Consider the following 57,671-nt stretch of genomic DNA (forward strand, 5'->3'; position numbering starts at 1 on the left):
TGCTTCAGCTTTTGAACTGTCTTTTTTAGGTGCTTCACTTGATGCTGGCGCAGAATCTGCTGCTCCAACTTTTGCAATAACTTGCTCACCTAAAACGGTAGCACCCTCTTCTTCTAATATTTCAGTAATAACACCGTCGTCTGGTGCAACTACTTCTAACACAACTTTGTCTGTTTCAATGTCAACTAAGTTCTGGTCACGAGATACTTTATCTCCAACCTTTACGTGCCAAGTAGCCACTGATGCGTCTGCAACTGATTCAGGTAATACTGGAACTTTAATTTCAGTAGTCATGGTTAATCCTTGAGATTATTTAATCGTTAATGCGTCGTTGACCAACGCTTGTTGTTCTTTAGCATGGACAGAAGCATAACCTACGGCTGGAGAAGCTGATGCTACTCGACCTGCATAAGTTAGGTTTGCGCCCGATGGAATTGAATTCCAGAAATGGTGTTGACTACAATACCAAGCACCTTGGTTTTGTGGTTCTTCCTGACACCATACAAAATCTTTAACATGGCTATATTGCTCAATAACCTTGTCCATCTCTTCATGTGGGAATGGATAAAGCTGTTCAACACGAACAAGTGCCACATCATTTTGCTCATTTTTACGACGTTGATCTAGCAAGTCGTAATAAACTTTACCTGAACAAAATACCACTCTCTTAACATCTTTAGGCGCGATATCATCTATCTCGCCAATTATGTTTTGATAAGTGCCTTCTGCTAGTTCTTCCATAGTAGAAACAGCTAAAGGATGACGTAACAATGATTTAGGAGTCATAACAATCAAAGGTCGACGCATAGGTCTGATTGATTGACGACGGATCATGTTAAATACTTGAGCTGGTGTAGTAGGTACACATACCTGCATATTATGGTCAGCACAAAGTTGTAGGAATCTTTCAAGTCGAGCTGATGAGTGCTCAGGCCCTTGGCCTTCATATCCGTGCGGTAGTAACATAGTAAGTCCGCATAAACGTCCCCACTTTTGCTCACCTGAACTGATAAACTGATCGATTACAACCTGAGCTACGTTTGCAAAGTCACCAAACTGTGCTTCCCAAATTACTAGTGAATCTGGTTCTGCAGTGGCATAGCCATACTCAAATGCTAATACACCCACTTCTGATAATACGGCGTCATAAATCTCAAAGCGACCTTGGTCTTCTTTGACATTTTCTAACGGTGTATAAGTAGAAGCGTCTTCTTGGTTATGCAATACAGCATGACGGTGGAAGAAGGTACCACGGCCAGAATCTTGACCTGTAAGGCGGATGTTTGTGCCTCGGTCTACGATATCAGCATAAGCTAGTGTTTCTGCAAAACCCCAGTCTAGTTTTTTATCGCCATTAAGCATCTTAATACGTTCGTCGTATTGTTTTTTAACACGCGAATGTAACTTGTGGCTTTCAGGGTAACTAGTAATCTTCGCACCTAGGTCTTTTAACTTTTCAAGTTCAATTGACTTGGCATAGTCAATATCCCAATCATGACCTAAGTAAGGCGCCCAATCAGCAGAATGCTGTGTCATAGGACGCTTTTCTTCTACCGTGCATTCACCCTTATCTAAGATGGCTCGATAGTCATCCATTAATCCTTTAACTTCGTCATCAGAGATGGCATTTTCGCCTTTCAACTGTTCAACATATAAAGCTCTAGGTACTGGATGCTTTTTAACTTTTTTATACATAAGAGGCTGAGTTGCGCTTGGCTCATCTGCTTCGTTATGACCATGACGTCGGTAACAAACTAAGTCGATAACAACATCACGGTTAAATTTATTGCGATAATCAACGGCTATTTGAGAAACCAACGCAACTGCTTCAGGATCATCAGAATTAACATGAAGAATTGGCGCCTGAACCATTTTAGCAATGTCAGTACAATACTCAGTTGAGCGAGTATCTTCACTGTTTGATGTTGTAAAGCCAACTTGGTTATTTACAACGATACGAATGGTCCCGCCTACTTTATACGCTCTAGTTTGAGACATATTAAAGGTTTCTTGCACCACGCCCTGACCTGCGATTGCTGAGTCACCGTGAACGGTAATAGGCAATGCCTTTAAGCCAGTTTCGCAGCCACGACGGTCAAGACGAGCTCTTACAGAACCCATAACAACCGGGTTAACAATCTCTAGGTGAGACGGGTTGAAGGCAAGTGCTAAGTGAACATTGCCACCTGCAGTTTCAAAATCTGACGAATAGCCTTGGTGATATTTAACGTCACCCGCTGTAAGATTTGGGTCTACTTTGCCGCCAAACTCTTCAAATAATTCACCCGCTTTTTTACCAAGAACATTCACAAGAACGTTAAGTCTGCCTCTATGGGCCATACCAATAACGACTTCTTTTTGACCTTGTTCACCAGCTGCGTGAATAATTTCTTTAATCATTGGGATTAGCGCATCACCGCCTTCCAATGAAAAGCGTTTAGCGCCAGGGAATTTAGCACCTAAATACTTTTCTAAACCATCTGCGGCTACTAGGCCTTTTAGAATACGAGTCTTAATTTCTTTGGAGAAAGATGGTTTACTTTTAATTGATTCAAGCTTTCCTTGAATCCAACGTTTCTCATCTGTGTCCGTTATGTGCATATACTCTGCACCAATAGAACCACAGTAAGTTTGTTGAAGTGCTTGATAAAGATCGCCTAGAGGCATTTTATCTTTACCTACAGCAAAAGAACCAACATTAAACTCTTTAGACTTATCAACATCCGCTAAATCGTGGTGTTCAAGAGACAGTTCTCGAACTTTCTCTCTATCCCAAATGCCTAATGGATCGAGATTAGCGTTTTGGTGACCTCTAAAGCGAAACGCGTTGATTAGCTGTAACACTTTTACTTGTTTTTCATCAGCTTGATCTGCCGCAGAAACCACGACGCGATCTTTCGTTTTGGCAAGCTGAGCAAATAAGTCACGAACTTCTGAATGCTTTGTTTCAACCGACACGCCTTGAACTTTTGGCAGTTGATCAAAAATTTCACGCCATTCATCACCAACTGACGTTGCATCATCTAAGTACAGTTCATACATCTGCTCAACATATACCATGCTGTTAGCTGATAAGTGTGAACTATCTAGCCAAGTTTGCATAACACCTTCGTGCATTAGATATATATCCTTGTAAGTCTTAACGACTTTTTATTACAAAAATTAAAATAAAAAAGAGCCCTTCCAAGTAAATGGAACGACTCTTAGTGTTTAAAGTATAACCGCTGGACACTCTGCCAAGATTAGACTGACCTCTGCAACAACATTGATTTAATATGACCAATCGCTTTTGTTGGGTTTAAACCTTTAGGACAAACATTAACGCAGTTCATGATACCGTGGCATCTGAATACACTGAATGCATCATCTAAATCGGCTAAACGCTCGTCCGTTGCAGTATCACGACTGTCGATTAAGAATCGATAAGCGTGTAACAAACCTGCAGGTCCGATAAATTTATCTGGGTTCCACCAGAACGATGGGCATGAAGTTGAACAACATGCACATAAAATACATTCATATAATCCGTCTAACTTGTCACGCTCTTCAATAGATTGAAGGTGCTCACGCGCAGGCGGTTGTTTATCATCGTTAATTAGGAACGGCTTAACTTTCTCGTATTGAGTGTAGAACTGAGTCATGTCAATTACAAGGTCACGTACTACAGGTAAACCAGGTAATGGACGAACGACAATAGTTCCTTTACCTAAAGCTGAAAGTGGTGTGATACAAGCCAAACCATTTTTGCCATTCATGTTCATGCCATCAGAGCCACAAACACCTTCACGACAAGAACGACGATAAGCTAACGTTGGATCCTGCTCTTTTAATAAATTAAGAGCATCTAAAACCATCATGTCCTGACCTTCTTCAACTTCAAGTTGATAGTCTTTCATGTATGGTGCGTCATCAACGTCAGGGTTATAACGGTATACTGAGAAATTCAAAGTTTTCATAATTCGTTATTTACCTTATTAATAAGTTCGCGCTTTAGGCGGGAACGCTTCGCGGTATTTTGGTGACATATTGACATCACGCTTGCTCATTTCTTCAGAGTTTGGATCGTAAACGCTGTGACATAACCAGTTTTCATCATCACGGTCTAAGAAATCTTCACGGCTGTGAGCACCACGGCTTTCTGTACGGAAGTTAGCGGCAACAGCTGTTGCGTAAGCAGTTTCCATTAAGTTATCTAACTCTAAACATTCAATACGCTGTGTATTAAACTCGCTAGAATTATCAGAAAGTTTCGCATGTTTTAAACGTTCACGAATTTCTTTAAGTTCAGCTAGACCTTGTGCCATCGCTTTACCTTCACGGAATACCGAGAAGTTAAGTTGCATACAGCTCTGTAGATCTTTCTTAATTTGTACTGGGTCTTCACCGTCTTTGTTGTTTTCCCAGCGGTTGTAACGTTCTAGAGCTGCGTTAATATCGTCTTCAGAAACGTCAGTTGCGCCTTTACCTTCACCTAGATATTTTTCTAGGTATTGGCCAGCAGCACGTCCGAATACAACTAAGTCAAGCAGTGAGTTACCGCCTAAGCGGTTTGCGCCATGAACAGATACACATGCAATTTCACCAACAGCAAATAAACCTTCAACTTCTTTAAATGATCCATCTTCTGCTTTAGTTAAAGCTTGACCATTTACGTTAGTCGGTACACCACCCATCATATAGTGACAAGTTGGGATTACTGGAATTGGTTCATCTGCAGGGTGTACGTGTGCAAATGTTTTTGATAATTCACAAACACCTGGTAAACGCGACTCAAGCGTTTCACGACCTAAATGGTCGAGTTTCAACTTAAGATGTGGACCTTGAGGACCATCACAGCCACGACCTTCACGAATTTCAGTCATCATTGAACGTGCAACAACGTCACGAGACGCTAAGTCTTTTGCGTTTGGTGCGTAACGTTCCATGAAGCGTTCGCCATCTTTATTTAACAGATAACCACCTTCACCGCGACAACCTTCTGTTACCAATGTGCCTGCACCAGCTATACCCGTTGGGTGGAACTGCCACATTTCCATATCTTGTAACGCAACACCGGCACGAACTGCCATACCAACACCGTCACCAGTATTAATATGTGCATTAGTAGTTGAAGCATAAATACGGCCTGCTCCACCTGTTGCTAGAACAGTTGCGCGAGCTTTGAAGAAAACAACTTCGCCGCTTTCAATATCTATCGCGGTACAACCTACAATCGCACCACCTTGATTTTTAACTAAATCAAGTGCGTACCATTCGCTGTAAACGGTTGTTTTATTTTTAACATTTTGTTGATACAACAAATGTAATAATGCATGTCCAGTACGGTCAGCAGCAGCGGCAGTACGAGCAGCTTGCTCTCCACCGAAGTTTTTAGACTGGCCACCAAATGGACGTTGATAAACAGTACCGTCTTCGAAGCGAGAGAAAGGTAAACCTTTGTTTTCCATTTCTAAGATTGCTTCTGGGCCTGTTTTACACATGTATTCAATTGCATCTTGGTCACCGATAAAGTCTGAGCCTTTAACAGTGTCATACATGTGGTATTCCCAGTTATCTTCGTGCGCATTACCTAATGCAACTGTAATTCCGCCTTGAGCAGAAACAGTATGGGAACGAGTTGGGAACACTTTAGAGATCAAGGCACATGACTGCCCTGATTCAGAAATTTGCAATGCGGCACGCATACCCGCGCCACCTGCACCGATTACTACGGCATCAAATTCTCTTACAGAAATACTCACTACACACCCCACAAAATAAATAGACCGGCAACAACGTAAGCCAAACCTATAGTATTAAGAATAAAGCTTAACACTACGCGAACTGTCGCATTCTTCACATAATCTGTTAGCACTTGCCACAAACCAATGCGAGTATGAACCCAAATACATAGCAAAGTAATAAATGTGAATATCTTCATGCCTAAATTGGCAAATAAACCAGACCATATTTCATAAGTCATCTCTGGTGTCGATAAAAACACATATAAAATAAAGAACGTGTAAGCTGTCATCAGCAACGCAGTTGCGCGCAACGATACGTAATCCTGTACACCGTCTCTTTTTAAAGAAGCTTGATTGATTACCATATCCATACTCCAGCTAATATTACTGTTACAATCCAAATAGCAATCGCCAATTTGGCACTTAGGTTACCTGACTCCAACTCTTCCCAATGTCCCATATCCATTACTAAGTGACGTAAGCCACCAATAATATGGTAAGAAAGTGCTGCCAATGTACCAATCGCAATAATCTTACCGATTACGCCTTGCATTAGCTCTTTAGCTAATTCAAAACCTTCAGCAGATTGAAGAGAAATGGCCCAAACTACGATAACGAAGATCAGAGCGAAGAACATTGCTACACCAGTTACACGGTGAAGAATTGACGCATTCGCCGTAGCTGGCATTGAAATGGTAGTCAGATCTAGATTTACAGGTCTTTGTTTTTTCACGATTACATGCCTATCAGAGCTGTTTATTTATAGAGTATACCGTTGAAGTACACCAATGGTTTTGTCGAGCTTGAAATTTTTTAATTATTCTAAATAAAGCTCAATAACAGTACCTGCATACGAGTGCAGTACATGCAGTATATATAGCGATTTCAGATATATCAATTTCTGTTTAAATTTAACGTGTTAAAGCGCAATAATTATACACTCCTTTTGAAGCAGTGAATAATAATTGAACATTTGTGCAATAAAATTGACTTTTTACTCTACTTTAGAGTTACAATGGCGTGATTTTTTTAATGACTTATTTAATTATTTCATTTTCTTCTATACTGATGACTATGATTAATTAAAACAACTACATATTCGAGGAGAACATGCATGGCAGATAAAAAGGCCACAGTTCAAGTCACTGGACAAGAACCATTTGATTTACCAATAATGTCAGGCACTGCGGGCAACGACGTAATAGACGTTCGTACTCTAGGCGCTCAAGGCGTATTTACATATGATCCGGGTTTTTTGGCCACTGCTTCATGTCAATCAGAGATTACTTTCATTGATGGCGGTAAAGGCGTTTTATTACACCGCGGTTATCCAATTGAACAACTAGCTAACGACTCTTCTTATTTAGAGTTATGCTACTTGTTGTTGCACGGAGAGTTACCATCTTCTGAGAAACTTGAAGAATTTGAAGAAACAATTACTCATCACACTATGGTGCATGAGAAAATTGCAAACTTCTTCCACGGTTTTGTTGTTGATGCTCACCCTATGGCGATGCTTTGTGGTGTTGTAGGTGCATTATCGAGCTTTTATCATGATGACTTAAGCATTACAGACCCTGCTCAGCGTAAGCGCAGCGCTTACCGTTTAGTTGCTAAATTGCCAACTATTGCAGCGATGGCTTACAAATACAGCATCGGTCAACCTTTTGTTTATCCGAAAAACAAACTGTCTTACTCAGAAAACTTCTTACATATGATGTTCTCTGTTCCTGCAGAAGACTACGAAGTAAATCCAATTATTGCTAAAGCAATGGATAAAATATTCATGCTTCATGCAGACCACGAGCAAAACGCGTCTACTTCTACAGTGCGTTTAGCAGGTTCATCTGGCGCAAACCCATATGCATGTATTGCTGCTGGTATTGCATCTTTATGGGGCCCTGCACACGGCGGCGCAAACGAAGCTTGTTTAACTATGCTTCAACAGATTGGTTCAGTTGATAGAATCCCTGAGTTTGTTGCAAAAGCCAAAGATAAAGCGGATCCGTTCCGTCTGATGGGCTTTGGTCACCGTGTTTACAAAAACTTCGACCCACGCGCTAAAGTAATGCGTGAAACGTGTCACGAAGTTTTAACTGCATTAAAAATTAACGACCCACTACTAGATGTTGCTATGGAACTAGAGCGTATTGCTCTAGAAGACCCATACTTCGTTGAAAAGAAACTATACCCAAATGTAGACTTCTACTCAGGTATTATTCTTAAAGCGATTGGTATTCCAACAAGCATGTTTACAGTAATATTTGCTATGTCTCGTACTGTTGGCTGGATAAGCCACTGGGACGAAATGTTAAGCGAAAAAGGTCAGAAGATTGGTCGTCCTCGTCAATTGTATACTGGTGCTCCTAAGCGTGACTACGTAACTGTTGATAAACGATAACTCTAGTTATTAATTAAAAAGCAGCCACTTGGCTGCTTTTTTTATGCCTAAAATCAATTAGATCTAGACATTTACTTCCCACCAACTTAGCCAATATCACTAACTTTTAGTCAAATTTTTCAACTAATTAGTTTTTACTAAATACAAAGTTCTAAAAAAAACACATTAAACAACATAAGCCACTGTTATATAACACTTTTAATAAATGGCATGACATATGCGATAGAGCCTGTAATAAATAGCATTAAAAATGGAATATAATAATGAGCACTTATCACCTTCTTAAAAAACTGTCCTTTTACACCTTACTATCACTTTCTATTGTTTCTATACAAGCTTGTGAAGATGCAACCGCTTCTTCGGATAACGCAGCGGAAAAGAAGAGATTGTAAAGGTCCCCGTAGAAGCTGAGATAGCGTCAAGACAAGATATTGGTAGCTATTACGCTGCGAACGCGGTACTTGAAAGTAGAGCCGAGGCCGATGTTATTAGTAAGGTCCAAGGTTTAGTAGAAGAAGTTTATGTCGAAGAGGGAGATTTTGTAGAGAAAGGTCAACTCTTGGCAAAATTAGATTCATCTCGTTATGTACTAGCGTTGCAACAAAGAGAGGCTGACTTAGCGCAAGTAAAAAGTGAGTTACATCGTTTAAACTCCGCAAAAAATCAGTCGCTTATTAGCGCTGATGCTCTAGAAAAACTAGAGTGGCAGTACAAATCTCTACAAGCTTCAACTGATATTGCTACGTTAGACGTAAAAGAAACGGAAATACTAGCCCCAATAAGCGGTTTTATATCTAATAGATATGTAAAGGTTGGTAATTTAGTTCACCAATATCAGCATCAAAATCTTTTCAATATTGTTGCTCAAGACAAACTAGAAGGTGTTATTTATTTGCCTGAAGGTAGGTTACCAGAAGTCAAAAAGAATCAACCCGTTCAGCTTAAGTTACCTGCTATTGGCGCTCAGTCGTTTAACGCGCACATAAGTCGAATAAGTCCAGTTATTGATGCAAACAACGGTACATTCAAAGTGGTCGTTGAAGTTGCGAATTCAGACAACTTATTAAAACCAGGTATGTTTGCCGAAGTGAATATTCAGCTAGGGCTACATAGTAATGCCTTAGTAGCGCCTTCACGCTCAGTCATCTCTATCGATAACAATGACTATGTTTATAAAGTGATAGATGGCAAAGCCGTTAAAGCAAAAATTGAAGCGGGCTATCGACATAGTGGCTTAGTGGAAGTTTTGTCTGGTGTTTCAGACGAAGACACATTGATTGTGGCCGGCCACAATAATTTGAAAAATGATGCATTAGTTTCAATTGTATCGGTTCAAGAGTAAAGGGACAGACCATGAAAATTGTTGAAGTTGCTATTAAGCGTCCAGTTACAATATGGATGTTTGTATTGGCTGTAATGTTATTCGGAATGGTTTCACTGTCACGTTTAGCAATAAACCTACTACCGGATTTATCCTACCCTACTCTTACTATAAGAACAGATTATGACGGCGCTGCGCCTTCCGAAGTGGAACTGTTGATTAGTAAGCCCATCGAAGAAGCAATTGGAATCGTTAAAAATATCCGACAAGTAAGTTCTATATCAAAAGCCGGCCAATCAGATGTTATCTTAGAGTTCAATTGGGGTACAGATATGGACATGGCGAGCTTAAATGTTCGTGAAAAATTGGATATTCTGCAACTGCCTCTAGATATCAAAAAACCGGTACTGTTAAGGTTTAACCCAAGTTTAGATCCTATCATGAGATTAGCTTTAACTTCCGATGAAGAAAGCGCAAGTTTAAAATCTGTTCGCATATTTGCTGAAGAGCAAATTAAACGCAGGTTAGAGTCAATTTCAGGCGTTGCTTCAGTAAGAGTTGGCGGTGGTTTAGAACAAGAAATACACATCGAAATTGACCAATTTAAGCTAAATCACCATCAAATACCGCTACAGCACATCATTCAACGATTAAGAGATGAAAATATCAACATGGCTGGCGGCCGTGTAAAAGACATTAACCAAGACTATTTTGTTCGTACTATAAATCAATTCAAAAACGTTGAAGAAATACGACAGCTTATTGTTAAACAAGAACAGCTTAAAGTAATAAGACTTGGTGATATTGCTTATGTTAGTGATAGTCATAAGGAGCGTGACTCCATAACTCAGATAGATGGCCAAGAAAGTATTGAAATTTCACTCTATAAAGAAGGTGACGCTAACTCAGTTCAAGTGGCTAAGTCAGTATTAAATCAGTTAGCGCCAATAAATGACAATTTACCAAATGGATTAGCAATAAAGACAATTTATAATCAAGCTGACTTTATTGAATCTGCTGTAAACGAAGTAAAAACAGCAGGTATTATTGGTGGCGTGCTCGCCATGCTTGTACTTTTTCTATTCCTCCGCAATTCATGGACAACCTTTATTGTATCGCTGTCTATCCCAGTATCTGTTATCGCCACATTTAATTTCATGTATGGAAACAACATATCACTAAATATTATGAGTTTAGGCGGTATAGCCCTCGCGATTGGATTATTGGTAGATAGCGCCATTGTTGTTCTTGAAAACATTGCTCGATATAAAGAAAAAGGAATGGCACCCAAACTAGCTGCGCTTAATGGAACAAATGAAGTCGCAATGGCCGTAACCGCATCTACACTGACTACAATGGCGGTGTTCTTTCCACTCGCCTTTGTTGAAGGCATTGCTGGCCAATTATTTAGTGATCAAGCCATGGCAATCACCTTTGCCCTACTCGCGTCTTTGATTGTCTCAATCACTCTTATCCCTATGTTAGCTTCAAGAGAAAAGAAAGAGCATAAATACATTCCAGAAGTTGCACCAACACAAAAAGAGCCAGCTAAAAGGGGCAAAGTGGCTAATGTAATTTATATACTCACTTGGCCAATCAGAGCATTAACAAAAACTGTTATTTATTGGGTCCCATTAGCACTTGTCATTGTATTTAAATCTCTCTTCAAATTGGTTGCTAAAATTGCGTCGTTTATCTTAAATCCAACAGCAACCGCATTTAACTGGCTATTTGACAAACTATCCCTTGCTTATAAAAAAGCCTTAGATAAAACGTTAAACTGGCCTAAAACCGTTATCTCATTAATCATTTTAGTCTCTGCGGGATCTATTCCTTTAGTTTCTAAATTAGGATCTGAGCTGTTACCACCAATGTCTCAAGGCGAGTTTTACGTTGATATTTTACTACCAACAGGTGCAAAGTTAGAAGAAACTCGCTCTAAGATATCGTCATTAAGCGAGGTGGCTAACAACCTCCCTATGGTGGAAAAAACCTATAGCATGGTGGGTACCGGCAGTTTGCTTAATGCATCCCCTGCACAAAGTGGTGACAATTGGGGACGATTAAATATTGTCTTAAAAAGCGACGCTGATAAAACAAATGAAGCTGAGGTCATTGAGTCTTTACGCGCTATTGTTGAGAAAATGCCTGGTGTTGTATCAACTATTGAACGTCCTCAACTAATGAGCTTTAAAGCGCCAATTCAAATTGTTTTAACAAGCTACGATTTAAATGGTCTTCAAAAAGCCAGCAGTAAACTGGTTAATAAAATGAAAGATCACCCTCTTCTTACAGATATTAACCCAACACTAAAAGCTGGCAATCCAGAGATATCTCTCGATTTTAATCATGCACGACTAGCTCAACTTGACCTTACGGCATCAGAAGTATCAGAAATTGTTGCGACACAAGTCGGCGGAAAAGTCGCCAGTAAACTAGTCATTGGCGATAGAAAAGTCGATATTCTTGTGAGAACCGCGGAATCTAGACGAAACTCAATTAATGATTTACGACAACTGATAATTAATCCAACTGCTGATCGTTCCATTACTTTGGAAGAGGTTGCTGAAATAAGTCTTACCACTGGACCGAGTGAAATTAACCGACTTCAACAAGAGCGAGTTGCCTTAATTGACGTAAACTTTAGTTCAGGCGACTTAGCCTCTGCGGTAATAGTCGTACAAGACATTATTGATAAAAGTGGCTTACCGCTAAATATAAATACCAGCATTGATGGCCAAAATGAAGACATGCAACACTCGTTTGACTCTCTTATGATGGCATTAGCACTGGCGATATTCATGGTCTACATCGTTATGGCGTCACAGTTTGAGTCGCTACTTCACCCATTGATAATACTGTTTACGGTACCGTTAGCGGGCGCTGGATCAATTTATGGATTATTCATCACAGGTACAAACTTAAGCGTTGTCGTTTTCATCGGATTTATTATGTTAGCCGGCATAGTGGTAAATAACGCTATTGTATTAATTGACCGAATTAACCAATTGCGAGAACAGGGGATAGAAAAAGTCGAAGCTATAAAGCAATCTGCTGAAACTCGATTGCGACCCATTATCATGACAACTCTAACAACTACACTTGGTTTATTACCACTTGCTATTGGCTTTGGTGATGGAGCCGAAATGCGCACACCAATGGCATTAACTGTCATATTCGGATTAGTTTTCTCAACGCTATTAACACTGTTGTTCATACCTGCCCTATATTGGTTGTTCGACCTTAAGCAGTTTGAAGTAAAGGGAGATGACCATGTCGTTGCCATCACAACAAAGTAATACTTCAACGTCTTTAGCTACCTTTGCATTGCGCAAACCTGTTACAACGGTAATTTTATTCTTATCGTTGTTAATGCTTGGGGCGATATCTAGTCGTCTATTGCCTTTGGAAAAGTTTCCAGGAATTGAGATACCTGAACTTTTCATAAACATACCTTACCCTAACTCAACGCCTGCTGAAGTAGAGCGTCAAATTACAAAACCCGTTGAAGAGGTATTGGCGACTATTTCCGGCATTCAAGAGGCACAATCTTGGTCAAATGAATCGGGCGCAAATATTGGTTTATCATTCAAATGGGATGAGAATATTAGTGCAAAGTCTATTGAAGCTAGAGAAAAGATAGACGCAATCAGAGAGCTTTTACCAGAAGATTTAGAGCGCATCATGGTTTATCAGTTTAATACTGGTGACTTTCCGGTGTTTAATCTAAGAATATCATCAGAGCGCGACCTTTCTTTTGCTTATGATCTTTTAGATAAGCAATTAAAACGACCTATCGAACGTGTACCTGGCGTGTCACAAGTTACGTTATACGGTGTTGATAAACGAGAGATTTCAATTCGTTTAGATGAAACCAAAATTGCAGCTTACAAACTGTCAGTACCGAGTATTATAAACCGCCTTCGAGGCATGAACTTTAGTCAGTCTGCTGGATTTCTGAATACGGCAAAAGGCAAAATACTAATATCTCCAAATGGCCAGTTTAAAACTTTAGAGGAAGTGCAAAACGCCCCTATTACCGAGTTCGTAAAACTTAAAGATATCGCAAATATCACCTATGAACTGCCTGAACGTGAAGAAGGTCGTCATTTACATCAAACCTATGCCATTGGTATGGATGTAATGAAAGAGTCTAATGCCAATTTAGTGGATGTCGCAACTCGAGTAATGGCCGTAGTTGAAGAAGCTAAAAGCAATCCTCAGTTTGATGGAATTTCACTTTTTGTAATGCAAAATACAGCCGAAGATGTCACCACCTCACTTGGTAATTTAACGGAAGCTGGTTTAATAGGCGCATTTCTTTCTATCGTCGTGCTCTATTCATTTTTAAGGCACTTTGCCACCACAGTTATTGTTGTGCTTTCTGTGCCTTTTGCTATTTGTATAACATTAGGCGCAATGTATGTTTTAGGTTATAGCTTAAATGTCCTGTCCTTGATGGGCCTCATGCTAGCAATTGGCATGTTAGTAGATAATGCCGTGGTGGTTACTGAATCTATCTTCCATGAGCGACAATCCGACAGCAATATTAAAACAGCAACCGTTAATGGCGTTAACCATGTTTCGTTAGCGGTTATTGCGGGCACATGTACAACGGCTATTGTTTTTTTGCCCAACATAATAGGTAAAAAAATTGATGTAACCATTTTCCTGGAGCATGTGGCAATTGCAATTTGTATATCACTATTTGCGTCGCTTCTTATCGCTCAAACCCTAATACCGTTACTAACAAGTAAAATTAAAAACATTCCAAAGTCCAATAACGACAACAACAAGTCTCATGTTTTTTATAAAAATATACTTACGAAAGTAATGAATAATCAGAAGAAGTCTTTTTTTATTGGTTTTTTATTGTTTATTTCCATGGCCATCCCTTTAGGTATGGTTTCAAGCGATGAAGAAAATGGCGTAAGTAATAGTAGGATGTGGCTAAACTACAATATTCAAGGCAATCAAAGCTTAGAAGAAGTAGAACAAGCTGTTATCCAAATGGAAAACTACTTATATAAGAACCAAGAGTTGTTTGAGTTTGAAAGTGTCTATTCTTATTACCGTGCTGGATTTGCTCGCTCAACGTTGAATATGAACAAAGAGCTGACCAAATCACCAAGTGCTATTAAAAAGCACATTGAAGAAAACTGGCCAGCGCTAGTAATCGCAAAACCGCAATTTGGCTGGAACCAAGGCAATGGTGGCGGTGTTAGAGTTAGTCTGGCTGGCCCTTCAACGGAAGTTCTGATTGAAATAGCCGATCAGGTAGTGCCTTTATTGTCCAAAACCAAAGGTTTACAAGATGTAAAATCTGAAATAACAGGCGACCAAAAAGAAATTCAAATCATTGTAAACAGGGAAAAGATACAACGCTTTGGCTTGAGCAGCCGAGAAGTTGCACAAGCGGCATCATCTGCGTTAAGAGGTTTAAACTTAAGAACATTTAGAGACCCTAATGCAGGAGAAATACAGGTAAAACTTAAATTCGCCGACGATGTAGAAAAGTCCCTAGAGCGCTTCAAGTCTATTATTGTAATTTCTAAAAATGGAATTGATTATCGCCTCGACCAACTAGCTGACATTGTTATTACCCCTAGGTTAAACCAGATATATCGACGCTTTAGACAAACTAATTTAGCCATTGGCGCAAACCTAGAAGAAGGAACGACATTAGAACAAGCTCAAGAGCGTATTACATCTATGATGAATCAAATAGAGCTGCCAACTGGCTATAAATGGTCTTTGACTGGAAGTTTTGAACGTCAGGCAGAAGCTGAAAACATCATGCAGGTTAATATGCTATTAGCTTTAATAATGATTTATATTGTAATGGCAGCCTTGTTTGAAAGTCTGATATTACCTACCGCTGTCATTACTTCATTGCTGTTTTCTATCTCTGGTACCTTCTGGGCGCTCGCGATAACGGGAACAAGTATGTCGGTAATGGTGATGATTGGGATACTTATTTTAATGGGAATTGTAGTAAATAACGGGATTGTACTGGTCGATCGAATAAACCAGCTACGCGAACAAGGCGTAACTCTTTATACTGCGGTTATTGATGGTAGTACTAGTAGATTAAGACCCATTTTAATGACGGTTTCCACCACTATTCTAGGTTTAGTTCCGCTAGCAATTGGCGATGCTAATATTGGAGGAACAGGTAGCCCAGAATACTCACCTATGGCTATAGCCATCATGGGTGGACTCATATTTTCTACTGCCACTAGCCTGTTCCTAGTGCCTCTAGCTTATGTGCTATTACTTAAACTAGCGGACCGAACACAGCGCTTGTTTAAACGCGCTAACGCTGTTGCGGCTAAAGCCACCAGAACCGGCGTGTAAACAAAAAAGCCTCATAAGTTTTGTTTATTAAACTTATGAGGCTCAACTCAATAGGTGCTTAGTGACTCTCCATTTTTAGTATGGAGAGTCACTATGTTCTACCAAATTAATTCTCAACCGTCTTAACTTTTGATTTCATTAACAGCAAATACATAACCGGAACCACAATTAACGTTAATACTGTCGCAAATCCTAAGCCAAACATGATCACCACCGCCATGCTTTTAAAGAAATCATCCGTAAGTAACGGCGCCATACCTAACACTGTTGTAATTGCTGCCATGGAAACTGGCCTAACACGGCTTACCGCAGCATGAACAATTGCATTATAAAAAGTACGACCGTCTTCTTTTTCCAACTCAATTTGCTCAACTAGAACAATACCGTTCTTAATCAGCATGCCAGATAGGCTTAACAACCCAAGCAAACTCATAAAGCCAAATGCAATACCCGTGGTTAAAAAACCAAAGGAAACACCGATAATAGCCAACGGAACTGTGGTCCAGATCACCGTTGCTAATTTAAAAGAATTGAATAGCAAAACAGTAATGATAAACATCAGAGCAAAACCTAACGGTAATGCGCTGAATATTGGTGCTTGGGCTTTTTTACTGGCTTCAAATTCGCCACCCCAATTCAATTCATAACCAATAGGCAGTTCAATTTTTTCTAATTTTGGCTTAACTTTCGCAAATAACTGCGCTGCGGTTTTCTCAGACAAAATATCATGATCCGCCATCACGGTAAGTGTACGCTTGCGATCTCTGCGGTTAATAATTGGATCTTCAAATTCCATGGTGAAATCAGAAATAACTTTAGACAACGGCACATACTGAGATAACACTGGAGAGTAAATCTGCATATCTTCAATGCTATCAATAACATTTCGCTGCTGTTCTGGCATTCTTACTACAATAGGTAGCCTTTCAGTGCCTTCACGATAGACGCCCACTGTTTTGCCTACAAAGTTGGTTAGCAGTAAGTCATCGACCGCAGATTTGGTAATACCTACTTCTCTTGCTGCTATTGCATCAAACTTAGGACGCATTACTTTTGTCATATTTTTCCAATTATCAGATACATTTCTAGCATCTGGTTCTGCTGACAAAATATTTTTTGCTTGATTTGCAAGGCCTCTAAGCACAATTGGATCCGGGCCTGAAAAACGAGCTTCAATTTTGGAAGCTTGCGCCGGGCCTATTTCAACTCTAAGTAGCTTTGACTCAATAGTTGGGTAATTGTCAGAAATATATTGGCGAGCAAACGTCATCAGAGGCTCTAGATCATCCTTATTAGCTACACGCACAATTAGCTGACCATAATTACTATAGTTAAGCTCCATGTTGTAGGTAAGCATGAATCTCGCGGCACCGCGTCCAATTGTATTGGAAACAAACTCAACTTGTTTTTGCTCCATTAATGCATTCTCTAACGCTATACCTGTCTCTTCGGTTGCTCTTATGTCAGAACCTTGCGGCAACCTATATTCTATATAAAACATAGGTAAGTTAGATGCAGGAAAAAATGACTGCTTAACAGAGCCAAAACCAATAACCGCCGCGACAAACAGTAAAAACATTGACAGCATGGTTGTTTTTGGAAAGTCTAACGCCTTCATTAATAGACTTTTATAACCAACGTACAACTTGCCTGCATAAGGGTCAGGTTCTTCGTCTGCGTCATTGTCGACTTTGGACTCCTTGAATAAAATACTGGCGTAAAAAGGGGTAATTGTAATGGCCGTAACCCAACTTAATAAAAGAGAAATAAGCAGTACGTAAAACAGCGAGCCAGCAAATTCCCCTGTTGCATCTGGCGATAAACCAATTGGAGCAAAAGCAATAATTGCAATAAAGGTTGCAGCTAATAGTGGCCACTTTGTTTGACGCACAATTAAGCTAGCAGCATCCGCTTTGCTCATTTTTCTGTGCATACCAACTAAAATACCTTCAACAATAACAATTGCGTTATCTACCAACATACCAAGCGCAATAATTAACGCACCTAGTGAGACTCGGTGTAACTGTAAGTCTAGAATATTCATGAAGATGAACGTGCCTAGAACCGTTAATAGCAATATCCCACCAATTAACAAGCCCGTTTTCACGCCCATAAATAGCAACAATACGATGATGACTATTACTACAGCCTCTACCAAACTCTGAATAAAACCGGAAACAGACTGTTCAACTTCTTTAGGTTGGTTATAAACGGTACTAATATCCATTCCATAAGGTCGCTGTAGTTCTAGCTCTTTTAATTTTGATGAAACAATTTCACCTATATCTACAACGTTTGCACCAGAGGTAAATGAAAGGCCGACGTATATCGAAGGAGCCCCATTATGTCGCACGATATGGCTTGGTGTTTCATCGTAATCTTTATAAATTTTAGCGATATCAGACAGTATGATTCGTTTTGACTGGCCAGGCGGACTTATAACAAGATCACCAAGTTCTTGAACAGATTCAAATTCTCCTGTTGGATCAAATCTAATTTTTTCATCCCCAACACGAACAAAACCGGCATTAGAAACAACATTTTGCTGCGCTAATAACTGATATAAATAGTCAGTCGATATCCCTAGTGACACCATTCGGTTTTGCGACATTTCGATAACAACTTGCTCTTGTTCTGAGCCAACAACTGTAACCTTGCCTATCCCTTTTATTAGCACCAGTTCTCGTCTTATGTAATCAACATAATCATTAAGTTCATCGTTACTGTAACCTTCACCAGATACCGCGAGTAAAACGCCAAAAACATCACCAAAGTCATCTTTAACAATTGGTGCAGTTGTTCCAGCGGGTAATTGCGGCTGATAATCATTAATTTTTCGTCTCAGCTCATCCCAAATCTGACGTAATTCTGTCTTTCGATAAGTAGACTTCATTTCTACAATAATTTGTGAAATACCAGCACTCGTTATCGACTTTACGTTATCCACGTAAGCGAGCTTTTGAATCTCGTTTTCTAATGGGTGAGTTACCTCTTCTTCCACCTGAACAGGAGAAGCTCCAGGATATTGAGTGATTACAATAGCTTGCTTTAGTACAAACTCAGGGTCCTCAAGTTGCCCTAGCTGGAAGTATGAAATTAAGCCGCCTACAAAAAGAATGACAGCAAATAACCAAGACGTTGTCTTCTGTTTTACAAAGTGTCGAGCAATATCAAATCCATCAGACATTATTAAAGTCCTCTCTCTTGCTTCCACTCAGAAATCACACTTCCCTCTGATATTAAATGAGGTCCTGCTGCAACGACTCTATCACTGCTTGTTAGTAAACCAGTTTCAATCGGCTTTATCACTACACCTGTTTGTCTTGTTTCAATCATATTCACCCTAACTAACTCGGTTTGCATATTACCTTTTACTTTTAATACAAACTTTACATTGGAGTTTTCTAACTCACCTACTTTGCTATTTGGCACAAATAAAGAGGAAATTGGAACAATGAGAGCGTTAGCATCACTAGTTAACAATTTATCTAATTCTACTTCTAGTGCAGCTGTCATACCGGCCAGAACATTAAGGTCTTCAGGCGTTGGCATGGTAAAAACAACTTGGTAAGACTTAGTTGCAGAGTTTGGAATAATGTCGTGCTCTTTTAACGTAACTTTATATTTCTTTTGTTGCTCACCATCAAATATCAATGTTGGTTGGTAAGTTTGAGCCTTTGAGGATTTTGGTAACCTGATCATCAATTGCTCAGGCACTTGAATTACTACATCTATTGTTTCTCTTCCCTGAAGCTCCATAATCGGTTGTTTTGCTTGTATAAACTCAAAAGCTTCAACATTAACGTGCGCAACCACACCAGCAAATGGTGCTTTGATTGTAGAATATTTTAAATTGTTTTTTGCGGCATCTAATTGGGCTGATGCAATATCTAATTCAGCTTTGAGTTGATCATATTCCGCGGATGAAATCAGTTTTTCTGCAAGTAATTTGTCGGCTCTATCAAACTGTGACTTAGTTAAGTCAAATCTCGCTAATGCTTGCTTATGCTGAATTATAAAATCACTGTCATCCAGTTTTGCTAGAACTTGGTCTTTTTCTACATGTTGACCTGCAACAACGGAAATTTTTGCGACCTCACCATTTACTCTAAATGCAAGGTGAGCGTAAATTGATGGTTCAACCGTGGCTGGAAAAGTTCGAATAGTATCGCCTTGAAGCTTTTTCACCTGTGCCAACTTTGCAGGCCTAATATTGCTCGTTTTACTAGTTTCTTCTTTTTCATTTGAGCATCCAGTAACCAAGAGCACACCAATAACCGCCGTGAATAACATTGTTACTTTTATTAATTTTGAATAAGCCATTGAAAAAACCTTATATTTAAGCAATTTTATAAATTCTAACAGCAATCTTGATAATTGACATTTATATTAAATTAACATCTATATAATATTTTGGATACTTTGATTAATGATTAAAATAGACCAACTAGAAACCTTTACTACGGTATTTGAGACCGGATCTATAAATGCTGCCGCACAGCAACTCAGAAAAACTCAGCCAGCAGTTAGTATGACGCTTAAACGACTAGAGGAATCTATAGGTTTTCAACTATTTGATAGAACAAACTATAGACTAAAAGCAACAGACAGAGGACATATCTATTATCAAAAAACTAAGTCTATTTTAGATCAAATGCATCAACTTCAAGACTTAAGTACAAGTCTTACTGCTGGCATAGAGCATAAAGTTTCTATTGCGATAGAAGATACGGCTAACATTGCTTCAATAATAAATAAGCTTCAACCTGTGCAATCTTTATTTCCAAACACTGAACTTGTTATAGAAACAGAAAGTAGGCTAAACAGTTTAACAAGATTAGCAAAAGAGGAAGTTCAACTAGCGATTACACCATGGATATTTACTTTTGCCAGTGAAGGTGAATTTGAGTCTAAAACAGTAAAAACAATGAGTATGTTTTATTGTATTCATAAAGATTTAGCGGCTACTTTGGGCATCACCAAAGAATCCGACGTAACAGAGCAAGTCCTGATGCAATTGCCGCAGATTGTTCCTACCGAATTTAGCGTCAAACCTAATCACACTAAAATAATGAAACCCATTGGCCGCAGTATAGTTAAAGTAAATAACTTAACCGCAATGCTAGCGGCGTTAAACGCTAAACTTGGTTGGGGTCCGATAACTGATAGTTATTGGAGTTCTGACATGGAATCTCGTTTTTTTAGATTTCCAATAGATAAAAATTCATCTCCCATAAGCAATGAAATTCGAATTGTCAAAAACAGGTACAAAAGTCTAGGGCCTGCTGCAAAAAAAATCTGGGCGCTAATATAAAAAACACACAAATTGTAAATAAAAGATTACAATGGCGTATTATTGAGCACTACTTATAACAAAGCAAACCTGTGGATAACCTGAGGAAAAGCAGTTAACAAGGAGCTTAATAAGTTTTCACTTCTAATAAGACTACTGAATGTGAAAGTAAAAAAAATACAGCAGTACAACTTTAATAAAAAAAATAATTCAGCTAATCTTAATCTCAGTTAGTCAGATATTAATGAATTTGACAAAATTAAGATTAAGTACACAAGTTTTAGCGCACGGCTCTTAATGAGCCATTCCCCTCGCCCAGATCAGGAATCGTTCTGGGCTTTTTTTTGCCTATAATTTTGCCGTGGTAAATAAGTCTTTGAAGTTTTGTGTCGTTTGCTCAGCGACTTCTTCAACCGAAATATTTTTCAATTGCGCTACAAACTCTGCAACATGTTTTACATAGGCCGGTTGGTTCTGTTTACCTCGGTATGGAACGGGCGCTAGATAAGGTGAATCTGTTTCAATTAACAACCTATCTAAAGGCATTTTTCTCACTACATCCTGAAGCTCAGCTGCGCTTTTAAAGGTGACGATTCCCGAAATTGAAATGTAGAAGTTAAGATCCATTGCTTGCTTGGCCATTTCCCAAGACTCTGTGAAACAATGAAGTACGCCTCTGCATTTATCTGCGTTTTGCTCTTTCAAGATTGCAATTGTATCTTCTCGAGCGTCGCGAGTGTGGACAATAATAGGTTTGTTTAGTTTGTTTCCAACTTCAATATGATGGGCAAACGCCTTTTGTTGTTCAGCAATAGAGTCTTTAGAATAATAATAATCTAAGCCAGTTTCCCCAACGGCAACAACCCTTTGATCTGAAGCTAGCTCATGTAAGTCCATTAACGTAAAGTTTTTATCTTCACCAACATGCAATGGATGCACACCGCAAGAGAAAGAAACGTTATTATAATCTTTAGACTTTTCTACCATGGCAGGGAACTGATCTAGTGAGATAGCAACGCACAACATATGATCCACATTATTTGCTTGAGCGTTTTCAAACAAAGTACCAAAGTCGATCTTCTCTTTTTCCAAATCAATTCTGTCTAAATGACAATGTGAATCAACAAATCGCATAACTACCCCTACCAAAATTTTGAACTACAATTATCTAATAAAAGAAGTGAGAAAAAAGGCATAACCTTCGTACCTCCTATAACTTTAAGTTATTCCATTAAATTATAAGATTTTAGGATAAATTTGCATTTACATACCGAGCGGTCGGTATTACAATCGCATATTCAAAATCTAAGGACATAAAACATGCGTATTGTATCAACTACACTAACTACTCTCTTATTGCTGGCTTCATCATTTTCATTTACAGCTCAGTCAAAAGACTACAATGCTGAAGAACTCACTTCAAAATATAAAGCCGAAATTGAACAAATAGCGCCTGACAGTTCACCTTATGACATTGTTGAGTCTTTATCTAAAGTCGTTTTTAAATCAGTTACTAATGCAAAAGCGCAAGGTGATGAAAAAACAACCAAAGAACTAATGCAATTAATAGTTAGACAACAACTTTTACCTTTTGTTGATGTACGTTTTGCTGCTTATAAAATTTTAGGTCCGCAACTAAAGCAATCTACAAAAGAAGAGCGTGATTTATTTGTTGATGCGATGGAAAGAAACTTAGTAGATACGTATTCTTCAGCGTTAGTGCAATACAATAACCAAGAAGTTAGATATGAGCCGAAAAGAGACGTATCGAATCAAAAAATGGTGGCGGTTAGAACTGAATTATTACAACCAGGCGGTAAGCCATTATCGATGATATTTAAGCTACGAAAAAACAGCAAAACGGGTGAGTGGAAGGCTTACGACTTAATTGTTGAAGGCATTAGTTTAATTGACTCTAAGCGTGCAGAGCTGTCTCAGCCATTACGTAATGATGGTATTGGTCAAGTGGCAGAAACGCTTTTGGAAGAATAACCAAAAGCGTTTAATGGCTGTTTCCTTAGTTAACAAACCGTTAAGCCAATTGTCTAATTAACTCACTAGGTGTAATTTTTAATAAAGAACGTGTGCTTAGTGAGCCAACCACCGCAACAAATAAAGCGCCAGATAAAGGCCCTATCATCCACAACTCCCAGTGCAATACCCAAGTCATTTTAAAAGAGTAAGTTTGCAGTAGATATAAACTAAACTCAGCTACCGAAGCCGCAATAAAGCCAGAGATAGCACCTAGGCTAATAAACTCGTAGGATATTGCATTTCGAATAACACTGCCCTTTGCGCCAATTGTTCTGTAAATGACGGTTTCCTTTTTACGTTCATCTAAAGAAGACTGCACTTGTGCCACTAGCACTAAAGTCGCCGCTATTACTACTATTAGCAATACAAACTGAATCGCTACTGATACTTGGGCTATTACACTTTGTATTTGCTCAAGCATGGCTGCAACATCAATAATGCTTAGGGTTGGATAATCTGCTAAAAGCTCGTTTAACCAAAGCTTATCTTCTTTGGCTAAGTAAAAAGACGTGATATAGGTCGCTGGAAAATCTGCAATAACATCATCACTGAATATCATGTAGAAGTTAGGTTGTAGGCTGTTCCAATCAACCTTTCTAATACTCGTTACAGTTGCCCTGACAGTTTGGGAACCAATTAAAAAGCTCAGTTCATCGCCTAGCTTTAACTCAAGACGCTCTGCAACTTTAGCTTCCACAGACACTTGCTTTTGCACATCCTGTGGCATCCAAGTACCTTCAATAAGTTCATTGTTATTAGGGAACTTGTCTGTAAAGGTTAAATTGAGTTCACGTCCAAAGCCGGTTTCTGGCTTCTTCTTTGTCCTTGTTTGCTTGTTCTTGTGTTTTATTAGCTGTTTCGCTGTTGTCGTCAAACTCACCTTTGCCTTTAAATTTAGCACCATCATCAGCTTCTTCTGGGCGTTTTTGCTTAAGAACTTCATCATTAATTTGAGTCAATCTGCCGCGAATAATTGGATAAAACTGTTCTGGTTGAATTCCTTTTTCACTAAACCTTTGCTCAATTTTCTCAATGTTTTGTTGCGAAATATTAATTATAAAATGGTTGGGCGCTCCCTGAGGGATTTGTTCCTGCCACTCTTGTATAATTGAGTTTTTCAGTGAAAACAAAATTAGGACAAGCATAATTGCCAGCGTAAACCCGATAACCTGAGATACATTTTCCTTTGAACGTCGTTGCAATGATGCAATCGCAAGTTTAAGAGATGGATTATCAATACGTTTACTCGCGCTTCTACAGGCTACTAACAAGAGTCTAGAAACTAGGATGATTAATACGCTTAAAACTAATCCTGCACCTAATACAATGCCAGTGAGTTTAATGTCTTGGCTGTAAAACCACACCAGTCCAATGGTTGTAGTGGCCATAATAGCCTGTGCGCTTATAGACGATGAGACTCCGTCTCCTAAGTTACGGCGTAAGACTCGCAGCGGCGGTACATTAAATAGTTTAAGCAATGCGGGTACTGAAAACATCAGCGCACAAACAAAACCAGTAACAATTGAGACTACAAAAGGACGATACCCAATGTCAGGAATGTCTTTAGGAAGGTATTCAGCTAATGAGATCAGAGCGATATTTTGTAAGCCCGAACCAACAACTAGACCAATCAAAATACTAACTACCGCGATTAAACAAAGTTGCGTTAAATAAATAACCTGCACCTGACGAACACTGGCGCCTAAAGTTTTCATAATGGCAATTGAATCTAAATGACGTTGGCTATAAAGCCTAGCTGATACCGATATTGCAACAGCCGCTAACAATACACCCAACACACCGGCAAGCATGAGAAAGCTCTCAGCACGCTCTAATGAGCTAGTAATATTAGAGGCACCTTCTTTAACACCTCTAAACTTCTGACTTTCAGAAAGCTGAGGTTTTACCCATGACTCTAGCTCTTCAAGTGCTTGTGGTTCACCAGCGAACAGCCCTGCATATGTAACTCGGCTGCCAGGCTGAATCACTTCGGTTTTAGGAATGTCATTGATGTTCATGATCACCCTAGTGCCCGAGTTAAATACCTGGAAAGGTGCATCAGGCTCAGCATCGATAATGCCAGATACCGCAAATGTTCCTTCGCCAACATCTATTTGACTTGACTGTCCTAAGGCAAAATACAGTCTTTTACTTATCCAAACATTCCCTACCTCTGGTCCTTTTGCCTTAAAAATTTCACTTTCCTCATTCAAAGGCTCAATAAACAATTCTCCACGCAGTGGATAGTTTTGAGTTACGGCTTTTACCACCGCAAGATTCATCTTGTCGCCGGCAAAGGCCATTGATGAGAAATAAATATGCTTATCGGTTCTAATATTCAGGGATTCAGCATATTCATAAACTTCTTTTTTTATTTCAGTTGGACTCACTAAGTCCTTGTCTGCTGCTAAAAACTCGGCACTTTTCATTAAAATAGAGGCTTGTACTCTATCCGTTAAACTACTTAACGCCATAACCGACGAAACCGCTAAAACAATAGACAAGGCGATTACAGTAAGCTCACCGCGACCAAACTCTCGTTTAAAGAGTCTAAATGACAGCCCAAGCCAGGTTAATAACTTACTTTGCATCTTGTTTAGCCTTTTGAATAGGTGTGACATCGGCAAGTTTTGGTTTTGGCACTTCCTGCAAAGATAAGTGGCCATCTTTAATGATGTATGTTTTTTCACAGCGCTTGGCTAATGCCGGGTCGTGAGTCACTAATACTAATGTGGTATTGGCACTTTTATTCAACTCAAACAACAGGTCTTCCACTAAATGGCCGTTAACAGAATCTAAGTTTGCAGATGGTTCGTCTGCAAACAATAATTTAGGTTCTGTGATAAAGGCACGCGCTATTGCAACACGCTGTTGTTCGCCGCCTGACAACTGATTTGGAAAGTGATCTAAACGATGGCTTAACCCCACTTTATCTAACCACTTCTGTGCATTTTCTTTCGCTTTTGTTCTAATTTCATTATTATCCGACAGCTCTGCTGGCAGCATTACATTCTCAAGCGCGGTTAAACTCGGCACTAACAAAAATTGTTGGAAGATAAAACCGATATCAGAACGTCTTATTGCAGCACGATCTTCTTCGTCTAAAATTTGAATTTGTTTACCGTAGAATTCAATTGCGCCCGTTGTTGGCAAATCCAGTCCAGCTAAGAGCCCTAACAGCGTCGATTTACCAGATCCTGAAGCGCCGACAATGGCAACTGACTCACCATGCTCGATTGAAAGTTCAATATCACTTATGATAGTGATCTTTTTTTCAGCGTCTGCGTTGTTACTTGAAGAATTAGACAATATAACTGTCTTACTAATATTATTGGCGACTAGCGCTGGTAAAGCATCTTTATTCATGAAAATAGGATCCAATCAAAGCAATGAATTTATATAGTAAAAGAAACTCGTTAAACAACACAAGCTTCCTATTTGTACTATTTACGCTACTTTTCACATTTTCGATTGCCTCTCATGCTAAATCGACAAAAGTACTTATGTATGGCGATAGTGTTAGCGCAGGTTACGGGATGAAAACAGAGCAAAGTTGGCCTTACCTTTTATCGCAAACTTTTGTAACAGAAAACGCAGGAATAAATTTAGTCAATGCGAGTATAAGTGGTGAAACCACTGGAGGTGGTGTAGCGAGGCTCGCCTCTGTTATGAAAAGACAAGAATTAAACGAAGGCGACTGGGTTATTTTAGAACTTGGTGGCAATGATGGCTTACGCGGCTTTCCGATATCAACACTTAAAACAAATTTACAGTTAATGATTGATGAAGTGAAAAGTCACAATGTAAATGTTGCATTGATGCAAGTGCGAATACCACCAAACTACGGTAAACGTTATACAACTATGTTTGAGGACGTTTATAAAGACTTAGCGAAAACTAACAGCATTAAACTACTGCCCTTCTTTATGGAAAAAGTAGCTATGAATAAAAACTACATGATGCCAGACGGTATTCACCCAAATGTTAGTGCGCAAGTAATCATAAGAGATGAAATGAAAGAAGTGATTGAGTCATTAATTGCCGAATAAGGTATTTAATTTTAAACCAAAGAAAGCGTCGACTTAGTTTCGGCGTTTTTTTATAGATTACGTATTAAAATACAATGACAAATAAATTTTGAAGTTTTGAAGTTTTGAAGTTTTGAAGTTTTGAAGTTTTGAAGTTTTGAAGTTTTGAAGTTTTGAAGTTTTGAAGTTTTGAAGAAGTATAACGTTTAAAAAGTGGTACTCCCAAGGGGATTCGAACCCCTGTTACCGCCGTGAAAGGGCGGTGTCCTAGGCCTCTAGACGATGGGAGCACAGGACTTTTTAACTGTTTTAAATTTAAGTGGTACTCCCAAGGGGATTCGAACCCCTGTTACCGCCGTGAAAGGGCGGTGTCCTAGGCCTCTAGACGATGGGAGCACTAAGACTTAAACTTGTTGTTAATTGATGGTACTCCCAAGGGGATTCGAACCCCTGTTACCGCCGTGAAAGGGCGGTGTCCTAGGCCTCTAGACGATGGGAGCACAGGACAATTAACTGTTGATTATAATAAGTGGTACTCCCAAGGGGATTCGAACCCCTGTTACCGCCGTGAAAGGGCGGTGTCCTAGGCCTCTAGACGATGGGAGCACAGGACTTATTAATCTCAATTCTATAATATAATACTGGTGGAGCTAAGCGGGATCGAACCGCTGACCTCTACACTGCCAGTGTAGCGCTCTCCCAGCTGAGCTATAGCCCCATATTACAGAACTGTTATCAACTACAGCGTCGACATGTTTGCCTCAACTGCGGGGCGCATTCTATGCACTCCTCTTATTTTCGTCAACCCTTATTTTAATAAAAATCGCTAACTTTAGGTTGTTTGGTTATTTTTTTAACAAGATGGTTAAAAATCAATAAAAAAGCCGATCAAATGACCGGCTTTTTCTAACTTTAAGGGTTTTTAATATTTTCTTTATAGAGATGACTATTTGAAATAATCATTAAATTTATAATATTAAATATATTAATAACCCATATATTTAATAAAAATTAATTATTATTGTGCAGCTTCTCGTTGTTCTACAAATGTAATTGCATTCGCAATACGCTCAATAACTTTACTTTTGTCCATTAATTCTAATGTAACGTCTAACGAAGGTGAGTTACCACCGCCTGTCACTGCAACTCTCAGTGGCATACCAACTTTACCCATGCCTAATTCAAGTTCTTCAGCCGTTGCATTAATAGCAGCTTGGATATCACTCCCCTGCCAGTTATCTAATGCGTTTAGCTTTTCTTTCGCTAAAATCAATGCTTCTTTCGCAACAGGACGTAAGTGCTTTTTAGCAGCCTTTTCATCTAGCGCATCAAAATCTTTATAAAAATAAGTACTGATCTCTGCCATTTCTTTTAATGTTTTGACTCGTTCAGCCTGAATTTCAACAATAGCTGACAAACTTGGCCCTTTTGAAACGTCAATATCCATATTATTAAAATGCCATGACAGGTGTTCAGCAACTTCAGTAGCCGGTAAAGACTTCATATATTGCTGATTCATCCAGTTTAATTTTTCAGTGTTAAACGCTGATGCCGAATTATTGATGTCGTTGATATCAAATAACTCAAATAGCTCTTCTAGGCTAAAAATCTCCTGGTCGCCATGTGACCAACCTAAACGAACTAGATAATTGATAACAGCTTGAGGCAAGTAACCATCGTCACGATATTGCATTACGCTAACAGCGCCATGACGCTTAGATAACTTTTTACCGTCATCACCCAAAATCATAGAGCAATGCGCATATTGTGGAACTGGAGCACCTAGAGCTTCAAAGATATTAATTTGACGTGGGGTATTTAATAAATGGTCTTCGCCACGAATAACGTGAGTCATTTCCATTTCCCAATCGTCGATAACGACACAGAAGTTATAAGTTGGCGTGCCATCAGTTCGCTGAATAATTAAATCATCCATTTCTTCGTTAGCAATGCGCATATCACCACGAATAGAATCTTTAAATTCAACCGCGCCCTCTGCAGGGTTTTTAAAACGAATTACGAACGGTGCATCTGCAGGTTGATCAGCGTCATTTAAATCACGGCACTTACCATCATATTTAGTACGTTCGCCATTTTTCTCTTGTTCTTCACGTAAACTCTCTAAACGTTCTTTGCTGCAATAACACTTATAAGCTTTATCTTCGTCTACTAATTGTTGAACATACTTCTTATAAGTATCAAAACGTTTGGTTTGATAAAAAACCTCGCCATCTCCTTCCATACCCAACCAAGACATACCGTCTAAAATTGCTTGAACTGCTTCTGGAGTAGAACGTTCTAGGTCAGTATCTTCTATACGTAATATAAATTTACCATTATTACGCTTAGCGTATAACCAAGAATATAGTGCAGTACGTGCACCGCCAACATGTAAATAGCCCGTAGGACTTGGGGCAAAACGAGTAACAACGCTCATTAATGTATCCATTTAGTTTATTCATTAAAATTTGCACGCTATTCTATAGAAAAACGTGAGGGACTTAAAATGCAATATTGGTTATTTAAATCAGAACCTGATGAATATAGCATCGATAGCTTAAAAGCTGAGAAAAATAGTATTGGCCGTTGGGATGGAATTAGAAACTACCAGGCTAGGAATTTAATACGCGATGATATAAAAGTGGGCGATGGTGTACTCTTTTATCATTCAAGTTGTAAAACGGTTGGTATTGCTGGTTTTGCTTCTGTGGTTTCAGAGCCCTACCCCGATCCACTTCAATTTGATCCTGAAAGTAAATATTTTGATATTAAGGCAACACAAGATAAACCAAGGTGGGTATCAATCGATATAAAATATGAATCGCATGCTAAATCGTTTTTACCGTTAACTACTATAAAAGCAACGCCAGCTTTAGACGATATGGTATTAGTAAAACGAAGCCGACTTTCTATACAACCGGTTTCAAAAGACCAATGGGCGTTCATAGTAAACGCCACTAAAACGGATTTACAACGTTAAGTACCAAGATTTATCACTTTAACTATTCAGAACAGTTTATAAAACAAACAAAAAAAGCTTTTTTTAAACAGTTTGTTTAAGATTTGTCCGAACAAATCATTTTTTTGAAATTAGTGTTGACTCTTTTTTTGGCCTCCCTATAATACGCACCACTTGAGCAGTTAAGCTGTTTAAGAGATAAAGCTGGGCGGTTAGCTCAGTTGGGAGAGCATCGCCCTTACAAGGCGAGGGTCACTGGTTCGAGCCCAGTACCGCCCACCAATACTTTACCCTAAAGAATTGGTCTCAGCTTTATCAGATTTTAATTGGGCGGTTAGCTCAGTTGGGAGAGCATCGCCCTTACAAGGCGAGGGTCACTGGTTCGAGCCCAGTACCGCCCACCAATTAAAGTCAACTCTTGAAAGTGGGCGGTTAGCTCAGTTGGGAGAGCATCGCCCTTACAAGGCGAGGGTCACTGGTTCGAGCCCAGTACCGCCCACCACTTTCAAGACTCTTCGGTAAGTCTTCAAAAACTATCAATCTTCATTATTACGCTCTGACGGTAAATCCGAACTATATTCAACAAACTCTACTTCAATTCCGTCTGGATCTAAAAAATATACATTTTTACGATAAAGATTCTCTGCGCCTGGCTTAGCGATAGAAAAGCCCGCCTGCTCTAGTCTAAATATTACTTCTTTAATGTTATATGTTTCAAATGCTATATGAGCTAAACCAACTTGATGCCCAGCAAGATCACGCCCATCGCTTTCTCCGTTATCGCATATAGCAATATAATTGTAGTCATCACCAAAATGAATCCAAGTTCTAGGCTTACCTGACCATTCGCTTTGCCCTTTGCTTCTTATATTCCAATGAGGACAGGCTGCTTTGTAAAAAGCTAAACTCCTTTTAATATCTCTGACTACTAAATTTATATGTTCTAATCTCATTTTGTTCCCTCTACAACTCTAATAAAATTCATAATCAAACACAGCACAATGCGTTATTAACTCGTTCCTTATTTATGGGAAACTCATGAAAGCTCAACATTTTTATTTCTAACTACTTTGTATTAAGCGTGTTAGATAATAAAACCTCAAGTAAGGTTGAGGTAAAGTGTCTTTTGTTTTAATTTGAAAAATAATTTAAATGTTAAGTGTGTTTTTTAAACGCACTTTAAAAACTAGACTAAATCTATGAAGAATTCTCACGACCTACCACTATTAACTATTGGCCAAGTATCTAAGCGTTGTGGTGTTAAACCGTCAACTTTGCATTTCTATGAAGACAAAGGTCTTATCAAAAGCTGGAGAAACAGTGGAAATCAGCGACGCTATAAAAAAGACGTTTTGCGTCGAGTGTCTTTGATTAAGGCCGGCCAAAAGGTTGGCGTTGATCTAAAATCTATAAGAGTTGCTTTAGATACGCTGCCAAATAGCCGAACTCCTAATAAAGCAGACTGGGAAGTAATGTCTAGTGTTTGGAAAAGCCAGTTAGATGAAAAAATTCGGTATTTAGAAAAACTTAGAAATTCATTAACTGGGTGTATTGGCTGTGGCTGTTTGTCTATGTCTAACTGCCCTATTTATAATGAAGATGACTTTTTGGGTAACAACCATTCGGGGCCACCTCTTTTAGACAAATAACAAAGTAAAAATATCAATACATAGACCACATAACTATTTGAGCTGCCACCCTTTATATATATGGTGGTTTCTGGCAGATTGACGTCATCTTTAATGTGTAACTAATACACCTCTTTACTTGAGCAATAAATATGAACTTTTCTTTAACTGAAGAGCAACTCCTAATCCAAGATACTGCGCGCCAATTTGCAGAAAATGAGTTGACTCCTAACGCGGCCGAATTAGATAAAACGGGAAACCGTGAAATTCTCCTGAATAACCTCAAGCAATTAGCCGAATTGGGCTTTATGGGTTTAAATACCAGCGTAGATTATGGCGGTAGTGAAGTAGGAACCGTCGCTTTTAGTATTGCAATTAAAGAGCTCGCTAAAGGTTGCGCATCAACTGCTGTCACCACTTCCGTGACCAATATGGTTGCCGAAGTTATACAAGCCGTTGGAAACGAAGAGCAAAAAAATAAATACCTTCCTAAAATTTGTTCCGGCGAATATCCAGCAGCAGGCTTTTGCTTAACAGAAGCAAGTGCGGGTTCTGATCCAGCAGGTATGAAAACCACAGCTATAAAAGATGGCAGTGATTACATATTAAATGGCAGTAAAATGTTTATTACTAGTGCGGAATATGCTGGCGTATTTGTTGTTTGGGCTGTCACTGACAAAGAAGCTAAAAAAGGCAAAGGCATTTCTTGTTTTCTAGTGGAAAACGGAACGCCTGGATTAACAGTGGAAGCCGCTGAACATAAAATGGGCCAAAAAGCGTCAGCGACCAATGAAGTTAGATTTGATAACTGTCGTATTCCAGCAACTGCTCTTATGGGCGAAGAAAATAACGGATTTAAAGTAGCTGTGACAGAGCTTGCAGGCGGCCGTATAGGTATTGGTTCACTAGCGTTAGGTGTTGCTGAAGCTGCCATGGATTATGCTCGCCAGTATATCGCAGAGAGGGAGCAATTTGGCCAGGCATTAATTAAGTTTCAAGGTCTACAGTGGAAACTTGCTGACCGTTATACCGAACTAGAAGCTGCAAAGTTACTTCTTATGCAAGCTGCTTATCTTAAAGAGCAAGGTCAACCTTTCTCAAAACAAGCATCGATGGCTAAACTTTTTGCCACAGAAAAAGCCAACGAAATTTGTTACGACGCTATTCAGTTGCTCGGTGGATACGGCTACATTAGTGAATATCCTGTAGAGCGCATGGCTAGAGACGTTCGTATCACAACAATTTATGAAGGAACGAGCGAAGTACAAAAAATTGTCATTGCTCGTGAATTATTAAAAGAGATTTAAGGAATTATCATGGAATTACGAAATAAAATTGCAATTGTTACGGGTGGAGCTTCAGGCTTAGGTAAAGCCACCAGCCAAGGTTTGGTAGCTTCAGGCGTTAAAGTCGCTATTTTTGATCTGAATGAAGAGTCTGGAAAACAAGCAATCGATGAGCTTGGTGCTGATAACGCAATGTTTATCAGTGTAGATGTCACTAATGCAGAGTCTGTTAGCTCCGCAATAGAAGAAGTAATGAAGGCTTACGGTGCAATTCACATTTTAGTGAACTGCGCTGGTATTGCGCCAGCCGCTAAAGTTTTAGACCGAGAAGGCAAAGCGATGGCATTAAACAAGTTTTCAATGGCCATCAATATAAACTTAATTGGTACCTTTAATGTTGCGTCACAGGTTGCTGAGCAAATGGCAAAAAATGAACCTATGGGTGAAGCCCTAGAGCGCGGTGTAATAATTAATACCGCTTCTGTTGCAGGGTATGAAGGCCAAATGGGTCAATCTGCATATGCAGCAAGTAAAGGTGGAATAATTGCATTGAGTTTACCTATGGCGCGTGATTTAGCTCGCACAGGTATTCGTGTAAATGCCATTGCACCGGGCATTATGGGCACGCCTATGTTGTTAGCGATGCCAGATAACGTGCAAGAAAGCTTAGTAGCAAACATCCAATTCCCGAAAAGAATGGGTCAACCAAAAGAATTTGCAGATTTGGTTATGCACTTAACATCTAACGCTTATATAAATGCCGAAACTATACGTCTTGATGGCGCAATAAGAATGCAACCAAGATAGCCATTCAGAGGCATTGCAATAGAGTAGAAAACAAAAACGGACCTTAGGGTCCGTTTTTTATTCAATACTTATTTAAGCTAGTAACCGATATACAACTAAACGTGCGCCTAAGCGTAAAAATCTAAGTGTTCAACGCCATTTTCATCAACGTATTTACCTTTGCCCTGCTTTTTTGGTGTTAGTTCATGTTCATTATTCTGTTTGTTTGTACCTGATGCTTTTATCAATTTATTCTGATTGTCGTCCGAGTGAGAAGATTGCTCATCTTTAGCAGACTTACCATCAGAGCTTTGTTGTTGCTGATTACTCGGATCATCCTCTTCAATGCGCTTTGCTCTCGCATCTTTTGGCGTTTTATCTACATGATAAATGTCTTTTTTGTCTGGTTCATTCGCAACAGGCCTGCGAATCGCATTATAAATGAAGTCCACCATGATCTTTGTCCTTATATCCTTAGTAATGAACAGGGCTGAATAATTGAGTAAAGTTTACATTTTGTGCAATTATTAACCACTTATCGACCGATATGCAAATAGATTAAGTTTTTTTGTGTTTTGTTATATACAAGCGGTTGCTTTTATTTTCATCTAGGTTTATTTTGTGCACATCAACTTTACGAAATTAGAAAAAACGAAAACTCATGAATTTTACAAACGTAAATACAATTTGGTTCCATCATCACGTACCAACGGAATAGTTTTCGGCTAATTTCGCTGGAGGCTATTGTCAGTCCTCCAAGCACATAATTATTGAGCCCTGGAGGATAATATCTTCTGGGGTTTTTTCGTTTTAGGGTTTAACAATTTAATTTAATACTAAAAATTTAGTGCAAATAAAGTAGGAATACACATGACTGACAAGAATAGATTAAGAATCGCGGTACAGAAAAAAGGTCGTTTAAGCGATGAGTCAATAAAGTTACTTAAAGCGATTGGTGTAAAGCTATCAATCAGAGACAGACTGCTTATTGCACACTCTACTAACTTACCTATCGATTTATTATTAGTACGCGATGATGATATTCCAGGCTTAGTAATGGACGGTATCGCAGATTTAGGTTTTATTGGTGAAAATGAACTTGAAGAAAAAATGCTTGAAAGACAAGCATCTAATGAACCTGCTGAATATAAAACACTTAAACGATTAGAGTATGGCGGTTGTCGTTTATCTATTGCTGTACCTAATGAATTTGATTACAAGGGCTTAGAGTCTTTAAATCAAACTAAAATAGCAACAACCTACCCTTACTTACTTAAGCGCTTTTTAGTTGCAAACAATATAAATGCACAACCGGTAATGTTAACGGGTTCAGTTGAAGTGGCACCGCGAGCTGGTATTGCTGAAGCTATTTGTGACTTGGTATCTACCGGTGCAACACTAGAAGCGAACGGCTTAGAAGAAGCGACAGAAATTTTTGTATCTAAAGCTGTTTTAATTCAAAAGTCTGAAGCGCTGACTGCAGAAAAACAAAAATTAGTAGATACCCTTCTGCCAAGAATTAATGGCGTTATGCAAGCTAAAGAATCTAAATACATCATGCTACACGCGCCTATCGCTAAGCTAGAAGAAGTTAAAAAGCTTCTACCAGGTGCAGAAGATCCTACTGTATTACCTCTGTCAGAAAACAGCGACCAAGCCGCTATCCACGTTGTTAGTCCAGAAAATCTATTCTGGGAAACAATGGAGCAATTAAAAGCGTTAGGTTGCACATCAATATTGGTAATGCCAATTGAAAAAATGATGGGCTAATTGGTTAAGCACTAAAGGTAAATTTCCACATGATCACATGGCAAAATCTAACATTAGCAGAGCAAAAGTCGGCATTGTCTCGACCGGCGATCGCAAATCGTGCTGATTTAACAAGTAAAGTCTTAGACATTGTAAATATGGTCAAAGACAAAGGAGACGATGCGTTACTCACGCTGACGAAAAAGTTTGACGGTTTATCACTAAACTCTGTGGCACTGCCTTCGTCACAAGCAGAAGACATTATTGCGACACTTGGTGATGAGCAACGAGCTGCGATTGAATTAGCCTATGGCCAAATTAAACGTTTTCATGAAGCACAGGTACAAGCGGACGTTAAAGTAGAAACGAGTCCTGGTGTGGTTTGTGAATTGATCACGCAAGCTATTAGCTCAGTAGGTTTATATATTCCTGGTGGCAGTGCTCCGTTACCTTCAACTGTTTTAATGCTAGGTGTTCCAGCTCAAATAGCAGGCTGTAAAAGAACCGTTTTGTGTACTCCGCCGGACACTTCTGAGGGCAACAAAGGCGGAATTACCGCTGAAATCCTTTATGCAGCAAAACTATGTGGCATTAAAGAAATTTACCGAACTGGTGGCGCGCAAGCAATAGCAGCAATGGCATATGGTACTGAGTCGATTGCCGCAGTAGATAAGATTTTTGGGCCTGGTAATAGCTTTGTTACTGAAGCTAAACAGTTGGTTGCTCAAGACCCTGCTGGAGCGGCCATTGATATGCCAGCAGGTCCTTCTGAGGTTTTAGTACTTGCTGATGCCAATGCAAACCCAGCGTTTGTAGCGGCGGACCTTTTATCGCAAGCCGAACACGGACCTGACTCGCAAGTTATCTTAGTGTCAGATTCACTACAGCTAATTGAAAAAACTAAACAGGATATCGAGTCACAGCTAACTTTGCTGCCTCGTGCTGATATTGCGAAAAAAGCGTTGGCAAATAGTCGCTTTATTCTAGCATCGGACTTGAACGAAGCGGTTGAAATTAGTAATCAGTACGCCCCTGAACACTTAATTGTGCAGTTTGACAATGCAAGAAGCTGGCTTAGTAAGTTAGATAATGCAGCTTCGGTTTTCTTAGGTGCTTATACACCAGAAAGCGCCGGAGATTATGCGAGTGGCACAAACCATGTTTTACCTACTTATGGGTACTCTAAAGTTCTAAGCTCACTAAACTTAGCAGACTTTACTCGTAAATTTACGGTACAAGAAATAACGCCTAATGGTCTAGCGGCCATTGGTCCGGCAATTATGACGTTAGCCGCTGCTGAAGGTTTAGACGCGCACAGAAACGCGGTTGGTCTTAGACTTGAGCAATTGCAAAAAGAGAAATCAAATGACTGATAATCTAAATAAGACTTCAACACTCGTTGATAAACTTATCCGCCCTGAGCTTAAAGAGTTAAAGCCTTATGAGTCGGCTCGACGTTTATTCAGCATGTCAGGCTCTGACGATACCAATACAGTTTGGCTAAATGCCAATGAAAACCCTTACAGCCCTAATGTTAGCGCTGATCCCAGTCTTTACAATCGTTACCCAGACTTTCAGCCTGAACCACTTATTAACGCTTACAGCCAATATGCCGCGGTAAAGCCGGAACAAGTGTTAGCGACAAGAGGCGCTGATGAAGGCATCGAGTTGCTAATACGAACTTTCTGTAGTCCGGGACAGAATATCATTATCTGCCCTCCTACTTACGGTATGTATGCAATTAGTGCTGAAACGGCAAACGTAAATGTAACTAAAGTTCCACTTTTACCGTCTTTTCAATTGGACGTTAACAGCATACTTAACCAAGTTGATAATGCGCAAATCGTCTTTATTTGCTCGCCTAACAATCCAACAGGTGATGTAATAAACCGTAATGACCTAGTATCGGTTTTAGAAGCGACCAAAGGACACGCCATTGTTGTTGCTGATGAGGCTTATATAGAGTTTAGTACTGAAGATACCGTTACAGAGCTAATGAATTCATATCCGAACTTAGTGGTATTACGTACATTGTCTAAAGCATTTGCATTAGCTGGCTTGCGTTGTGGTTTTACACTGGCGTCTGAAGCTATTATTAACGCTATGAAAAAAGTCATTGCGCCTTACCCTATTCCAGCACCAGTTGCACAAATGGCAACTCAAGCATTAAGTGAAGAGGGATTATTATGGATGCGACGATGCGTTAACGAATTAAACAATCGCCGCGATGCCTTTATAGAAAAAGCAAAAACTTGGCGGTTTGCGAACGAAGTTTATCCTTCAAAAACAAATTTTGTTTTGATGAAACTATCTGAAACGCTTGACGCTAATAAGGTAATGACATTATTTACCGAACAACAAATTTTACTGCGCAATCAATCTAAACAGTTAATGCTAAATAATACCATTAGGGTAACCATTGGTAGTGAAGAAGAAATGGCCGCTGTTGAAAACGTATTTAACCTAATTGAACAAAAACTGGACTAACACAATGAGCAAGCAACAACCTATACTATTTATTGATCGCGACGGCACTCTTGTTCAAGAGCCGCCTGTAGACAAACAATTAGACCGTTTAGACAAACTCGTATTTGAGCCGCTAGTTGTGCCGGTATTAACTCGTTTACAGCAAAAAGGTTATCGTCTAGTTATGGTATCTAACCAAGACGGACTTGGTACAGACGCATTTCCTCAAGCTGACTTTGATGCACCACACAATCAAATGATGGCGTTTTTTGAATCTCAAGGTGTTACTTTTGACGATGTTTTAATATGTCCTCACTTTAACCATGAAGATTGTAGCTGCAGAAAACCAAAGTTAGGCCTGGTAAAAGATTACCTTCAAGAAGGTAAAGTCGACTTCACTGATTCTTATGTGATTGGTGACCGCATTACGGATATTCAACTCGCTGAAAATATGGGTATTGTTGGCATTCAATATTCGCCAGAAAAAATGGATTGGTTAGCAATTGAAAAGTTCTTAGCACAACAAAAAGAGCAAAACCGCCAGGCAAAAGTGACGCGCACCACGTCTGAAACAAACATCAATGTATTTGTAGATTTAGATAGTACTGAGAAATCAAATATTCAAACGGGTATCGGATTTTTTGACCATATGCTTGATCAGATAGCATCGCATGGTGGTTTTTACTTAGACCTAACAACCGATGGTGATTTACACATTGATGACCACCACTCTGTTGAAGATACCGCTCTTGCGCTAGGACAAGCTTTAAAAGAAGCATTAGGTGACAAACGTGGCATTGGTCGTTTTGGCTTTGTGCTGCCTATGGACGAATGTAAAGCAGAAGCAACGCTAGACATTTCTGGTCGACCTTATTTAGTTTTTAACTCTGAATTTACTGACAACCGTGTAGGTGATATGTCCACACAAATGGTTGAGCACTTCTTTTTCTCGTTAAGTCAGGCAATGGGACTCACCTTGCACCTTTCGACTACAAAAGGAAATGCCCACCACCAAGTAGAGAGTTTGTTTAAAGTATTTGGCCGAGCTTTACGCGCCGCTATTAAAGTTGAAGGTGATGTACTTCCGTCTACAAAAGGGGCGTTGTAATGTCGGGTGACTCTAAGCCAATAAACTTGGTTATTGTTAATACCGGGTGCGCCAATATTTACTCTGTGCAATGTGCTTTTGAACGTCTTGGCGTTGAAGTTACCGTGTCAGATAACCCTGCAGTTATCAAAGCGGCTGACAAGGTGTTGTTACCTGGTGTCGGCTCAGCATTTGCGGCTATGAAAAGTATCGAGCAAAAGCAATTAACTAGCGTTATTCAGTCGCTAACTCAGCCTGTACTTGGCATTTGTTTGGGCATGCAGCTTATGGCCAAAAGCTCAAACGAAAAACCGGGTTCGCACTTGGTTACGTCAAAAACAGATACCGTTGAGTGTTTAGGTTTGATCCCCACCGTAATTGAACGAATGGAAGCGGGAGAACTAGTACTGCCGCATATGGGTTGGAATGAAGTGACACTGGATTCCCCTCACCCTTTGTTTAAAAACATAGAACAAGGTGCATTTTTCTATTTTGTTCATAGCTTTTGTGCGCCAATATCAGTCAATACATTAGCTAAATGTAACTATCACTTAGATTTTTCTGCTGCCATTTATCACAACAACTTTTTTGGCGTGCAATTCCACCCTGAGAGAAGTGGTAAAGCCGGCGAGCAATTACTTAGGAACTTTATCGAGCTATAACAAACGTTGCTTTTGAAGGCTCAATGTAGCTAATAGCTAATAGCTATTAGTTATTAGTTAAACAAGATAATAAAGATATTAGGATTTACATGATTATCCCAGCAATAGACTTAATAGAAGGATCTGTTGTCCGTTTATACCAAGGCGACTACGGACAAAAAACAGAATATAAAATTGACCCCGTTGAATTGGTAAAACAATATGCTGCTGCAAAAGCAGAATGGCTGCATATTGTTGATCTTACGGGAGCAAAGGACACTTCAAAACGCCAGCTGTCGTTAATTAAAAGCATGGTTGATTTAGATGTAATGAAGTTTCAAGCTGGCGGCGGCATTAGAACAGAGCAAGACATAATTGACCTGTTCGATATTGGTGTTAGTCGTGTGGTTATTGGCTCATTGGCCGTTAATGACTCTGACTTAGTGCTGTCATGGTTTGAAAAGTACGGTGCAGAAAAAATTGTTCTGGCACTGGACGTTAACATTGACGAAAACGGCAACAAGTATATTGCAACGCATGGTTGGCAGGAAAGCTCAGGCACAACGTTAGAGTCTGTGGTAGATAAGTTTCTAAACGTTGGACTTAAGCACGTACTTTGCACAGACATTAGCAAAGATGGAACACTTCAAGGTCCAAACCAAGAGCTTTATAGTGCTCTTGCTGAGCAATATCCTGAAATTAGCTGGCAAGCTTCTGGCGGCATTAGTAGTTTAGAAGACATAAAAATAGCTCTAACGAACATCAAAGGTTCTGGTTTAGCAAATAACAGCCCAAGCGGAGTTATTCTTGGTCGTTCATTGCTAGAAGGCAAATTTGAGCTAGCTGAAGCGATGCAACTTGTTAAAAGCTAATAGCTTTTTATAAGTTACACTTACCTTAGTACATTTACTTCCTTGAAATTTTAAGCAATACTTTATTTAATATTGTTTTTCAAGGAAGTTATCAACAATGCTCATGGTTAAGTTTAAAAGATTATTTACCGTAATTGCATTTTCAGTCGTGCTTAATGCCTGTCAGAGTATCGGTGAAATACCCACTTCTTTAAAAACACCATTACCCCCCCTAAAGATGGAGCTCAGTGAGTGGGCTAAATTACCCTTTAAAAAACAAAACATTGCTAGTCCCTACGAGTTAACGAATGCTCAAAGACGTGATTTTTTAACCTATTTTCATCACCCACTTCAAGCAAATACTAAACCGCATAAGCGTTTATATAATTATCTTGAACAATTCGTGAGTAACTTTAGCTATTTAAACGAAACATATTCGAGTTCAGACGCGTTAAATTCAAAGTCTGGAAATTGTATGTCTTTAGCCTTAGTGACAACGTCATTAGCTGAGTTGGCAGGCCTAGAAATAAAGTACCAAATGCTTAGTGGTGCGCCTTTGTTTTACGCTAAAGGTAAGTCTGTTTTTGTTTCCCAACATATTAGAACAAAGGTTTATGCTGTAGAGGAGCCAAAAAGCGAAGATATGATGTACTTTGGTAAGACACACCTCGTCATTGATTACTACAAAAATCAAGCTGACTTAAGCGGACATCATATATCTAAAGCTGAGTTTATCTCTATGTACTTTTCAAACCTTGCTGCAGAGCATTATGCAAAAGGTGAATTATTGTTAGCGTATGAGCTTTCTGCAAATGCGATGTCAATCTACCCAAACTCTCCAGAAAACATAAATACTCACAGCCTTATTATCAAAGAGCTATTTAGTATTGAAGAAGCTATTAAATTGCTGACAATAGGTTATGAGCGCCAGTTAAGCTCGCTTAATCTGATGAGTAACCTCAAACTCTTTTTAATCCGTACCGGACAAAACACGAAGGCTTTAAAGGTGAGTAATAATATAAAAAGTATTAATGACCCTAACCCGTATCAATGGTTGAAACTTGGGAATGAACTATACGAGAAAAAGCAACTAACTAAAGCTATGTCATATTTTGAAAAAGCGAAAGAGTTAGCGCCTTACTTAGATGAGGTCTACTTAGCACAAGCGAAAGTTCAATTTAAGCTTGGTAATAAAAAACTAGCAAAAATGAATCTTATAAAAGCCATGGAAGCACCGATAAAAGTGAATGAGGTTAGTCTATATCAAGCAAAGTTATCCGCATTCACGAGTAATAGTGGGCTTTAAGTAATTAAAGCTTGCAGCTCAGAAAGTTTATTTCTCTGTCGCTAATTGCTTTTCCGTTTTTATGCCTAGCTTCTGCAAAACCATTGCAGCTGGGCAAAAGCCGGTAAAGCTTTGCTGGAATAAATTGGCCCCGACAAACACAGTAAACCACACAAAATTAGGGTGCACATAAACAGTTAAAACGACAGATAGTAAAACCATAAACCCGGCAAAAGCTGCCACCGCTCTTTCTAAAGACATGATATTTCCTCACTCATTAAATCAAATTAAATTAAATTAAATTAAAAATATTTTCGTATAGTTAGATATGCGTTTGATGCATCTTCAAACTGACCAAAAAACGTTGTTTTCTGTTTACCCCAGAAGTAATTTATTCCCCCAGTCAGTTGCCAATTCTCTATTGGTTGATAAGACACTTTGACTCTGCTGTAACCATCACTCTCTGAAGGTGAATAAAAGGTAAACCATTGCAAACTCAATGTATCTTGCATCAATCGATAATAAAGCTGGGCTGTCCATAACGTTCTGGCTTGCTTATCTGTGGAAGAATAAGATAACGCAGGATCAAATTCATTTTGACGCTCTAATTGAAATTGAATCGAACCCGTTAGATTAGCCACTAATTCCTGCTGGTAACCAATTAACAACTTTGATTCACGATTTGGTATCAAAGGATTACGACCCTTGCTATCTGCAGAGTTATGTTGAGCAACTTCAAGGTTAAACAAACCCGAAAACATTGGGGTCATCATGCTGGCCCCAATGACATTGAGCTTTGTGAAAGTAGGCTGAAAATCAGAGGTTAAGCTATTTGGGGACTTATCAAAGCCTTTATAACCATATAAAGCGAACTCTATAGCGTCATATTGCTTTTTAAGCCTTAAAGCGTACTCTGCGCCATTTGGGGTGTTTTTATCGCTCACATCAAAACCAGGGGCTATATTCATTCCACCATTTAGCTGCCCTGCTATTGGGTTATAAAACGAAAATACATCTCCATTAATATATTGATCTGATACAAATTTTGGCGTGATTACCAAGTCTACATTTGCAAAGTTATAATAACCTGAAGCTTTTACTGCGAGTTGCGGCGCCTTTAGGTACTCATCGTCTCGACCTGCAAAAAAACTCTGCCAGTCCTTTGCAAACATATCATTGAGAAACAAGTAATCGCCTGTTTCCCCAAGTTAAAATTTGCTGACCGGCTTTTATATCCCAATGATCACTTACTTTGCCCTGCCAATTTAATTCTCTAATTTGACCACGCCATTTTGACTGAACGCCATCGTAAAAAACTTGGCCTCTTAATTTAATGGTTGAAGCATTAAGTTTATAGTCACCCTGAGCCTGAATTCGAATATCATTTAAAGTAGTACTCGTCTTTAAAGCTGAATCGTCACTCAATCTTTTACCTAAGGCAACCTCAATAAAAGTCGCTAAATTACTCCAGCTGGTTTTCGCTTTTTCTGTCCATGGATCATCGCCCCAACTATCATCGCTCGCTTTATCATCGCCCCAATTGTTATCAGGCCAATCGGTATTAGTTGAAGCAAAGGCACTGGCAGTAAATAGAATACCTACGCAACTTATACTTTTAAGCAAAGCCAAAATAGTTTTCTTAGATAACAAGTTAGAAAATAAGCTGTTAACTTTCATATGATTTTTCTAACCCTATCTGCGTAACCATTCAATAGGCGGGGTTCTTAAACTACGCTCAGTAAATATGCTGTCTGGCAAACCAATGTCGTAACTAATATTACGAAACTCCATTAACGTATAACCACCTGTTTTCAAGTCAGATATTTTTGATTTAGTCACAGTGACATAACCCGAAATATTTTCAGTTTCTAAGGTTTCAACCTTTCGGTATAAAGTATTAGAGGCATCATAAAACTCGATCACCATTGGTAGATATGAGCTTTTATCAATTTGTATTATGTAATACGAAAACTCAACGTCGTTTGCTACTTTAGGCGTTGCTTTTAAAATGTATCTTTGTTCGGTTTGCTCCAAGAGCTCAAAACTATCAACTTTGGTAGAACGCCCTGAAACATCTTCATAAAAAAAGTGAGAGCCCACAAATGAGGTTCGTTTATCGCCTGCTGAAATTCTTTTCACCAAATCTAAGCCTGGTAAATATAACCAACGGTCATCATCTGTTGATACATCGTTGTGTTTTTCAACACGAAACACCATGCCACTAACGTCTGCCGGACGAGAGAAAAACACTAGCATTTTCTGATCGCCACCGTCCTCAACGTCTTTGCGTAAGATAGTAAACTGTCTTACTTGTCTGCGCTCTTGTTCATCAATGATCATCATTCGAGCTTGTGTTTTGCCATCTTTACCAGCGTAGTATGCCGCTAACTCTGCTTTAGAAATTATCTGTTCAGCCGTTACTTCAGTTGCCGATTGCACTGAGCCGCTTGCTAAGATTGCTGCTACTAGCGCAACAGGTGTTGTAATACTTTTTAATAAATTAGTCATGTTTACCTCGCTTTATAATAGTCAGTACTGCCGGTAATAAAATTAATGTAACTAACGCTGAAATTGCCATAATACTCGCTAAAAACACGCCAACGGTTACGTAAGGAACTAAAGGTGCAAATAACAATGGCGTAAAACCAAGAGCTACTACAGACGCATTTTTTGTTATCGCATTAGCTGGCTCGCCAAACATAATATTCATTGTTTGTTTAATTGAACCCGTTTCTTTTAGTGCGCTTCTAGCGCGTTCCAAAAAGTGAATCGCAAAGTCCACAGATAACCCTAGGGTCAGTGCAGACAGCACGGCAATGGGCATATCGTAATCTTTACCAATCCAACCAATAAGACCATAAATAAAGGTAATCGTGATTGTCAGCGGTAACATGGCTAACAAACCATAAACAAAAGACCTAAACAGCAGAACCATCATAATAAATACGATAACAAAGGCACTCATAAGACTGTCTAACATGCCAGTTACCATTTGCTCCTGCCAAGCAACATTCAAATAGGCTTTACCGGCCCATCCTGTAGAAATGTTTTCTGGTAATGGATTTTTTTAATATATTGTTCAACGGATTCTATAACCGAGGACATATGCTGGTTGTCGCCGCTGGTTAACTGTAACCAAACCAAACTTTTTCTATAGTCTGGTGTTACAAAGTGCCATAAGTCTCCCGGTCGATGTGACGATTGGTACTGAATTAAGGTTTGAGCAACACCATTTGCAGAGTCTGGCAATTGGTAATCGACAAATTCACCACTTCGTAACTCTCGGTTCACTACTTTTACAATATCCGCCAATGAGTTCGACTTACCCACTAAACCAGTTGTTGCCAAATAGTTTTGTAAATTCTCTATGTAAGTTAATACTTCAGGTGATGTGAATCGCTTTGATTTTTGCTGGGCAATTTCAATTGATTTAAGTTTAGACTCCAACCAAGTAATGGCTGGTTTATCAGACACTTCAAATAACACATCTTCAATTTCATAAACCAGTGTATTTAATTGGTTTGCTACAGTTTTATCGTTTGATAAAGAGACTTGCAGTTGACTCGCATGCCACTCAATTAAACTGGCAGGAATTTCACTACCTTCCAACAAGGTTTTAACAGAAGGCAGCACCGACTCGTCTTGCAATACAAAGTAAGCGTCATAAGTTCCTGCAAACTGTTGGTTTAATTCTTTGTCGGCAACGCGAATTGGATGATCTTCTTTGAACCAACGTACAGGATTGTCATTAATTTGAATTTTAGTAACACCAATAGCAGACCAAATAAAAATTAGACCGAAAATGACTATGTACAAGACTTGGCGTTTTTTCGCAATCTTTCCAATAACATTAACAAACGCAGCTAGACCACTTTTTTGCTCTAAACTTTGTTGATGGGAGTCTTGCAACTGTTTTAACGACTTATCGCTAAGACGACTAATGTATGCTGGTACAAATAATATGGTGGTCACAAACGCTAAAATAATACCAAACCCGATAAACGCACCAAATATTTGCACTGGTGGGATTGGTGTTAGCATAAGTGATAAAAAGCCAATCGTAGATGTCACTGAAGTAAATAACATAGGTGTAAATAATTCACCAACCACGGTCTTAATAACGGATTTTTTGTCTTGCCCTTCTTTATAACGGTCTGCAAATTCCGACATTATATGAACCGAATCAACCACGGCTATCGGCATTAAAAAAATCGCAATCATAGAAGACATGATATGAACCGTATAACCTAAACCAATCAACAAACCCATAGTTACGATTACGGTTGTCATTGCCACAATCATGGCTGCAGAAATAAATTTTACATTTTTAAACAGAATAAATAATAGGATAAAGATAGCTAAACCAGCTAGCGGTGCAGATATACCCATTTGGACAAACATTTCATAACCAAAGCGGTCTTCTGCAACGGGTAAACCGGTTATATGCCAATCAGCTGATGACGAAAATGAATCAATCGACGTTTGAATTTCTTGGGCGATTAAATAGCTTTTGTTTTTATCTTCAAGTGGGACATATATCGCCACTGCATTACCATTTTCAGAGGCTAAGGTATTGTTTAATAGTGGTAACTTCTTTATCTTTTCTAAAACAGCACTTGCATTCTTTTGGTTCTCAGGCGCTTGCTTCATCAACCATTCAAATCGAATTGCGTTTGAACCAAATTCCGTTTGCTCCTGAGTTACATTATCCACTACAGAAACCGACATAACGTCTTTTTCAATAACACCCTCAATACTTAAAATGTGTTTTGTTAACTGCTCTATTTCTTTTAGTACTGTGGGTGTAAACACACCAAATTGATCAGTTTGAACTGCACCAACAACGATAGAGTCGTGCATTAAAAAGTCGGATTTTGTTTGGTTATGAAAAACGCGCGCGGCATTATCAGCCGGTAACATGTTTTCTGGATCAGTATCAATTTGAATTGATGGCATAAAAGCCAAGGCAACTATTACCATAATGATCATTACCGCATATATCTTTTTAGCGTGATCAAGGCTCAGTTGTATTGATGAATTTATTAGCCTATTCATGTAAGTCTTCTTAGTTGATTAACTATATATACCGACATTATATATTAGTAATTTCTAATACATAATAGCCTAACTAGAATTAATATAACCAAACAGATACTTGCATATTCCTTTTAGGTATAAAAAAAAGGGCCAGTAAATACTGACCCTTCGCGTTTATCAAATTAACCTATGGTCTATTTTATATAACCACGAGGTTTGTTTTCTTTTGAAGTATAACGATCACGTAACTTATCTTGGCGAGACTCTGTCGTCACTTGTTCACCGTCAATCCAAATGTTTTCAACTCTTGAACTGATTTCAAACGGGTCACCACTCCAAAGTACTAAGTTTGCTGGTTGTCCTTCGGCCACTACGCCACCAGGAATACCGAACACTTCCGCTACATTTTTAGTTACCGCTTTTAGTGCGCCATCACGACTTAAGCCGTTCGCTATTGCAACACCAGCATCCGTTCTAAGGTTATAACTTATGTGGGTGTCAGGTTGAGTAAGAATAAGCTTAACACCTGCTTGCTCTAAAATAGCCGCATTTTCTAGTGATGCATTTAAAGAGTCAAAGCTACCAGGTAGGTTTGATAAGCTCTCCATGATCACAGGAACACCCGCTTCTGCAATTTGCTCTTTAACGCGCACTGCGTCTTTAGCTCCAGATAAAACAAGGTTTAAACCAAACTTCTCTTTGAGTTTTAACAAATGAAGAATGTCAGTTGCTCGTTCAACATCAGCAATAAGAGGCTTTGACCCGTCTAATAAAGAAGACAATATTTTCTCTTCTTTACTTGGCTCTTTTTTATCGCTCTCTTCTTTTTTGTCTGACTTTTTCGCTTTTTCAGCTTTGTCTAAGTGAGCTTGCAGCTCTTCTTCTAAGCTAACTAAGCTAGATGCTCGTGAACCACGACGCTCTGAACCAAAGTAAGCCAATGTAGCGACATTTGACGCAACAACACTGTCATATTCACCAGACAAATCAGCAACAAATATTTGACCTGCCCAAATGCCCTCGCTACCACGAGGTGCAACTAAGCTATGAGTAATACCGCCTTTACGAGTAAAAGGAATTACGGCACTGTTTGGGTTAAAGGCAATTGAAGGTTCAAATGTAATCCCACCCTTTTTAGCGCCCATATCACGTGATGCAGATACTGCATCTACTTCAACTAGGCCTAATTGGTTCATAGATGAAATAAAGCCCGCCGTTAAAATACGACCTTGGCCATCTACAGTAGAATCTACGTTTAATTCTGCAGGGTTAATCGAAACAATTTTTCCATCTTCTATAACTACGCTAGCGCCGGTTAGAACACCCTGTTCAGTGCCGGTATAAACTGTTGTATTTGTGATCGCTACGGTATCAGCCAAACTAGCAAAGCTAGTAGCTAGGGCAGCGAAAACCAATGAGAGTTTTAAAATTTTCATGTTTTTCTCCTTATTGCTGACCTAGTAAAAAGTCACTTTTTGCTTTGTAAGTATCATCATTCGCATCAAACACTTTCGCACCATCTACAAAAACCTGTTCTGCGATTGCATAAGAACTAAATGGACTTTGGTTCCAAATGACAACATCACCAGCCTTACCTTTTTCTAGTGAACCGGTTTTATTCTCGATACCTAGCGACTTAGCGGCGTTATAGGTAATCCATTTGATAGCATCCGCCTCAGTGATTTCAAAGCCGTTTTCATTCGCTCTGTACATTGATTTCGCGGCTTCTTGGTTTAAGCGTTGAATTGTTGTGCCTGAATCTGAATGCACAACCGCACATGAGTTCTTAAACGAGTCAACGACTGCCACGTTCTCTAAAATCATGTCATAGGCTTCCATTTTGAAACCCCACCAGTCTGGCCACATTGCAGCACAGTTACCATTCTCAGCTAATAAATCACCAATTTTATAGGCTTCAATTGCATGGTGGAACGTACCAGCGTGATAATTAAACTCTTTTCCAAGGTCTATCATCATAGCCATTTCTTCAGCTTTATAGCAGTGATTGTGGATTCTAATATCACCGTCTAGTACGCCTTTAAGCGTATCTAACGTTAGGTTACGTGATGGCGCCTCAGGATTTTTACCCGCTTCATAGTCGCGGTCGTATTTTTCCCATGCTCTTTTATATTCAGCAGCATCAGCCCAAGCTTGTCTGTAACCAGCCATGTTACCCATTCTGGTTGAAGGCGAAATGTTTTTACTGCCATAAACACGCTTAGGGTTTTCACCACACGCCATTTTTAAACCATATGGCGCATCAGGGAATTTCATACCTTGCATAGTATGTGATGGCACGTTTTTAAGTGTAACGCCTCTACCACCAATAAGGTTGGCCGAACCAGGCAATAACTGCAAAGTAGTAATACCACCAGCACGAGCTGCTTCAAAACCAGGATCTTGAGGCCAAACTGAGTGTTCTGACCATACTTCAGCCGTAACTGGAGCCGTTGCTTCATTACCATCGCTGTGAGACTCAACGCTTGGTGACGGATAAACGCCTAAATGCGAGTGTACATCAATAATGCCTGGAGTTACCCATTTACCTTTACCGTCAATTACTGTCGCACTGCCGTGCTCTAGATCTGCACCAACTGCAGAAACCTTACCATTCACCAATAGGACGTCGGCATTATCAAGTCGTTCACCTGTGCCCGTTAACACCGTTGCACCCTTTATTAAGGTCGTCATTTGTGTCATTGGTTCGTATGTACTTGGATATGGATTTGGATTTATTTCAACTTTCGGATCTTGAGCTTCAATGCCTGTACAGCCGGCAATAATAGAAGAAGCAATCAAGGTCGTACTAAATGCGAGTTTACGCATGGCAGGTTCCTTTTATTGTTTTTATTCAAAAGTCTGATGATTTGCATAGATATAGCATAATTATCAGATTGATGACACGAAACAACAAAAATACGATAGATCGAAGGTTTATTAAGAAGCAAAGTGTTTGTGAGCCATCTGTTTAGAGCTATTGCTAAACAATATTTAAAATAAAGCCGCGAACAAACAGTATTGGTATTGGTATTGGTATTGGTATTGGTATTGGTATTGGTATTGGTAACGATTTTAAATTGAGAATGTTTTATGGGGAATAACGTTTTGCTCTGTTTTTAGATAGTGGGGTTTATCTCAAAGCAAAAAAAGTGGCGGAACGGACGAGACTCGAACTCGCGACCCCCGGCGTGACAGGCCGGTATTCTAACCAACTGAACTACCGCTCCAACCTTTTTTGACATTATAGATGGCGGAACGGACGAGACTCGAACTCGCGACCCCCGGCGTGACAGGCCGGTATTCTAACCAACTGAACTACCGCTCCAATCTATAACATGCTGCAAACTAAGTGGCGGAACGGACGAGACTCGAACTCGCGACCCCCGGCGTGACAGGCCGGTATTCTAACCAACTGAACTACCGCTCCAGCTTAGTTTACATATTTAGCATTGCACAAGTGATGTTGGCGGAACGGACGAGACTCGAACTCGCGACCCCCGGCGTGACAGGCCGGTATTCTAACCAACTGAACTACCGCTCCGTTGCTTATCACTTGTTGTCAGCTTTGCTAAACAACGGCGCGAATATTAAAGTTTGATTGGGCAACCGTCAACACCTTTTTATAAATAAATGATTTGTTTGCTTAGTTTCTAATCATCTGGCAAAGAAAGGTCTAAAATATCATCAGAACCTTCTTGTTTTGGTGCTTTTTCAGCCGACTTTTCTTTATTTTCAGGATCTGTGTTTTTGTCTGATTTAGATTTCTTTTTGAATTTTATTAATTTAAGTGGGTTCGGTATGCTTCTTTTTAGAACAAATAACCAAATAACTAAAAAACCCACCGTTAAAATCACTAAATTCAAGGTAATAATAAGTCCTACAGGTACAGGCTCTTCTTTTACTTCTTCTACTTTATCAGCGGATGCCTCTATATTTTCACTTAATTCCTGGTCCAAAGTATCCGTAGCGGCTTCACTACCACTCTCATTTTCAGTCATTGTCGCAGCTGGGTCTGGAATGTCCGTTGTAAATATATACGCAGGAGGTGAAAGTACGAACTCTCTTCCTTCCTTGTCCTTACCAAACACTTCGGTTTCAACTTGGAATTGCCCGTAATCTGCCTGAAATAAACTGAGCGTTTCTGTCTTGATCATTGTTTAAATGAAAAGTTTCAGTGTCTCCATTTGGAAATGTAATGACGCCTTGGAAAACAAGTTGCTCATTGTCTAAATACGTATCGTCAACTTCAATCGTTACATAATGATACTTTTCATCACCAACCGCAGTTTTAACCGTAAAGCTAATTGGTGCTGGCAGGACCATAATTTCAGCTTGAACCACCTCTCTAGTAAATAACTCAGCCTGAACTCTATACTTAGGTGTCCACTTACCCACTTCACTATTAAAGTCGAACTGAACGGTAAATTCACCGTCTCGAGGCCGCTCATCCAAAAGTCGGCCATCATCAAAAACTCACCAAGTGTGTAGATACCTGCTCCAAAGTTTTCTAATTTAGCGTCATTAGTAGAGTATAAATAAGCACGCAACCTTACTACGTCTCTTATGGCTGGGTCTCTAATAAGCTCCCGAGCATTAGTAACTTTTGCTTTTGCTTTTATTCGCTCTGTCTGAAAAACCGATGAAGGTAAAGCCTCAACAACGAGTTGAACATCTGACAGCACCAATATTTTACTGGAGTCTTCGATACGACCTAAGGCTTGCCAAGGACCAGGCATGGGTTTTTTTAATCGAATTAGGTCATAACTAACATCTGCATGCCAGTCTACTTCCCCTGTCTCAGCAGCAGTAACATAAATTTTAGAACCATCAGGCTTAACCAGTACAACGGGCGTTGAACCTCGTTTTCTAAACAACAGGAGAAGTAGCTCATCTACTTCATAATCTATTCTAAAACGATTATTAAGAAGTTTGATTTGATTAGTGCCCTTAAAGTTCTTAAGCATTTCTAGCGTTGGCTGTGCTTGTGCTTTTGTTGGGTCAAGGACTTTAGGTAATACTGCGCCAGGCATGGCAAATGAATTAGCAACCGATAACATGAGCATCAATGTTAAAAAAACAAATACTCTTTTTAAGCCTAAGGCATCTACCTTATTAATAGTTCTCTTTTTTAATGCTGAGATGTTCGCCACAGTGGTACTCCACCCTCTTTTTCTATTATGTCTAAACGAGCCTCATGCTCAGATAGCTCGTTATTACTCGCTGCAACTATTTTCAAATGACGCATTTGAGTTTTATTTGAACCGTCTTGATTCAACTGTTGCGCCTTTAATTGATGCGCTAAATCCATATCAACTTGACCACCTGTCATTCGCAGGTAAACATCAGCCAAAATTTCTGAATCGAGTAACGCGCCATGCAGCATACGGTGAGAGTTATCTATCTCGTAACGTCGGCATAACGCATCCAAACTGTTCTTTTGACCGGGATGTTTGTCTCTTGCCATCACTAATGTATCGACCACTGCGCAAAACTCTGCAGTTTGTGTCCAATCCTGCCATAAAATGCCAAATTCATTATCCATGTGACCGATATCAAACGGTGCATTGTGAATAACAAGCTCACCGCCTCTAATATAGTCAAAAAACTCATCGGCAATATCCCTAAATAAAGGCTTGCCGCGCAAGAATTCATTTGTAATACCGTGAACCCCAATAGCTTCATCTTCTATCATGCGTTGTGGGTCAATATAAACATGGAAGTTATTACCGGTAAGACGCCTGTTTACCATTTCGATACAACCAATTTCAATAATGCGGTGCCCTGCTCTTGGGTCAATACCTGTGGTTTCTGTATCTAAAATAATTTGTCGTTTGGCCATAATTTACTGTATTCAATGATTTTGATAGTTAGAGTATACTCTGTAATTGAAAATAAAATCACCCATTAGGATCAATGAGTTTATGAAATCCGTACAACTTTTCACAGACGGTTCCTGTTTAGGAAATCCCGGACCAGGCGGATATGGCGCACTACTTATTTATAACGGCCATAAAAAAGAATTACATCAAGGTTATAAAAAAACCACCAATAATCGAATGGAGCTTCTAGCCGTTATAAAAGGTCTTGAAGCTATTAGCGAATCCTGCAAGATAGATGTGACCACAGACTCAAATTACGTCAAAGACGGTATTACCAAGTGGATTAAAAACTGGAAGAAAAATGGCTGGAAGACAGCAGCTAAACAACCTGTAAAAAATGTAGATTTGTGGAAAGCATTAGACATCGCGGTTGCTAAACACACAATTGAATGGCACTGGGTTAAAGGTCATAGTGGTCATACTGAAAATGAAATTGTCGATGATTTAGCAAGAGCCGCAGCAGAATCAAAAGACTTATTAGAAGACAGTGGGTTTCCTGGCTAGTCTTTGCCCCTTCTACTTAAATTATAAAAGCAGGCTTTCACCTGCTTTTATTTACTTATCTGGTTTTACTAAGTGCATTACTAACAACTGCACCTACAACAATTAATAATGTCGCAACAATTATTGAAATAGTTAGCTCACTAAAGCCAAACAAATACAAAGATACCGACGCAATTACCGGTGTACCAAAGCTAATTGATGCCAACCAAGATTGATTGCCCTGTTTCATGCCAATATCCCATAAATAGAAAGCACCGCCTGTAGGCCCTATACCAATAAGTATTAGCATCGCCACTTCCGTATTTGTTAAATCCCACACGCCATTTTCAAAGAGCAAATGACACACTAGCGCGATGAAGGCAACTGCAAGTGCGACCCAAGATATGTCTTCTACGTCACTTTTTGTTTTTGATAAAAACCAAGAGTAATTGGTCCATATAAGTGCACAACCTAACGCACAAAGATAGCCGACAACCGCTAAAGCACTTTCACCTTGGTTTGTGTCTAAACCATCTGCAATCATTACTACCGTGCCACAAAAGCCGATAATCCCGCCTAACACAGCAAAACGTTTATTGCCCTTAGTTGCCAATAGTACACCTAATAACAAAGGCCAAAGGTAGATAATTAAGGTTGCTTCAATAGGTGGCGCAAAGCGAAGTGCTAAAAAGTAGAAAATATGAAAGCCAAACAGTCCAGTTACGCCCACCAGCCATTGAGTTCGGTCCATTGCAGGCTTTTTTATTAAAGGCTCACGCTTAATTGCTCGTTTTACATAAACTAACGAGCTGGCGATAGTGAAGCAGATAAAAAGAAGTTGAAACGGTGGGATACGGTTTGTAAACACACTTAGTGCCGCCAACATACCCCACATAAAAATAGCAAAAAGCCTAAAAACGTTGCCATCATTACCCCTAACAAAAAATGAAGAGCGCATAGTAACGGATGTAGATTAAATTACTATGCTCATTAGACATAAAACTCAACAAACGTTGTTTAAGCCTAGTCGGAATGTAATGCCTCTATAGGGTTTAGTCTTGATGCTTTTATCGCTGGATAAGCTCCAAAAGAAACACCAACAATCATACATATCGCTAGCGACAAGAAGATTGCCCACATTGACCAAGTCACTGCCCACTCAGAATAAAAGCCAATCACTTCAGAAAGTAGTAGGCCAAATATAACGCCCAATACACCGCCTAAAAATGAAATAACAAAGCTTTCTGTAATAAACTGTAGCTTAATATCCTGCTTTGTTGCTCCAACCGCTCTTAATAAGCCTATTTCTTTGGTACGCTCTAATACATTGGCCAACATAATATTCATGATTCCAATGCCACCTACTAATAAAGAAATACCAGCAACACAGGCCATAACAATATTAAAGATTTGTTGCGTTTGCTCTTGCTGTGCAAGTAATTCTGATGGGATCACCAAGGTGTAATCCTCGATGTCACTATGGCGAACTGAAAGCAACTGGGAAATAGCCTTAGAAGCTAATATTGGGCTATAACCACTTTGAATAGACACTTTAACAACATCAAGTTCACTGGCTAATCTGTCTGACGAAAACTTTTTAGTGATGTAGATAGCGGAACGAAAATTCTGTTTCGGTCGCCACCCAGTTTAACGCCTTGGAATTCATCTTTATTTAGTGCCGGTGTTGTTAGTACACCAACGACCTGCAACCAAACATGATTAACCTTAATCAATTTTCCTATTGCATCTGCGTTAGGGAACAAAGACAACGCCGCATCAGCGCCTAAAACCGCAACTTGGCTAACCTTAGTATTGTCCTCTTTTGAGATTAATCGCCCACTTTGTACCGACAGATTAGCAAGTTCAAAATATCGCTCATTCACTCCTACTGTCTCTGATTCAGCTTTCCCATATTCGCTATACAAGGCATGGGTCTTTATAGACTTTTCAGCACTATAACCCGTTATAAAGGGCAAAGTAGATAACATGGCATCAACATCTGACATAGACAAGCCGAGTGATTCTTCACGTAACTCTTTAAGCTCTTCTTTATTATATTGCTTACCCTCAATAATTAAATTATTGACCCCCATTGAATCAATCAACTTTAGAGCTTCTTTTTCCGCACCTTCGCCAATGTTTAACATAGCAATAACGGCACCTACTCCAAAATCATACCTAACAAAGTTAATAACGTTCTTAACTTTTGCGACGCTAGTTCACTCCACGCATCGAATACTAAAGGCATTAACTTATCCATGCTTATTTTCTCCTGGAGTACTTAAGGCAATCTGATCACCTTCTTTTAGACCCGACATGACTTCTACTAAAAACAGGTTCTTTGCGCCCGTTGAAATAGGTTGTCTTTTGAATTCGCCACCCTGCTTCAGGTAAACAAAATTACCACCATCTTCGTTATGAATAGCTTGGATTGGCGCAAGTAGCTTTTGACTAAACTCTTCCACATGAATGGTGGCTGACAACTTGCGACCTGGTCTGAAAGTATCATTTCCCGCCTGGTCAATTCCCACCGTTACCTCAAAAAATTTAACAGGGTTTCCTCTTTGAATCGTTCTTGCAAAACCAGCAACCTCAACCACAGTGCCTTTGAAAGTTTTGTCTGGATAGGCGTCTAACGTTAAACTGACTTTCTGATCCTTAGCTAAGCCTATCGCTTCTTTTTCCAAAACGAAAAGTTTTGCCTGCATTTTAGACAGGTTAGGTATCTTTGCCACGGGTCTACCGGGAAATACCGATTGCCCAACAGAAGCAGATTCACCGCGCCAGTTTTTCTCGTAGACTAACAACCATCAAAAGGCGCCCTAACTTCTAGATGAGCTAGAGCTTGTTGGTGTTGTTCTAGTTTGGATTGATGGCCATTTTTTGTATATCTAAAACATCTACGGCACTTTGACTTTGTTCGCTGATGCTGCCCTTTTTCCAATCTAAGAACTCATCTTTTGCGCTCAAAAACTCAGTATTTTCTATTGATTCGATAATTTCCAACTGGGAGTAGATTCGCAAGTCATCAACAGAATAACTTTTCGCAAATTCAAACTCTTCACTAACAAACTCTTTTTCTGCATCAACCTCAGTTTCAAGTTTATTTTTTTCAGTGACCTTTTTGCCAATATCCTTTTCGATCAGCATCATATCTAATTGTTCATTACGTGAATCTATAGATAGTTTTTCACCATCAAACTTTACAATCAGCTCGCCCTTTTTAACGTCTTTGTATTCCTCTGCTAACCACGCAATTGTCATTGGTTGACGGCCAGGCGAGTTAATAACTTGTGATGATGCAGCCTCTAAATGGCCAGCTCCAGGTACATTTACGCTTAGTGTTGAAGCTTCAATGGTATAAGTCGGTATCGTTTCCTGCTCTTCTGAACAGCCCGACAACAACAGGAGTACCAAGCCTGGTATCAGTAATTTAATTTTTGAGCAATTCACGATTGGCCTCCTGCCATTTCAACTTTAACTTTCATGCCTGGGCGCATTATTTCTGGATTAATATTTTCAATATCAATAAAAACGTCAAAAATCACTTTAGGATTCCTATAAGATTTTGTTTTATAGGATTGACCAAGGCTAGTAATTTTACCTACAAAAGGCATCTCAGGGTAAGCATCAAGGGTGACTTTAACGTCGTCGCCAACGTTCACCTTTGTTGTATCAGGCTCATCAAACTCAGCTTGCACCGCAATTTTATCCAATGACGGAATAGTTAAAATACGTCTACCTTGCCAGATGCTTTCACCAATAGCTGGTTTCTCCCCATCCTGCTCGGTAACATACATGACTATTCCTGCTTTACTCGCTTTGACGTTAAGTAAACTGATTTCAGACTTTATGCGATCCACGTCGATAGTTAATCGGTTGATTGTTGCATCCGATACTTCCTCATTTATAGAGGTGCTTGTATAGTAACTTTGTAATCGTTGCTCAGCTTGGGCAAAAATTGCTTGCGCTATTTCGTATTGTTTAGCCTGCTTTTCTTTTTCAATACCAGAACGAGAAGCATCAACAATTTCAGCTTTGCGCTTTTCTTTGTCTCTGTTCATTTTAGCTTCTGCTCTCGCTAGCTTTAAGTCTTGCAGTATTTGGGTCTGATTTAACTCACTTTGTTCTTTTTGTTTAACGGCGGCATCAAGTTGACTTTGTTTGCTCATTAAGTCATTTCTCAATTGCATAGGGTCAAAACGAACCACAGTGTCGCCTTTTTTCACCAGTGTATTTTCTTTAACAAGGTATTGAATCTTATATTGCCACATACTAGAAACACTCGGTGGCGATACTGTTGCTGATTCTTTTGAAACTAATACACCCGTTGCTGTCAGGCTTGCTGGTTTCGTAACCTCAGTAGTTACAGTGACT

General features: G+C 39.3%; 50 protein-coding genes, 12 tRNA genes and 1 pseudogene (2 of these 63 cut by a window edge). 23 read left to right on the forward strand and 40 right to left on the reverse strand.

The genetic code is table 11. From position 1 onward, the window contains the following. From odhB to sdhC, 6 genes are all read right to left on the reverse strand, one after another. Positions 1-294, reverse strand: the 5' end (the start) of a protein-coding gene (odhB, locus tag GNP35_RS04790) for a 2-oxoglutarate dehydrogenase complex dihydrolipoyllysine-residue succinyltransferase (protein ID WP_155695002.1). 1,203 nt of this gene lie to the left of the window's left edge; the window shows 294 of its 1,497 coding nt (coding positions 1-294); its start codon is at positions 292-294; its stop codon lies beyond the left edge, outside the window. A 15-nt stretch (positions 295-309) separates the two neighbouring features. Further along, entirely contained in the window at positions 310-3,117 is a 2,808-nt protein-coding gene (gene sucA, locus GNP35_RS04795) for a 2-oxoglutarate dehydrogenase E1 component (RefSeq protein ID WP_155695004.1), read from the reverse strand. Positions 3,118-3,242: 125 nt separating this feature from the next. Next, entirely contained in the window at positions 3,243-3,956 is a 714-nt protein-coding gene (locus tag GNP35_RS04800; RefSeq protein WP_155695006.1) for a succinate dehydrogenase iron-sulfur subunit, read from the reverse strand. A gap of 18 nt (positions 3,957-3,974) precedes the next feature. Continuing rightward, complete coding sequence (gene sdhA / locus GNP35_RS04805; RefSeq protein WP_330997718.1) at positions 3,975-5,741, reverse strand: succinate dehydrogenase flavoprotein subunit; 1,767 nt, start codon at positions 5,739-5,741, stop codon at positions 3,975-3,977. Next, positions 5,741-6,088, reverse strand: a complete 348-nt coding sequence (sdhD, locus tag GNP35_RS04810) for a succinate dehydrogenase, hydrophobic membrane anchor protein (RefSeq protein WP_155695008.1) — start codon at positions 6,086-6,088, stop codon at positions 5,741-5,743. Before sdhD ends, sdhA begins: the two co-directional genes overlap by 1 nt. Continuing rightward, positions 6,082-6,456, reverse strand: a complete 375-nt coding sequence (gene sdhC / locus GNP35_RS04815) for a succinate dehydrogenase, cytochrome b556 subunit (protein WP_330997719.1) — start codon at positions 6,454-6,456, stop codon at positions 6,082-6,084. The genes sdhD and sdhC overlap by 7 nt, the downstream gene beginning before the upstream one ends. A 381-nt stretch (positions 6,457-6,837) precedes the next feature. Here sdhC and GNP35_RS04820 point away from each other — a divergent pair, with 381 nt between their 5' ends. The 5 genes from GNP35_RS04820 (at position 6,838) to GNP35_RS04835 (ending at position 15,802) form a co-directional block, all read left to right on the forward strand. Then, positions 6,838-8,124: a citrate synthase gene (locus GNP35_RS04820; RefSeq protein ID WP_155695010.1), complete on the forward strand. Its 1,287-nt coding sequence runs from the start codon at positions 6,838-6,840 to the stop codon at positions 8,122-8,124. 263 nt (positions 8,125-8,387) lie between these two features. Next, positions 8,388-8,516, forward strand: a complete 129-nt coding sequence (locus GNP35_RS16015) for a hypothetical protein (RefSeq protein WP_269139920.1) — start codon at positions 8,388-8,390, stop codon at positions 8,514-8,516. Positions 8,517-8,536: 20 nt separating this feature from the next. Further along, entirely contained in the window at positions 8,537-9,466 is a 930-nt protein-coding gene (locus GNP35_RS04825) for an efflux RND transporter periplasmic adaptor subunit (protein ID WP_330997771.1), read from the forward strand. Between the two features lie 11 nt (positions 9,467-9,477). Beyond that, positions 9,478-12,744: an efflux RND transporter permease subunit gene (locus GNP35_RS04830; RefSeq protein WP_155695013.1), complete on the forward strand. Its 3,267-nt coding sequence runs from the start codon at positions 9,478-9,480 to the stop codon at positions 12,742-12,744. After that, positions 12,719-15,802, forward strand: coding sequence for an efflux RND transporter permease subunit (locus GNP35_RS04835; RefSeq protein ID WP_155695015.1), 3,084 nt, complete (start codon positions 12,719-12,721; stop codon positions 15,800-15,802). Before GNP35_RS04830 ends, GNP35_RS04835 begins: the two co-directional genes overlap by 26 nt. Positions 15,803-15,908: 106 nt before the next feature. On the opposite strand, the gene GNP35_RS04840 is transcribed toward GNP35_RS04835, so the two are convergent. Together GNP35_RS04840 and GNP35_RS04845 are read right to left on the reverse strand one after the other, a co-directional pair. Then, positions 15,909-18,989: an efflux RND transporter permease subunit gene (locus GNP35_RS04840; protein ID WP_155695017.1), complete on the reverse strand. Its 3,081-nt coding sequence runs from the start codon at positions 18,987-18,989 to the stop codon at positions 15,909-15,911. Between the two features lie 2 nt (positions 18,990-18,991). After that, positions 18,992-20,125 carry an efflux RND transporter periplasmic adaptor subunit gene (locus GNP35_RS04845; protein WP_155695018.1) on the reverse strand — a complete coding sequence of 378 codons (1,134 nt, stop codon included), beginning with the start codon at positions 20,123-20,125 and terminating at the stop codon, positions 18,992-18,994. Positions 20,126-20,231: 106 nt separating this feature from the next. Here GNP35_RS04845 and GNP35_RS04850 point away from each other — a divergent pair, with 106 nt between their 5' ends. Continuing rightward, the gene (locus tag GNP35_RS04850; RefSeq protein WP_155695020.1) at positions 20,232-21,116 is read left to right on the forward strand and encodes a LysR family transcriptional regulator; all 885 of its coding nucleotides are present in this window, start codon (positions 20,232-20,234) and stop codon (positions 21,114-21,116) included. Positions 21,117-21,443: 327 nt separating this feature from the next. On the opposite strand, the gene GNP35_RS04855 is transcribed toward GNP35_RS04850, so the two are convergent. After that, a complete protein-coding gene (locus tag GNP35_RS04855; RefSeq protein WP_155695022.1) occupies positions 21,444-22,229 on the reverse strand; it encodes a TatD family hydrolase in 786 nt (261 codons plus the stop codon). 186 nt (positions 22,230-22,415) lie between these two features. Between GNP35_RS04855 and GNP35_RS04860 the strand changes: the two genes are divergently transcribed. Further along, positions 22,416-23,087, forward strand: coding sequence for an MlaC/ttg2D family ABC transporter substrate-binding protein (locus tag GNP35_RS04860; RefSeq protein WP_155695024.1), 672 nt, complete (start codon positions 22,416-22,418; stop codon positions 23,085-23,087). Between the two features lie 40 nt (positions 23,088-23,127). On the opposite strand, the gene GNP35_RS04865 is transcribed toward GNP35_RS04860, so the two are convergent. Genes GNP35_RS04865 through GNP35_RS04875 form a run of 3 tightly spaced genes read right to left on the reverse strand, consistent with a single transcriptional unit; the run spans position 23,128 to position 26,495 of the window. Next, positions 23,128-24,003 carry an ABC transporter permease gene (locus tag GNP35_RS04865; RefSeq protein WP_196492432.1) on the reverse strand — a complete coding sequence of 292 codons (876 nt, stop codon included), beginning with the start codon at positions 24,001-24,003 and terminating at the stop codon, positions 23,128-23,130. Continuing rightward, positions 23,918-25,720, reverse strand: coding sequence for an ABC transporter permease (locus tag GNP35_RS04870; protein ID WP_196492433.1), 1,803 nt, complete (start codon positions 25,718-25,720; stop codon positions 23,918-23,920). The genes GNP35_RS04865 and GNP35_RS04870 overlap by 86 nt, the downstream gene beginning before the upstream one ends. Further along, positions 25,710-26,495 (reverse strand): ABC transporter ATP-binding protein, encoded by a 786-nt coding sequence (locus GNP35_RS04875; RefSeq protein WP_155695030.1) that lies wholly within the window; start codon positions 26,493-26,495, stop codon positions 25,710-25,712. Before GNP35_RS04875 ends, GNP35_RS04870 begins: the two co-directional genes overlap by 11 nt. A gap of 23 nt (positions 26,496-26,518) precedes the next feature. On the opposite strand from GNP35_RS04875, the gene GNP35_RS04880 reads away from it, so the two are divergent. Next, positions 26,519-27,178, forward strand: a complete 660-nt coding sequence (locus GNP35_RS04880; RefSeq protein ID WP_155695032.1) for an arylesterase — start codon at positions 26,519-26,521, stop codon at positions 27,176-27,178. Positions 27,179-27,371: 193 nt separating this feature from the next. Here the strand turns inward: GNP35_RS04880 and GNP35_RS04885 are convergent. The 6 genes from GNP35_RS04885 to gltX all read right to left on the reverse strand — a co-directional run bounded on the left by GNP35_RS04885 (position 27,372) and on the right by gltX (position 29,594). After that, positions 27,372-27,447: transfer RNA gene (locus GNP35_RS04885), tRNA-Glu, on the reverse strand. Positions 27,448-27,477: 30 nt separating this feature from the next. Further along, positions 27,478-27,553 (reverse strand) — tRNA-Glu (locus GNP35_RS04890). Between the two features lie 28 nt (positions 27,554-27,581). Next, positions 27,582-27,657, reverse strand: a tRNA-Glu gene (locus GNP35_RS04895). Between the two features lie 30 nt (positions 27,658-27,687). After that, positions 27,688-27,763, reverse strand: a tRNA-Glu gene (locus GNP35_RS04900). Positions 27,764-27,799: 36 nt separating this feature from the next. After that, positions 27,800-27,875, reverse strand: a tRNA-Ala gene (locus GNP35_RS04905). Between the two features lie 300 nt (positions 27,876-28,175). Beyond that, complete coding sequence (gene gltX, locus GNP35_RS04910) at positions 28,176-29,594, reverse strand: glutamate--tRNA ligase (protein WP_155695034.1); 1,419 nt, start codon at positions 29,592-29,594, stop codon at positions 28,176-28,178. A gap of 69 nt (positions 29,595-29,663) precedes the next feature. Here gltX and GNP35_RS04915 point away from each other — a divergent pair, with 69 nt between their 5' ends. From GNP35_RS04915 to GNP35_RS04930, 4 genes are all read left to right on the forward strand, one after another. Next, positions 29,664-30,137: an EVE domain-containing protein gene (locus GNP35_RS04915; protein ID WP_155695036.1), complete on the forward strand. Its 474-nt coding sequence runs from the start codon at positions 29,664-29,666 to the stop codon at positions 30,135-30,137. A 185-nt stretch (positions 30,138-30,322) separates the two neighbouring features. Then, positions 30,323-30,398: transfer RNA gene (locus GNP35_RS04920), tRNA-Val, on the forward strand. Positions 30,399-30,444: 46 nt separating this feature from the next. After that, a tRNA-Val gene (locus GNP35_RS04925) sits at positions 30,445-30,520 on the forward strand. A 22-nt stretch (positions 30,521-30,542) separates the two neighbouring features. After that, positions 30,543-30,618 (forward strand) — tRNA-Val (locus GNP35_RS04930). 34 nt (positions 30,619-30,652) lie between these two features. On the opposite strand, the gene GNP35_RS04935 is transcribed toward GNP35_RS04930, so the two are convergent. Then, a complete protein-coding gene (locus tag GNP35_RS04935) occupies positions 30,653-31,069 on the reverse strand; it encodes a VOC family protein (RefSeq protein WP_155695039.1) in 417 nt (138 codons plus the stop codon). A 246-nt stretch (positions 31,070-31,315) separates the two neighbouring features. Here GNP35_RS04935 and soxR point away from each other — a divergent pair, with 246 nt between their 5' ends. The 3 genes from soxR (at position 31,316) to GNP35_RS04950 (ending at position 33,837) form a co-directional block, all read left to right on the forward strand. Then, positions 31,316-31,765, forward strand: a complete 450-nt coding sequence (soxR, locus tag GNP35_RS04940) for a redox-sensitive transcriptional activator SoxR (RefSeq protein ID WP_155695041.1) — start codon at positions 31,316-31,318, stop codon at positions 31,763-31,765. A 131-nt stretch (positions 31,766-31,896) separates the two neighbouring features. Further along, the gene (locus tag GNP35_RS04945; RefSeq protein WP_155695043.1) at positions 31,897-33,051 is read left to right on the forward strand and encodes an acyl-CoA dehydrogenase family protein; all 1,155 of its coding nucleotides are present in this window, start codon (positions 31,897-31,899) and stop codon (positions 33,049-33,051) included. Positions 33,052-33,060: 9 nt separating this feature from the next. Next, positions 33,061-33,837 (forward strand): SDR family NAD(P)-dependent oxidoreductase, encoded by a 777-nt coding sequence (locus tag GNP35_RS04950; protein WP_155695045.1) that lies wholly within the window; start codon positions 33,061-33,063, stop codon positions 33,835-33,837. 107 nt (positions 33,838-33,944) lie between these two features. Here the strand turns inward: GNP35_RS04950 and GNP35_RS04955 are convergent, their stop codons facing one another. Beyond that, positions 33,945-34,271 carry a hypothetical protein gene (locus tag GNP35_RS04955; protein ID WP_155695047.1) on the reverse strand — a complete coding sequence of 109 codons (327 nt, stop codon included), beginning with the start codon at positions 34,269-34,271 and terminating at the stop codon, positions 33,945-33,947. A 415-nt stretch (positions 34,272-34,686) separates the two neighbouring features. On the opposite strand from GNP35_RS04955, the gene hisG reads away from it, so the two are divergent. From hisG to GNP35_RS04990, 7 genes are all read left to right on the forward strand, one after another. Continuing rightward, positions 34,687-35,586 (forward strand): ATP phosphoribosyltransferase, encoded by a 900-nt coding sequence (gene hisG / locus GNP35_RS04960; protein WP_155695049.1) that lies wholly within the window; start codon positions 34,687-34,689, stop codon positions 35,584-35,586. Between the two features lie 29 nt (positions 35,587-35,615). Continuing rightward, on the forward strand, positions 35,616-36,938 hold the full coding sequence (hisD, locus tag GNP35_RS04965) for a histidinol dehydrogenase (protein ID WP_155695051.1): 1,323 nt from the start codon (positions 35,616-35,618) through the stop codon (positions 36,936-36,938). Then, positions 36,931-38,052, forward strand: a complete 1,122-nt coding sequence (hisC, locus tag GNP35_RS04970) for a histidinol-phosphate transaminase (RefSeq protein WP_155695053.1) — start codon at positions 36,931-36,933, stop codon at positions 38,050-38,052. The genes hisD and hisC overlap by 8 nt, the downstream gene beginning before the upstream one ends. Positions 38,053-38,056: 4 nt before the next feature. After that, on the forward strand, positions 38,057-39,139 hold the full coding sequence (gene hisB, locus GNP35_RS04975) for a bifunctional histidinol-phosphatase/imidazoleglycerol-phosphate dehydratase HisB (protein ID WP_155695055.1): 1,083 nt from the start codon (positions 38,057-38,059) through the stop codon (positions 39,137-39,139). Continuing rightward, entirely contained in the window at positions 39,139-39,780 is a 642-nt protein-coding gene (hisH, locus tag GNP35_RS04980; protein ID WP_155695057.1) for an imidazole glycerol phosphate synthase subunit HisH, read from the forward strand. The genes hisB and hisH overlap by 1 nt, the downstream gene beginning before the upstream one ends. Before the next feature lie 89 nt (positions 39,781-39,869). Beyond that, on the forward strand, positions 39,870-40,631 hold the full coding sequence (hisA, locus tag GNP35_RS04985) for a 1-(5-phosphoribosyl)-5-[(5-phosphoribosylamino)methylideneamino]imidazole-4-carboxamide isomerase (protein ID WP_155695059.1): 762 nt from the start codon (positions 39,870-39,872) through the stop codon (positions 40,629-40,631). 103 nt (positions 40,632-40,734) lie between these two features. Further along, positions 40,735-41,916, forward strand: coding sequence for a tetratricopeptide repeat protein (locus GNP35_RS04990; RefSeq protein WP_155695061.1), 1,182 nt, complete (start codon positions 40,735-40,737; stop codon positions 41,914-41,916). A 27-nt stretch (positions 41,917-41,943) separates the two neighbouring features. Here GNP35_RS04990 and GNP35_RS04995 read toward each other — a convergent pair whose 3' ends face one another. The 15 genes from GNP35_RS04995 to dnaQ form a co-directional block, all read right to left on the reverse strand. After that, positions 41,944-42,156, reverse strand: coding sequence for a YgaP family membrane protein (locus tag GNP35_RS04995; protein ID WP_155695063.1), 213 nt, complete (start codon positions 42,154-42,156; stop codon positions 41,944-41,946). Between the two features lie 41 nt (positions 42,157-42,197). Continuing rightward, the gene (locus GNP35_RS05000; RefSeq protein ID WP_155695065.1) at positions 42,198-43,082 is read right to left on the reverse strand and encodes a hypothetical protein; all 885 of its coding nucleotides are present in this window, start codon (positions 43,080-43,082) and stop codon (positions 42,198-42,200) included. Continuing rightward, on the reverse strand, positions 43,069-43,572 hold the full coding sequence (locus GNP35_RS05005; RefSeq protein WP_155695067.1) for a hypothetical protein: 504 nt from the start codon (positions 43,570-43,572) through the stop codon (positions 43,069-43,071). Before GNP35_RS05005 ends, GNP35_RS05000 begins: the two co-directional genes overlap by 14 nt. A gap of 15 nt (positions 43,573-43,587) precedes the next feature. Continuing rightward, a complete protein-coding gene (locus GNP35_RS05010) occupies positions 43,588-44,403 on the reverse strand; it encodes an outer membrane lipoprotein-sorting protein (RefSeq protein WP_155695069.1) in 816 nt (271 codons plus the stop codon). Then, the gene (locus GNP35_RS15540) at positions 44,396-44,887 is read right to left on the reverse strand and encodes an MMPL family transporter (protein WP_330997720.1); all 492 of its coding nucleotides are present in this window, start codon (positions 44,885-44,887) and stop codon (positions 44,396-44,398) included. Before GNP35_RS15540 ends, GNP35_RS05010 begins: the two co-directional genes overlap by 8 nt. Positions 44,888-44,907: 20 nt before the next feature. Further along, complete coding sequence (locus GNP35_RS05015) at positions 44,908-46,950, reverse strand: efflux RND transporter permease subunit (protein WP_230961312.1); 2,043 nt, start codon at positions 46,948-46,950, stop codon at positions 44,908-44,910. Between the two features lie 176 nt (positions 46,951-47,126). Continuing rightward, on the reverse strand, positions 47,127-48,368 hold the full coding sequence (locus tag GNP35_RS05020) for an amidohydrolase family protein (RefSeq protein ID WP_155695071.1): 1,242 nt from the start codon (positions 48,366-48,368) through the stop codon (positions 47,127-47,129). Positions 48,369-48,378: 10 nt separating this feature from the next. Continuing rightward, positions 48,379-49,758: an amidohydrolase gene (locus GNP35_RS05025; protein WP_155695073.1), complete on the reverse strand. Its 1,380-nt coding sequence runs from the start codon at positions 49,756-49,758 to the stop codon at positions 48,379-48,381. Between the two features lie 324 nt (positions 49,759-50,082). Continuing rightward, positions 50,083-50,159 (reverse strand) — tRNA-Asp (locus GNP35_RS05030). Between the two features lie 21 nt (positions 50,160-50,180). Next, positions 50,181-50,257 (reverse strand) — tRNA-Asp (locus GNP35_RS05035). Positions 50,258-50,282: 25 nt separating this feature from the next. Next, positions 50,283-50,359: transfer RNA gene (locus GNP35_RS05040), tRNA-Asp, on the reverse strand. 37 nt (positions 50,360-50,396) lie between these two features. Beyond that, positions 50,397-50,473, reverse strand: a tRNA-Asp gene (locus tag GNP35_RS05045). A 109-nt stretch (positions 50,474-50,582) separates the two neighbouring features. Further along, positions 50,583-51,086 carry a hypothetical protein gene (locus GNP35_RS05050; RefSeq protein ID WP_196492434.1) on the reverse strand — a complete coding sequence of 168 codons (504 nt, stop codon included), beginning with the start codon at positions 51,084-51,086 and terminating at the stop codon, positions 50,583-50,585. Positions 51,087-51,185: 99 nt separating this feature from the next. Then, complete coding sequence (locus GNP35_RS05060) at positions 51,186-52,082, reverse strand: hypothetical protein (RefSeq protein WP_155695078.1); 897 nt, start codon at positions 52,080-52,082, stop codon at positions 51,186-51,188. Next, positions 52,061-52,771, reverse strand: a complete 711-nt coding sequence (gene dnaQ / locus GNP35_RS05065) for a DNA polymerase III subunit epsilon (RefSeq protein ID WP_155695079.1) — start codon at positions 52,769-52,771, stop codon at positions 52,061-52,063. Before dnaQ ends, GNP35_RS05060 begins: the two co-directional genes overlap by 22 nt. A gap of 82 nt (positions 52,772-52,853) precedes the next feature. Here dnaQ and rnhA point away from each other — a divergent pair, with 82 nt between their 5' ends. Next, a complete protein-coding gene (gene rnhA / locus GNP35_RS05070; protein WP_155695081.1) occupies positions 52,854-53,315 on the forward strand; it encodes a ribonuclease HI in 462 nt (153 codons plus the stop codon). Positions 53,316-53,370: 55 nt separating this feature from the next. Here the strand turns inward: rnhA and GNP35_RS05075 are convergent, their stop codons facing one another. The 5 genes and pseudogenes from GNP35_RS05075 to GNP35_RS05095 form a co-directional block, all read right to left on the reverse strand. Next, positions 53,371-54,252, reverse strand: coding sequence for a DMT family transporter (locus tag GNP35_RS05075; RefSeq protein WP_155695083.1), 882 nt, complete (start codon positions 54,250-54,252; stop codon positions 53,371-53,373). Between the two features lie 65 nt (positions 54,253-54,317). Beyond that, positions 54,318-55,554: pseudogene (locus GNP35_RS05080) on the reverse strand (ABC transporter permease). Beyond that, a complete protein-coding gene (locus GNP35_RS05085; protein WP_196492435.1) occupies positions 55,547-56,029 on the reverse strand; it encodes an efflux RND transporter periplasmic adaptor subunit in 483 nt (160 codons plus the stop codon). Before GNP35_RS05085 ends, GNP35_RS05080 begins: the two are co-directional and overlap by 8 nt. Before the next feature lie 124 nt (positions 56,030-56,153). Then, a complete protein-coding gene (locus tag GNP35_RS05090; protein WP_155695086.1) occupies positions 56,154-56,747 on the reverse strand; it encodes a hypothetical protein in 594 nt (197 codons plus the stop codon). Further along, positions 56,744-57,671, reverse strand: partial view of an HlyD family secretion protein gene (locus GNP35_RS05095; protein ID WP_196492436.1) — the 3' portion only. It continues 65 nt past the right edge of the window; the window shows 928 of its 993 coding nt (coding positions 66-993); the start codon falls outside the window, past its right edge; it ends in the stop codon at positions 56,744-56,746. Before GNP35_RS05095 ends, GNP35_RS05090 begins: the two co-directional genes overlap by 4 nt.

It is taken from the genome of Psychrosphaera haliotis (assembly GCF_009728465.1).
GTDB lineage: Bacteria > Pseudomonadota > Gammaproteobacteria > Enterobacterales > Alteromonadaceae > Psychrosphaera > Psychrosphaera haliotis.

Excerpts from the sequence above, each read along its gene's own strand:
- GNP35_RS04950 (WP_155695045.1), top strand. The coding sequence starts at position 33,061 with ATGGAATTACGAAATAAAATTGCAATTGTTACGGGTGGAGCTTCAGGC.
- GNP35_RS16015 (WP_269139920.1), top strand. The coding sequence starts at position 8,388 with ATGAGCACTTATCACCTTCTTAAAAAACTGTCCTTTTACACCTTACTA.
- GNP35_RS04955 (WP_155695047.1), bottom strand. The coding sequence starts at position 34,271 with ATGGTGGACTTCATTTATAATGCGATTCGCAGGCCTGTTGCGAATGAA.
- GNP35_RS04915 (WP_155695036.1), top strand. The coding sequence starts at position 29,664 with ATGCAATATTGGTTATTTAAATCAGAACCTGATGAATATAGCATCGAT.
- GNP35_RS04875 (WP_155695030.1), bottom strand. The coding sequence starts at position 26,495 with ATGAATAAAGATGCTTTACCAGCGCTAGTCGCCAATAATATTAGTAAG.
- GNP35_RS05005 (WP_155695067.1), bottom strand. The coding sequence starts at position 43,572 with ATGAAAGTTAACAGCTTATTTTCTAACTTGTTATCTAAGAAAACTATT.
- hisG (WP_155695049.1), top strand. The coding sequence starts at position 34,687 with ATGACTGACAAGAATAGATTAAGAATCGCGGTACAGAAAAAAGGTCGT.
- GNP35_RS04855 (WP_155695022.1), bottom strand. The coding sequence starts at position 22,229 with ATGCGATTTGTTGATTCACATTGTCATTTAGACAGAATTGATTTGGAA.
- GNP35_RS04870 (WP_196492433.1), bottom strand. The coding sequence starts at position 25,720 with ATGCAAAGTAAGTTATTAACCTGGCTTGGGCTGTCATTTAGACTCTTT.
- sucA (WP_155695004.1), bottom strand. The coding sequence starts at position 3,117 with ATGCACGAAGGTGTTATGCAAACTTGGCTAGATAGTTCACACTTATCA.
- soxR (WP_155695041.1), top strand. The coding sequence starts at position 31,316 with ATGAAGAATTCTCACGACCTACCACTATTAACTATTGGCCAAGTATCT.
- GNP35_RS04835 (WP_155695015.1), top strand. The coding sequence starts at position 12,719 with ATGTCGTTGCCATCACAACAAAGTAATACTTCAACGTCTTTAGCTACC.
- hisA (WP_155695059.1), top strand. The coding sequence starts at position 39,870 with ATGATTATCCCAGCAATAGACTTAATAGAAGGATCTGTTGTCCGTTTA.
- GNP35_RS04850 (WP_155695020.1), top strand. The coding sequence starts at position 20,232 with ATGATTAAAATAGACCAACTAGAAACCTTTACTACGGTATTTGAGACC.
- GNP35_RS04845 (WP_155695018.1), bottom strand. The coding sequence starts at position 20,125 with ATGGCTTATTCAAAATTAATAAAAGTAACAATGTTATTCACGGCGGTT.
- GNP35_RS04820 (WP_155695010.1), top strand. The coding sequence starts at position 6,838 with ATGGCAGATAAAAAGGCCACAGTTCAAGTCACTGGACAAGAACCATTT.
- GNP35_RS05015 (WP_230961312.1), bottom strand. The coding sequence starts at position 46,950 with ATGAATAGGCTAATAAATTCATCAATACAACTGAGCCTTGATCACGCT.
- GNP35_RS04990 (WP_155695061.1), top strand. The coding sequence starts at position 40,735 with ATGGTTAAGTTTAAAAGATTATTTACCGTAATTGCATTTTCAGTCGTG.
- GNP35_RS04935 (WP_155695039.1), bottom strand. The coding sequence starts at position 31,069 with ATGAGATTAGAACATATAAATTTAGTAGTCAGAGATATTAAAAGGAGT.
- rnhA (WP_155695081.1), top strand. The coding sequence starts at position 52,854 with ATGAAATCCGTACAACTTTTCACAGACGGTTCCTGTTTAGGAAATCCC.
- sdhD (WP_155695008.1), bottom strand. The coding sequence starts at position 6,088 with ATGGTAATCAATCAAGCTTCTTTAAAAAGAGACGGTGTACAGGATTAC.
- GNP35_RS04945 (WP_155695043.1), top strand. The coding sequence starts at position 31,897 with ATGAACTTTTCTTTAACTGAAGAGCAACTCCTAATCCAAGATACTGCG.
- GNP35_RS05020 (WP_155695071.1), bottom strand. The coding sequence starts at position 48,368 with ATGAAAATTTTAAAACTCTCATTGGTTTTCGCTGCCCTAGCTACTAGC.
- GNP35_RS04840 (WP_155695017.1), bottom strand. The coding sequence starts at position 18,989 with ATGTCTGATGGATTTGATATTGCTCGACACTTTGTAAAACAGAAGACA.
- GNP35_RS04830 (WP_155695013.1), top strand. The coding sequence starts at position 9,478 with ATGAAAATTGTTGAAGTTGCTATTAAGCGTCCAGTTACAATATGGATG.
- GNP35_RS15540 (WP_330997720.1), bottom strand. The coding sequence starts at position 44,887 with ATGGTAACTGGCATGTTAGACAGTCTTATGAGTGCCTTTGTTATCGTA.
- hisC (WP_155695053.1), top strand. The coding sequence starts at position 36,931 with ATGACTGATAATCTAAATAAGACTTCAACACTCGTTGATAAACTTATC.
- hisH (WP_155695057.1), top strand. The coding sequence starts at position 39,139 with ATGTCGGGTGACTCTAAGCCAATAAACTTGGTTATTGTTAATACCGGG.
- GNP35_RS04880 (WP_155695032.1), top strand. The coding sequence starts at position 26,519 with ATGAATTTATATAGTAAAAGAAACTCGTTAAACAACACAAGCTTCCTA.
- GNP35_RS05010 (WP_155695069.1), bottom strand. The coding sequence starts at position 44,403 with ATGACTAATTTATTAAAAAGTATTACAACACCTGTTGCGCTAGTAGCA.
- GNP35_RS04860 (WP_155695024.1), top strand. The coding sequence starts at position 22,416 with ATGCGTATTGTATCAACTACACTAACTACTCTCTTATTGCTGGCTTCA.
- GNP35_RS04800 (WP_155695006.1), bottom strand. The coding sequence starts at position 3,956 with ATGAAAACTTTGAATTTCTCAGTATACCGTTATAACCCTGACGTTGAT.
- GNP35_RS05075 (WP_155695083.1), bottom strand. The coding sequence starts at position 54,252 with ATGCGCTCTTCATTTTTTGTTAGGGGTAATGATGGCAACGTTTTTAGG.
- GNP35_RS04995 (WP_155695063.1), bottom strand. The coding sequence starts at position 42,156 with ATGTCTTTAGAAAGAGCGGTGGCAGCTTTTGCCGGGTTTATGGTTTTA.
- dnaQ (WP_155695079.1), bottom strand. The coding sequence starts at position 52,771 with ATGGCCAAACGACAAATTATTTTAGATACAGAAACCACAGGTATTGAC.
- hisB (WP_155695055.1), top strand. The coding sequence starts at position 38,057 with ATGAGCAAGCAACAACCTATACTATTTATTGATCGCGACGGCACTCTT.
- GNP35_RS05050 (WP_196492434.1), bottom strand. The coding sequence starts at position 51,086 with ATGATCAAGACAGAAACGCTCAGTTTATTTCAGGCAGATTACGGGCAA.
- gltX (WP_155695034.1), bottom strand. The coding sequence starts at position 29,594 with ATGAGCGTTGTTACTCGTTTTGCCCCAAGTCCTACGGGCTATTTACAT.
- GNP35_RS05025 (WP_155695073.1), bottom strand. The coding sequence starts at position 49,758 with ATGCGTAAACTCGCATTTAGTACGACCTTGATTGCTTCTTCTATTATT.
- hisD (WP_155695051.1), top strand. The coding sequence starts at position 35,616 with ATGATCACATGGCAAAATCTAACATTAGCAGAGCAAAAGTCGGCATTG.